50 protein-coding genes (2 of these 50 running past the window's edge) are annotated in these 56720 nt (G+C 73.5%); 20 read left to right on the top strand and 30 right to left on the bottom strand.

Features of this window, described 5'->3' with window-relative positions:
* Positions 1-110, bottom strand: partial view of a GNAT family N-acetyltransferase gene (locus ACZ7RU_RS29970; protein WP_470344097.1) — the beginning only. The gene continues 418 nt to the left of window position 1, outside the view; only the first 110 of its 528 coding nucleotides appear in the window; its start codon is at positions 108-110; its stop codon lies off the left edge, out of view.
* Between the two features lie 95 nt (positions 111-205).
* The gene (locus tag ACZ7RU_RS29975; RefSeq protein ID WP_470344098.1) at positions 206-1522 is read right to left on the bottom strand and encodes an MFS transporter; all 1317 of its coding nucleotides are present in this window, start codon (positions 1520-1522) and stop codon (positions 206-208) included.
* 132 nt (positions 1523-1654) lie between these two features.
* On the opposite strand from ACZ7RU_RS29975, the gene ACZ7RU_RS29980 reads away from it, so the two are divergent.
* Entirely contained in the window at positions 1655-2665 is a 1011-nt protein-coding gene (locus ACZ7RU_RS29980) for a GlxA family transcriptional regulator (protein ID WP_470344099.1), read from the top strand.
* 404 nt (positions 2666-3069) lie between these two features.
* On the opposite strand, the gene ACZ7RU_RS29985 is transcribed toward ACZ7RU_RS29980, so the two are convergent.
* Positions 3070-3543, bottom strand: coding sequence for an ATP-binding protein (locus ACZ7RU_RS29985; RefSeq protein WP_470344100.1), 474 nt, complete (start codon positions 3541-3543; stop codon positions 3070-3072).
* Between the two features lie 630 nt (positions 3544-4173).
* Here ACZ7RU_RS29985 and ACZ7RU_RS29990 point away from each other — a divergent pair.
* Both ACZ7RU_RS29990 and ACZ7RU_RS29995 read left to right on the top strand, forming a co-directional pair.
* Complete coding sequence (locus ACZ7RU_RS29990; protein ID WP_470344101.1) at positions 4174-4764, top strand: sigma-70 family RNA polymerase sigma factor; 591 nt, start codon at positions 4174-4176, stop codon at positions 4762-4764.
* A complete protein-coding gene (locus tag ACZ7RU_RS29995; RefSeq protein ID WP_470344102.1) occupies positions 4751-5971 on the top strand; it encodes a zf-HC2 domain-containing protein in 1221 nt (406 codons plus the stop codon). The genes ACZ7RU_RS29990 and ACZ7RU_RS29995 overlap by 14 nt, the downstream gene beginning before the upstream one ends.
* A gap of 17 nt (positions 5972-5988) precedes the next feature.
* Here the strand turns inward: ACZ7RU_RS29995 and purU are convergent, their stop codons facing one another.
* Together purU and ACZ7RU_RS30005 are read right to left on the bottom strand one after the other, a co-directional pair.
* Positions 5989-6855, bottom strand: a complete 867-nt coding sequence (purU, locus tag ACZ7RU_RS30000) for a formyltetrahydrofolate deformylase (RefSeq protein WP_470344103.1) — start codon at positions 6853-6855, stop codon at positions 5989-5991.
* A 126-nt stretch (positions 6856-6981) separates the two neighbouring features.
* Positions 6982-7416, bottom strand: a complete 435-nt coding sequence (locus tag ACZ7RU_RS30005; RefSeq protein WP_470344104.1) for an SCO4402 family protein — start codon at positions 7414-7416, stop codon at positions 6982-6984.
* 254 nt (positions 7417-7670) lie between these two features.
* Here ACZ7RU_RS30005 and ACZ7RU_RS30010 point away from each other — a divergent pair, with 254 nt between their 5' ends.
* Entirely contained in the window at positions 7671-8972 is a 1302-nt protein-coding gene (locus tag ACZ7RU_RS30010) for an ABC transporter substrate-binding protein (protein ID WP_470344105.1), read from the top strand.
* Positions 8973-9043: 71 nt separating this feature from the next.
* Here ACZ7RU_RS30010 and ACZ7RU_RS30015 read toward each other — a convergent pair whose 3' ends face one another.
* Both ACZ7RU_RS30015 and ACZ7RU_RS30020 read right to left on the bottom strand, forming a co-directional pair.
* Positions 9044-10261, bottom strand: a complete 1218-nt coding sequence (locus ACZ7RU_RS30015) for a hypothetical protein (protein ID WP_470344106.1) — start codon at positions 10259-10261, stop codon at positions 9044-9046.
* Between the two features lie 195 nt (positions 10262-10456).
* On the bottom strand, positions 10457-11833 hold the full coding sequence (locus tag ACZ7RU_RS30020) for a tetratricopeptide repeat protein (protein WP_355251029.1): 1377 nt from the start codon (positions 11831-11833) through the stop codon (positions 10457-10459).
* A gap of 306 nt (positions 11834-12139) precedes the next feature.
* On the opposite strand from ACZ7RU_RS30020, the gene ACZ7RU_RS30025 reads away from it, so the two are divergent.
* A complete protein-coding gene (locus ACZ7RU_RS30025) occupies positions 12140-12853 on the top strand; it encodes a bifunctional DNA primase/polymerase (RefSeq protein ID WP_470344107.1) in 714 nt (237 codons plus the stop codon).
* A 407-nt stretch (positions 12854-13260) separates the two neighbouring features.
* Here ACZ7RU_RS30025 and ACZ7RU_RS30030 read toward each other — a convergent pair whose 3' ends face one another.
* The gene (locus ACZ7RU_RS30030; RefSeq protein ID WP_470344108.1) at positions 13261-13953 is read right to left on the bottom strand and encodes a metal-dependent transcriptional regulator; all 693 of its coding nucleotides are present in this window, start codon (positions 13951-13953) and stop codon (positions 13261-13263) included.
* A gap of 221 nt (positions 13954-14174) precedes the next feature.
* Between ACZ7RU_RS30030 and ACZ7RU_RS30035 the strand changes: the two genes are divergently transcribed.
* The 3 genes from ACZ7RU_RS30035 (at position 14175) to ACZ7RU_RS30045 (ending at position 17079) form a co-directional block, all read left to right on the top strand.
* The gene (locus ACZ7RU_RS30035; protein ID WP_470344236.1) at positions 14175-14939 is read left to right on the top strand and encodes a sugar isomerase domain-containing protein; all 765 of its coding nucleotides are present in this window, start codon (positions 14175-14177) and stop codon (positions 14937-14939) included.
* A 272-nt stretch (positions 14940-15211) separates the two neighbouring features.
* Positions 15212-16159 carry a DUF4231 domain-containing protein gene (locus ACZ7RU_RS30040; protein ID WP_470344109.1) on the top strand — a complete coding sequence of 316 codons (948 nt, stop codon included), beginning with the start codon at positions 15212-15214 and terminating at the stop codon, positions 16157-16159.
* A 23-nt stretch (positions 16160-16182) separates the two neighbouring features.
* A complete protein-coding gene (locus ACZ7RU_RS30045) occupies positions 16183-17079 on the top strand; it encodes an alpha/beta fold hydrolase (RefSeq protein WP_470344237.1) in 897 nt (298 codons plus the stop codon).
* On the opposite strand, the gene ACZ7RU_RS30050 is transcribed toward ACZ7RU_RS30045, so the two are convergent.
* From ACZ7RU_RS30050 to ACZ7RU_RS30060, 3 genes are all read right to left on the bottom strand, one after another.
* Positions 17050-18012 (bottom strand): 2-hydroxyacid dehydrogenase, encoded by a 963-nt coding sequence (locus ACZ7RU_RS30050; RefSeq protein ID WP_470344110.1) that lies wholly within the window; start codon positions 18010-18012, stop codon positions 17050-17052. The two genes, ACZ7RU_RS30045 and ACZ7RU_RS30050, sit on opposite strands and share 30 nt — an antisense overlap.
* Before the next feature lie 119 nt (positions 18013-18131).
* Entirely contained in the window at positions 18132-22139 is a 4008-nt protein-coding gene (gene fxsT / locus ACZ7RU_RS30055) for an FxSxx-COOH system tetratricopeptide repeat protein (RefSeq protein ID WP_470344111.1), read from the bottom strand.
* Positions 22136-23671 (bottom strand): TIR-like protein FxsC, encoded by a 1536-nt coding sequence (locus tag ACZ7RU_RS30060; protein WP_470344112.1) that lies wholly within the window; start codon positions 23669-23671, stop codon positions 22136-22138. Before ACZ7RU_RS30060 ends, fxsT (ACZ7RU_RS30055) begins: the two co-directional genes overlap by 4 nt.
* Before the next feature lie 197 nt (positions 23672-23868).
* On the opposite strand from ACZ7RU_RS30060, the gene ACZ7RU_RS30065 reads away from it, so the two are divergent.
* On the top strand, positions 23869-24066 hold the full coding sequence (locus ACZ7RU_RS30065) for a DUF397 domain-containing protein (RefSeq protein ID WP_470344113.1): 198 nt from the start codon (positions 23869-23871) through the stop codon (positions 24064-24066).
* Between the two features lie 46 nt (positions 24067-24112).
* On the opposite strand, the gene ACZ7RU_RS30070 is transcribed toward ACZ7RU_RS30065, so the two are convergent.
* On the bottom strand, positions 24113-24271 hold the full coding sequence (locus tag ACZ7RU_RS30070; protein WP_470344246.1) for a hypothetical protein: 159 nt from the start codon (positions 24269-24271) through the stop codon (positions 24113-24115).
* On the opposite strand from ACZ7RU_RS30070, the gene ACZ7RU_RS30075 reads away from it, so the two are divergent.
* The gene (locus ACZ7RU_RS30075; protein WP_470344114.1) at positions 24230-25657 is read left to right on the top strand and encodes an MFS transporter; all 1428 of its coding nucleotides are present in this window, start codon (positions 24230-24232) and stop codon (positions 25655-25657) included. The two genes, ACZ7RU_RS30070 and ACZ7RU_RS30075, sit on opposite strands and share 42 nt — an antisense overlap.
* A 59-nt stretch (positions 25658-25716) precedes the next feature.
* On the opposite strand, the gene ACZ7RU_RS30080 is transcribed toward ACZ7RU_RS30075, so the two are convergent.
* Both ACZ7RU_RS30080 and ACZ7RU_RS30085 read right to left on the bottom strand, forming a co-directional pair.
* Complete coding sequence (locus ACZ7RU_RS30080) at positions 25717-25959, bottom strand: hypothetical protein (RefSeq protein ID WP_470344115.1); 243 nt, start codon at positions 25957-25959, stop codon at positions 25717-25719.
* Positions 25956-26324: an ATP-binding protein gene (locus ACZ7RU_RS30085; RefSeq protein ID WP_470344116.1), complete on the bottom strand. Its 369-nt coding sequence runs from the start codon at positions 26322-26324 to the stop codon at positions 25956-25958. The genes ACZ7RU_RS30080 and ACZ7RU_RS30085 overlap by 4 nt, the downstream gene beginning before the upstream one ends.
* Before the next feature lie 168 nt (positions 26325-26492).
* Between ACZ7RU_RS30085 and ACZ7RU_RS30090 the strand changes: the two genes are divergently transcribed.
* Both ACZ7RU_RS30090 and ACZ7RU_RS30095 read left to right on the top strand, forming a co-directional pair.
* Positions 26493-27362: a helix-turn-helix domain-containing protein gene (locus ACZ7RU_RS30090; RefSeq protein WP_470344117.1), complete on the top strand. Its 870-nt coding sequence runs from the start codon at positions 26493-26495 to the stop codon at positions 27360-27362.
* Between the two features lie 2 nt (positions 27363-27364).
* On the top strand, positions 27365-27562 hold the full coding sequence (locus ACZ7RU_RS30095) for a DUF397 domain-containing protein (RefSeq protein WP_470344118.1): 198 nt from the start codon (positions 27365-27367) through the stop codon (positions 27560-27562).
* Between the two features lie 45 nt (positions 27563-27607).
* Here ACZ7RU_RS30095 and ACZ7RU_RS30100 read toward each other — a convergent pair whose 3' ends face one another.
* The 10 genes from ACZ7RU_RS30100 to pdxH all read right to left on the bottom strand — a co-directional run bounded on the left by ACZ7RU_RS30100 (position 27608) and on the right by pdxH (position 41855).
* Positions 27608-28111: a GNAT family N-acetyltransferase gene (locus ACZ7RU_RS30100; protein ID WP_470344119.1), complete on the bottom strand. Its 504-nt coding sequence runs from the start codon at positions 28109-28111 to the stop codon at positions 27608-27610.
* Positions 28112-28727: 616 nt separating this feature from the next.
* Positions 28728-29441, bottom strand: coding sequence for an AAC(3) family N-acetyltransferase (locus ACZ7RU_RS30105; protein ID WP_470344120.1), 714 nt, complete (start codon positions 29439-29441; stop codon positions 28728-28730).
* Between the two features lie 171 nt (positions 29442-29612).
* Positions 29613-32018 (bottom strand): FxsB family cyclophane-forming radical SAM/SPASM peptide maturase, encoded by a 2406-nt coding sequence (locus ACZ7RU_RS30110; RefSeq protein WP_470344121.1) that lies wholly within the window; start codon positions 32016-32018, stop codon positions 29613-29615.
* Positions 32019-32073: 55 nt separating this feature from the next.
* Positions 32074-32259, bottom strand: a complete 186-nt coding sequence (locus ACZ7RU_RS30115; RefSeq protein WP_049660424.1) for a hypothetical protein — start codon at positions 32257-32259, stop codon at positions 32074-32076.
* A 313-nt stretch (positions 32260-32572) separates the two neighbouring features.
* The gene (locus ACZ7RU_RS30120; protein WP_470344122.1) at positions 32573-33688 is read right to left on the bottom strand and encodes an aKG-HExxH-type peptide beta-hydroxylase; all 1116 of its coding nucleotides are present in this window, start codon (positions 33686-33688) and stop codon (positions 32573-32575) included.
* 273 nt (positions 33689-33961) lie between these two features.
* On the bottom strand, positions 33962-35194 hold the full coding sequence (locus ACZ7RU_RS30125) for an FxsB family cyclophane-forming radical SAM/SPASM peptide maturase (RefSeq protein WP_470344123.1): 1233 nt from the start codon (positions 35192-35194) through the stop codon (positions 33962-33964).
* Between the two features lie 45 nt (positions 35195-35239).
* Positions 35240-39253 carry an FxSxx-COOH system tetratricopeptide repeat protein gene (gene fxsT, locus ACZ7RU_RS30130; protein ID WP_470344124.1) on the bottom strand — a complete coding sequence of 1338 codons (4014 nt, stop codon included), beginning with the start codon at positions 39251-39253 and terminating at the stop codon, positions 35240-35242.
* Positions 39243-40646, bottom strand: a complete 1404-nt coding sequence (locus ACZ7RU_RS30135; RefSeq protein WP_470344125.1) for a TIR-like protein FxsC — start codon at positions 40644-40646, stop codon at positions 39243-39245. The genes fxsT (ACZ7RU_RS30130) and ACZ7RU_RS30135 overlap by 11 nt, the downstream gene beginning before the upstream one ends.
* A 240-nt stretch (positions 40647-40886) precedes the next feature.
* Entirely contained in the window at positions 40887-41078 is a 192-nt protein-coding gene (fxsA, locus tag ACZ7RU_RS30140; protein ID WP_049656076.1) for an FxSxx-COOH cyclophane-containing RiPP peptide, read from the bottom strand.
* A 144-nt stretch (positions 41079-41222) separates the two neighbouring features.
* Complete coding sequence (pdxH, locus tag ACZ7RU_RS30145) at positions 41223-41855, bottom strand: pyridoxamine 5'-phosphate oxidase (protein WP_470344238.1); 633 nt, start codon at positions 41853-41855, stop codon at positions 41223-41225.
* A 424-nt stretch (positions 41856-42279) separates the two neighbouring features.
* Between pdxH and ACZ7RU_RS30150 the strand changes: the two genes are divergently transcribed.
* A complete protein-coding gene (locus ACZ7RU_RS30150) occupies positions 42280-43380 on the top strand; it encodes a citrate synthase 2 (RefSeq protein WP_470344126.1) in 1101 nt (366 codons plus the stop codon).
* 173 nt (positions 43381-43553) lie between these two features.
* Positions 43554-44672: a phosphoserine transaminase gene (gene serC, locus ACZ7RU_RS30155; protein ID WP_470344127.1), complete on the top strand. Its 1119-nt coding sequence runs from the start codon at positions 43554-43556 to the stop codon at positions 44670-44672.
* Between the two features lie 303 nt (positions 44673-44975).
* On the opposite strand, the gene thpR is transcribed toward serC, so the two are convergent.
* Complete coding sequence (gene thpR / locus ACZ7RU_RS30160) at positions 44976-45563, bottom strand: RNA 2',3'-cyclic phosphodiesterase (protein WP_470344128.1); 588 nt, start codon at positions 45561-45563, stop codon at positions 44976-44978.
* Positions 45564-45609: 46 nt separating this feature from the next.
* On the opposite strand from thpR, the gene ACZ7RU_RS30165 reads away from it, so the two are divergent.
* On the top strand, positions 45610-46128 hold the full coding sequence (locus tag ACZ7RU_RS30165) for a GNAT family N-acetyltransferase (RefSeq protein ID WP_470344129.1): 519 nt from the start codon (positions 45610-45612) through the stop codon (positions 46126-46128).
* A gap of 61 nt (positions 46129-46189) precedes the next feature.
* Here the strand turns inward: ACZ7RU_RS30165 and ACZ7RU_RS30170 are convergent, their stop codons facing one another.
* On the bottom strand, positions 46190-47704 hold the full coding sequence (locus ACZ7RU_RS30170) for an MFS transporter (protein ID WP_470344130.1): 1515 nt from the start codon (positions 47702-47704) through the stop codon (positions 46190-46192).
* A 122-nt stretch (positions 47705-47826) separates the two neighbouring features.
* On the bottom strand, positions 47827-48261 hold the full coding sequence (locus ACZ7RU_RS30175; protein WP_030235202.1) for a MarR family winged helix-turn-helix transcriptional regulator: 435 nt from the start codon (positions 48259-48261) through the stop codon (positions 47827-47829).
* 123 nt (positions 48262-48384) lie between these two features.
* On the opposite strand from ACZ7RU_RS30175, the gene ACZ7RU_RS30180 reads away from it, so the two are divergent.
* Positions 48385-48834 (top strand): VOC family protein, encoded by a 450-nt coding sequence (locus tag ACZ7RU_RS30180; RefSeq protein WP_464334967.1) that lies wholly within the window; start codon positions 48385-48387, stop codon positions 48832-48834.
* 285 nt (positions 48835-49119) lie between these two features.
* Positions 49120-49998: an MHYT domain-containing protein gene (locus ACZ7RU_RS30185; RefSeq protein WP_470344131.1), complete on the top strand. Its 879-nt coding sequence runs from the start codon at positions 49120-49122 to the stop codon at positions 49996-49998.
* Positions 49999-50116: 118 nt separating this feature from the next.
* Here ACZ7RU_RS30185 and ACZ7RU_RS30190 read toward each other — a convergent pair whose 3' ends face one another.
* Together ACZ7RU_RS30190 and ACZ7RU_RS30195 are read right to left on the bottom strand one after the other, a co-directional pair.
* The gene (locus ACZ7RU_RS30190) at positions 50117-51829 is read right to left on the bottom strand and encodes a hydrogenase maturation protein (RefSeq protein ID WP_470344132.1); all 1713 of its coding nucleotides are present in this window, start codon (positions 51827-51829) and stop codon (positions 50117-50119) included.
* Between the two features lie 214 nt (positions 51830-52043).
* Positions 52044-52967 (bottom strand): DUF4231 domain-containing protein, encoded by a 924-nt coding sequence (locus tag ACZ7RU_RS30195; RefSeq protein WP_470344133.1) that lies wholly within the window; start codon positions 52965-52967, stop codon positions 52044-52046.
* Between the two features lie 131 nt (positions 52968-53098).
* On the opposite strand from ACZ7RU_RS30195, the gene ACZ7RU_RS30200 reads away from it, so the two are divergent.
* Positions 53099-53548 (top strand): VOC family protein, encoded by a 450-nt coding sequence (locus ACZ7RU_RS30200; RefSeq protein ID WP_470344134.1) that lies wholly within the window; start codon positions 53099-53101, stop codon positions 53546-53548.
* Between the two features lie 64 nt (positions 53549-53612).
* On the opposite strand, the gene ACZ7RU_RS30205 is transcribed toward ACZ7RU_RS30200, so the two are convergent.
* The gene (locus ACZ7RU_RS30205) at positions 53613-55073 is read right to left on the bottom strand and encodes an NCS2 family permease (RefSeq protein WP_470344135.1); all 1461 of its coding nucleotides are present in this window, start codon (positions 55071-55073) and stop codon (positions 53613-53615) included.
* Positions 55074-55249: 176 nt separating this feature from the next.
* On the opposite strand from ACZ7RU_RS30205, the gene ACZ7RU_RS30210 reads away from it, so the two are divergent.
* Together ACZ7RU_RS30210 and ACZ7RU_RS30215 are read left to right on the top strand one after the other, a co-directional pair.
* Entirely contained in the window at positions 55250-55564 is a 315-nt protein-coding gene (locus ACZ7RU_RS30210) for a DUF2530 domain-containing protein (protein ID WP_470344136.1), read from the top strand.
* A 52-nt stretch (positions 55565-55616) separates the two neighbouring features.
* Positions 55617-56720 carry the start of an HAD-IC family P-type ATPase gene (locus ACZ7RU_RS30215; RefSeq protein WP_470344137.1) on the top strand. 1359 nt of this gene lie beyond the right edge of the window, so the window shows 1104 of its 2463 coding nt (coding positions 1-1104); the start codon lies at positions 55617-55619; its stop codon lies off the right edge, out of view.

Here is a 56720-nt window from a genome sequence, read left to right on the forward strand (position 1 = left end):
GCCAGGAAGCCGACCGCCCCGCCGGCGTTGGTGACGTCGGTCCACAGCCGGACGATGTCCGTCCGCAGGTCGGGGTCGAGCTTGGGGTCCAGGGTGAAGGTGAGCGCCATGGGGCGGAGCCTAGACGTCCGGTACGACGATCCGACCGGGAGGACTGGGAGGACTGGGAGGACCGGCACCGCCCCCACCTGCGAACGACCGGCCGTCACGGGAGGGCCGGCACCGCCCCGTCGGCCCGCCCGGTGCGCAGCGCCAGGCAGAGCCCGACCGCGACCACGCACAGCGCGCCGGCGCCGTACCAGGTGAGGTCGTAGTTGCCGAGCGCGTCCCGGGCCAGGCCGGCCAGGCCGGCGACGACGGCCGCGCCGATCTGGTGGGCGGCGAGCACCCAGCCGAAGACGATCGGGGCGTCCTCGCCGAAGTGCCGGCGGCAGAGCGCGACGGTCGGCGGCACGGTGGCCACCCAGTCCAGGCCGTAGAAGATCACGAAGGCGAGGATCGGCGGCTGGAGCGAGCCCGCCAGCAGTTGCGGCAGCAGGAGCAGGGACAGGCCGCGCAGCCCGTAGTAGACGGTCAGCAGCACCCGGGAGTCGACCCGGTCGGTGAGCCAGCCGCTGAAGACGGTGCCGAGCACGTCGAACACGCCGATCAGGGCGAGCAGGCTCGCGGCGGTAGTGACCGGCATGCCGTGGTCGTGCGCGGCCGGGATGAAGTGGGTGCCGACCAGGCCGGCGGTGGTGGCGCCGCAGATCGCGAAGGAGCCGGCCAGCAGCCAGAACGCCCGGCTGCGGGCGGCGTTCCGCAGCACCCGCAGCGAGCGGGCCAGGGCGCGGCCGTTGGCGGCGGGCGCGGGCGGGGCCTCGGTCGCGCCGTACGGGAGCAGGCCCAGGTCGGCGGGACGCTCGCGCATCAGCAGCAGGACCGGGACGGCGACGGCGGTGGCCGCGAGCGAGACCACGACCACCGCGGAGCGCCAGCCGTGCTGCTCGACCAGCCAGGCGCCGACCGGCAGGAAGACCAGGTTGCCCGCCGCCCCGGCGGCGGTCAGCACCCCGGTGACCAGCCCCTGGCGGGCCTGGAACCAGCGGCCGGTGATGGTGGTGGCGAAGGCGCCGGCCATCGAGCCGCTGCCGAGGCCGACCAGCACGCCCCAGCAGAGCACCAGTTGCCAGGGCTCGCGCATCAGCATGGTCAGCCCGGCACCGACCGAGATGGTCAGCAGCGCGCAGACCACCACCAGCCGGACGCCGAAACGGTCCATCAGGGCGGCGGCGAAGGGGGCGGTGAGGCCGTAGAGCGTCAGGTTGACGGAGGTGGCGCTGGAGATGGTCCCGAGCGACCAGCCGAACTCGTTGTGCAGGGCGTCCATCATCAGGCTCGGCGTGGAGCGGAAGCCGGCCGAGCCGAGCAGGACGAGCAGGGAGACGGCGGCCACCACCCAGGCGTAGTGCACCCGGGGGCGCTTGGCCGGGGCGGGCGGTCCGGAGCGGGACGTGGGGGCGAGGGCGCTGCGTTCGGTCACGGGAACGAGTGTTCCGGTCCGACCGGAGCGGGACGAGTGGCCTGAATGACAGCTTTCGCAAGAATCGGGCCAAGGCCAGCGGTACGCTGAGCCGACTCCACCCCCGAACGCACCCACACCCCGAGGGACGGCATGGCACACCTGGTCGCGGTACTCGCCCTGGAGGGCGTGATCGCCTTCGAACTCGGCATCCCCGCCCGCATCTTCGGCGGCGCCAAGGACCCGGCCGGGCAGCCGCTGTACGAGGTGGCCACCTGCACCCTGGACGGACGGCCGGTCACCACCAGCGCCGACTTCCGGATCATGGTCGACCACGGGCCCGAACTCCTGGAGCGGGCCGACACGGTGCTGATCCCGGCCTCCTCCGACTCCAGCCCGGCCGTCGCCGACGCCTGCTTCACCCCGGAGCTGGCCGCCGCGCTGGCCCGGATCCGGCCCGGCACCCGGCTGATGTCGATCTGCACCGGCTCCTTCATCCTGGCCGCCGCCGGGCTGCTGGACGGCCGTCCGGCCACCACCCACTGGCGCTACACCGAGCGCTTCGCCTGGCTGTTCCCCCAGGTGCGGCTCGATCCCGACGTGCTCTACACCGACGACGGCGACGTCCTCACCTCCGGCGGGGTGGCCGCCGGGGTGGACCTGTGCCTGCACGTGGTGCGCCGCGACCACGGCAGCGCGGTGGCCAACGCGGTGGCCCGCAACTGCCTGGTGCCGCCGTGGCGCGAGGGCGGCCAGAAGCAGTACGTGGAGGCCCCGAGCCCGGTGGACGCCGACGACAGCGGCACCGCCGCGGTGCGCGCCTGGGCACTGGAGCACCTGGACCGGCCGCTGGCACTGCGGCAGCTCGCCGACCGGGCGGGGATGAGCGTACGGACCTTCACCCGGCGCTTCCGCGAGGAGACCGGCGCCAGCCCCGGCCAGTGGATCACCACCCAGCGCACCGAGCGGGCCCGCCAGTTGCTGGAGCGGACCGACCTGACGATCGACCAGGTCGCCCGGGAGTCCGGTTTCGGCACCGCCGCCTCGCTGCGGCTCCAGCTGCGCGGCCGGCTCGATGTGGCGCCGAGCGCCTACCGCCGCACCTTCCGCGCGCTTCCCGAGAGCCGCAGCCTCCCCGAAGTCCCCGCCCGGCGCGCTTCCTGAGTGCGCCCCGGGCATCGACCGGCCGGTGGCCGGATCTCACCGCTCCCGGACGACGCATTGGATGGCGGCAGGCCGCGCGCACCCCGAGCACGGCACGGCAGGCCGCCATCCAATCGCGGCGCGCGAGCCCTGAAGCCGCGCCACACCCTCCGCACTCGCCAAGGAGCGGCCCGCGACCGGCCGTCCGCGATCCCCCCTGCTGGCACGAATCCCCTGGACAGCAGCACCGCGGCGGTGGACGGACGTCCCCTCGGCGTCCCCTCGCAACGGAGCGCCGCACCCAAGCGTGATCAGTCGGATACGTCACGTCAATGGGTAGTCCGAAATTCGGAATGGTTGCGTCACCTTTCGGCCGGTGATCGGCGCCGGTGATCGGCACGGTCCGACGGCCGCCGCGAAAGCCGCTATTGCGCCAAAGCCGCCCAGTCCACGTCCGCCAGCGGATCGGCCGGGCGGGCGGCGCTGCCGATCTCGCACCAGACCCGCTTGCCCGAGCCGTCCGGGTACCAGCCCCAGCGCTCGCAGAGCAGCTCGACCAGCTCCAGGCCGCGCCCGTTGGTCGCGTCCTCGTCCGCGCCCGCGTGCCGCGGGGCCGGGGCGACCCGGCTCGCGTCGGCCACCTCGACCCGCAGCGGGGCGGCCGGCCCGTCCTCCGCCGGGCCGTCGGCCACCGGCAGGCAGAGCCGCAGCACGGCCGGACAGCCGGTGTGCACCACGGCGTTGGTCACCAGCTCCGAGACCACCAGCACCACCGTCTCGGCCATCGGCGCGTCCGGGTCCACCCCGTGGTTCAGCAGCCGCGAGCGCACCCACCGGCGGGCCCGGCCGACCTCGGCGGGGTCGGCCTCCACCGCCAGCTGTACCTGAAGAACCTGCACCGCTCCACCACCCGCACTCGCAGTTCGGCCTAAGTCCCGATCGGGCCGGTCCGACCGGCGGGCCCGGCCCGTCGCCCGGCGTCACCCGAGCCGTACCCGGGCGCCCGCCCGATCCGTCCGCCCGCGCCCACTCGTCCGCGCCGACCCGTCGGTCGGTCACCGGCCGCGACACGAATACGCCTCAGGATGGGCGGGGGGACGGACAGCAGCAAGCGCTTCGGGCATATTCCGGCGATCGGGCGACAGGGCAGTGCATACTGTCCCGCTCACTCTCGCGAGCCTCGTACCGGTGATCGTCCGGCCCGGGCCGCTCCGCCGGTCCCGCAGTCGGGAACCTACCGCCGCGCGCCCCGCCCACCCCGCCCGCCACTCACGAACCACCCGTGCGACATATGTCCATCGGCGCTCGAACAGCGGCCCCGACGGCGGCGGACGGCGGACGCAGGAGGCGGACGGCGGCACGATCCGGGCCCGGTGGAGCGGGCCGTGAGGTGCGCGCCGGGAGGCACGTCCATGAAGAGGGCGATCCGCGAGGAACGGTTCCGTTCTTGCCGGAATCGCCCCCGGCGCCGCCCGGCCGCAAGATACCGTTGGGTACGCCAGCGAACCCGGTCAGGAGGGTGGTTCCCGATGGCCACCCCGGAGCGGACCCCGCGCTGGGACGAGCAGTTGCAACGCCGCCTCGCCCGCGGCGAGGAGACGGCGCTCGGCGAACTCTACGACCAGCTCGCGCCGATGGTGCACGGCCTGGCCGGGCGGATACTGGCCGACCAGGCCGCCGCCACCCAGCTCACCCGGGAGATCTTCGCCCATGTCTGGGAGCACCCCGAGGACTTCGACCCCGCCCGGGGCACCCTGCGCTCCTGGCTCGGCGCACTGACCCACCACCGCGCGGTCGAACGGCTGCGGGCGCGCCGGGCCGCCGAGCGCGCGCCCGGCGCGGAGGCCGAGATCCGCGCCGTGGCCACCGCCGCCCGGATGCAGTACGTGGTCGACTCCCTGCCCCAACCCCTGCGTGAGACCATCGCGGTGACCTACTACGACGGCCGCACCTACCGCGAGACGGCCCGGCTGCTCGGCATCGGCGAGCAGGCCGCCAAGCAGCGGATGCGGCTCGGTCTGGAGCTGCTGGCCACCGAACTGGCCGACGAACGCGCCCGCCAGGACGGAGCCGGCGGGAACGGGCCGGGGACGGGAACGGGGAGACGTGAGCAGCACTGAGGAGCGGCACGACGCCCTGCGCTCGCTGCTCGGCGCATGGGCCCTCGGCGCCTGCCCGGCCCGCGAGGCCGCCGAGTTGGAGCAGCACCTGCACGGCTGCCGGGAGTGCGCCGAGGAGGCGGCCCGGCTGCGCGAGGCGGCCGGCTGGCTCTCCCTGGACGAGCCGCTGGACCAGCCCGGCTCGCTGCGCCAGCAGGTGCTCGACTGGTGCCTGGCCCGCCGCCCCGCCGAACTGCCCGTCCCCGCCTGGGGCATGCCGTACACGGCGGAGACCGCCAAGCTCGACGCGCTGCTGCGCGACCTCGGCCCGGAGGAGTGGCAGGAGGTGGCCGAACTGCCGTGGCACGGCGGCACCGAGCGGCTGCGCCCGGCCGAGGTGCTGGGCCATCTGTCCGCGGTGGACGGCTTCCTGGCGCTGGCGCTCGGCCTGCCCGACCCGGTGCCGGCCGCCCCCGGCCCGCCCGCCGCACCGGCCGGGCGGCGGGTGCCGCCGCAGGAGCCGGCCGCCGGGCCGGCGGTGCCGCGGGTCCCTCCGCAGGGCGGTCCGTACGCCGCGATCACCGCGCGCACCGCCCGGCTGATCGCCGACCAGGACGGCCTGGCCCCGCAGTCGGTGCGCTCCCGCTGGCGGCGGCAGGCCCACGACCTGGTGCGCAGCGCCGCGCTCGCGCCGCAGGGCAACACCCCGGTCGACTACGGCTTCGCGGTGCTGCCGCTGCGCGACGCCTTCGTGGACCGCGCCTTCGAGTGCTTCGTGCACGGCGAGGACGTGGCCCGGGCGGTCGCCTACCCGTACGATCCGCCGGCGCCGCAGCACCTTCGGCAGATGGTGGAGCTGGTGGTCCGGCTGCTGCCCCGGGCGCTGGCCGGGCTGCGCGCCGCCCGGCCCGAGCACGCCGGGGCGCCGGGCGGGCCGGAGCGCGCGGCCCGGACGGCCCGGCGGGTGCGGCTGATGGTCGACGGCCCGGCGGGCGGCGAGTGGCTGGTCAGCCTGGACGGCGACGACCGCACCCGTGGCGCCGACGGGAACAGCGGGAAAGGCGAGGGCGGCGGCGAGCCGGTGGCCTCGATGGTGCTGGACGGCCTGGAGCTCTGCCAGCTGGCCGCCGCGCACCGCGACCCGGACCGGCTGCCGGTCGGCGAGCACGGCGACCGCGCCGCGGTCCGCGAGGTGCTGCACGCGCTCCCGCTGCTCTCCCGGCCGTAAGCCGGCGGCTACGGGATCTAGGCGAAGACGACCGTACGGGTCCCGTCCAGCAGCACCCGGTGCTCGCTGTGCCACTTCACCGCACGGGCCAGCGCCTGGCACTCGACGTCCCGGCCGAGCGCGACCAGCTGGTCGGGGCTGACGTCGTGGGTGACCCGGGCCACCTCCTGCTCGATGATCGGGCCCTCGTCCAGGTCGGCGGTGACGTAGTGCGCGGTGGCGCCGATCAGCTTCACGCCGCGCGCGTGCGCCTGGTGGTACGGCTTGGCGCCCTTGAAGCTCGGCAGGAAGGAGTGGTGGATGTTGATCACGCGGCCGGACAGCTCGGTGCAGAGCTGGTCGGAGAGCACCTGCATGTAGCGGGCCAGCACGACCAGTTCGACGTTCTCCTTGGCGACCAGGTCGAGCAGCTGCCGCTCGGCCTCGGCCTTGGTGTCCTTGGTGACCGGGATGTGGTGGAAGGGGATGCCGTAGCTCTCGGTCAGGTCCCGCAGGTCGGTGTGGTTGGAGACCACCGCGGCGATCTCCACCGGCAGGGCGCCGATCCTGGTGCGGTAGAGCAGGTCGTTCAGGCAGTGCCCGAACCGGCTGACCATGAGGACGATCCGCATCCGCTCCTCGGTCGGGTGGATCTGCCAGTCCATCCCGAAGGAGGCGCCGATCGCGGCGAAGCTGGCCCGCAGCTTGTCCGCGGTGACCGGCTCGGGGGCGGAGAAGTGCACCCGCATGAAGAAGAGCCCGCTGTCCGCGTCCCCGAACTGCTGGCTGTCGATGATGTTGCAGCCGGTCATGAAGAGGTAGCTGGAGACAGCGTGGACGATGCCCTGCTTGTCGGGGCAGGACAGCGTGAGGACGTACTGGGCGCTGGCCGGCTGCTGTTCCACTGGGGATGTTCCGTTCTGGGGTCGTGACGTGCGTGGATGGTCCAGCGTGTCACATCCCGGACATCCGCCGCCCCGCTGCCCGGACTGCGGGACGGCGGGACGGCGGGACGGCGGGTGTCCGGCCGGTCAGACCTGGGTGAGGATGCGCAGCACGTCCAGCGACTTCGGCGCCGCGTCCGGGTCGTCCCCGTCGCCCACGGCCAGCGCGACGTGCGCCTCCCGGGCGGCCCGGACGGTCTCCGGCCAGCCGGGGTGGCCGAGGTAGGCGGAGGCCGGCGCGTCCGCACCGACCTCGTGCAGCATCTGCACGGCCCGCAGCACCGCGACGTCCACCAGCGCGGCCTCGGCGGAGTCGCGGAGGACCGTCCCGACGTACTTCTCGGCCGACCAGCGGTCCAGCCAGGTGTCCTCGACCAGCCGGTAGACGGCGTCGGTCACGTCGCCGTAACCCTCTCTCCCGGTCAGCCAGGTCTCCTGCTGGAAACCGGGGTCGGACAGCATGTGCAGCGCCGAGCGCAGTCGGGCTCGCCAGCGCCACCAGGGCAGGTCGTTGAGCGGCATGCCGCCCATCGTGCTGGAGCGGTGGCCCGGACGAGAAGTGTTTCGGGCGTACCGGTGCGAAGAATCTGTGCTGGCGGACATGGTGAACGATCGTACGTTCCCCGTCTGTTCGTACTCCACTCGCGATCTACACGCGTACCTCTCCGGATTTCGTCGGCCGTTTGCCGTCCGTTCGCATTTCGGCCCTCTCGCCTTGTGGCGCCGGGGCTTGGCTGGTTCCGGTGCGCCCGAGTGCGCCCAGAGAGGGATTAGCGATGACCAGCCGAAGGGACTCGTTCCAGGCCCGTCCCCGGATCGTGCGACGCCGCCGCCGACGCCCGATCGCCGCCGCCGTGACCACCGCGGCCCTGCTCCCCACCCTCTTCTCGGCCTCCGCGTGCGGCGGACCGGCCGATGCCTCCACCAGCGGCAACGATCTGACCGTGATGACCTGGGCCCCGGCCGGAACGGGATCCGCCGACCGCCCGGGCATGACCGCGCTCGCCTCCGCCATCGGCCAGGACGCCAACACCAAGGGCGGACTGAACGGCCACCGGCTGCGGGTGGTCACCTGCAACGAGCACAACACCGCGGACGGTGCCCGCGCCTGCGCCCAGCAGGCGGTGGACGCCAAGGTGGTCGCCGTGATCGGCTCCTACAGCCAGTGGGGCGAGGCGTTCATGCCGGTGCTGGAGCGCGCCGGCATCCCGCTGATCGGCGGCTACGGACTCTCCCAGCCGGAGTTCACCAGCCCGCTGTCCTACCCGGTGGACGGCGGCATGCCGGCCCTGATCGCGGGCAACGGCCGCCAGCTGGTGGACGCCGGCTGCAAGTCCGTCGCCCTGGTCCGCCCGGACACCCCGGCCGGCGACAACCTGCTCGGCTACCTGGGCACCGCACTGCGGCCGGCCGGGGTCAGGCTGACGGACGTCAAGGCGCCCGAGCAGTCCTCCGACTACACCCCGGTGGTCCGCAAGGCGATCGGCAAGGACGAGCCGGGCAACTGCGTCACCAGCGCCCTGGCCGCCGAGCCGACCGGCAACCTGCTGGACTCCTACCGGCGGCTGAACCCGAAGAACACGCGGATCGCCTCGGTGATCGGCAGCGTCCAGCAGTCGGTGGTGGACTCCACCGGCGGCGACGGCGGCCCGCTCGGCGGCGCCTACGTCACCAGCTGGTACCCGCCGGAGTCGGCGAAGGTCTGGGACGGGCTGCGCGCGGTGGTGCGCACCGACACCACCGGCGGGCACCCCATCGACGTCTCCGACCCGGGCGTGCAGACCACCTGGGTCGCGTACGAGGTGTTCCGGACGGCGGTGCAGAAGCTCGCGGAGGCCGGCAAGCCGGTCACCCCGAAGGCGGTCTCCTCGCTGCTGGACAGCGGTGAGGGCATCGACGTCGGGATCACCCCGCCGCTGAACTGGGGCACCACCAACATGCTGCCCAGCAGCGGGTCGCCGCGGCTGGTGAACACCTGGGTCACCTACCAGGTGGTCAAGAACGGCCGGATGACCCTCCAGCAGCCGGGCTTCGTCGACGTCCGCTGGGCGCTCACCGGGGGCCGCCCGCCGGCCTGACCCGGAGCCCGTCAGCGGTGCGGGGGCGGTCCTTCCGGGCCGCCCCTCCACCGTTCACGGCCCGCCGTCGCTCACAGGTCGCCGTCGCTCCGGTTGGGCAGTCCGGTCTGGCCGGCGATCGCGTTCCAGAGGGTGGCGGCCTGCTTCTTCGCGGTGGTCGCGGTGCCGCTCGCCTGGACGGCGTTCTTGTAGTGCTGGTTGTCCTGCTTCTTGGCGTCGCAGGCGCCCTGGGCGTCCTGTGCCCAGGCGGCGTACTCGTCGTCGGCCAGGGCCGAGGCCGTCCAGGCCGCGTTGAGCTGTTCGACCAGTTGCTGGCCGCCGGGCAGCTTGTCGGTCTTCAGCTGGCCGAGCTTGCTCTGCAGCTCGCGCCGCTTGCCGGCCGCGGCGGTCAGCGCCTGCTGGGACTCGGGCAGCTTGTCGCACTTCTGCACCGAGGCGACCGCGGAGACCACCGAGCTGCGGCTGTCGCTCGCGGTGCCCAGCAGGTCCGACAGCGGCTGCGCCTGGGCCTTGACCTCCGGGTCGACGGCCGCGCCGGAACCGCTCGCGCTCGGCGTCCCGGGGGTGGCGGCGGTGGTGGCGGAGGTGGCGGCCACCGGGGCCTTCTTGTCGTCCTTGGGCGCGTCGCCGCCGCCCATCAGGACCGCGACCAGGATGCCGGCCGCCGCGCAGCCCGCCACCACGCCGCCGATGATCAGCTTGTTGGACGGACGTCCACCGCGCCCCGAGCCGTCTCCCTGGGTCGCGTCGTATCCCTGGTCGTAGCCCTGACCGTAGCCCTGGCCCTGTTCCGGGGCGTAGCCCTGGTGGTAGTCCTGCGCCGGGTAGGCCGGCTGCGGCTGCGCGGCCGGCGGGTAGCCCTGGTAGCCCGGCGCGGGCTGCGGCTGGGGCTGCGGGTAGCCGGGCTGGGCCTGCGCCGCCGGGTAGCCGACCGCCTGCGGGTCGCCGACCGGGTAGGGCGGCAGGTGCTGGGTCTCCGGCGCCGGATCGGCCTGCGGGGCGCCGTACCCGGGCTGGGGGGCACCCCACGGGGCCTGGCCGGGCATCGAATGGCCCGGCATCGGCTGGCCCGGCATCGGCTGCGCGGGCATGGCCTGGGTCGGCAGCACGTGCGCGCCCTCGCCGAGGTACTCCGGCTGTCCGGACGGCTGCCCCACCGGCGGCACGGCCGAGTGGCCCTGCGGCTGGCCCGGCTGCCTCGGCTGGCCCTGCGGCTGGCCGGGCTCGGGGCGGAACAGGTCGTCCAGGTTGAAGTCACCGGAGTTCGGGTACGAGCGGCGCTGACTCAACGCGATTCCTCACCTGTGCAGGACCGCGCACTGACGGCGGACCACATCTCGTCGGTTCTTGGGAGCATCACAGTTCCTTGGACGTCGCGTCCACGCTACCGGTTCACCTCACCGGGTGACCACGTGGGCGGGACATCCGTCACGCTCCCTGCACAGACGATCCGAGGCCCGCCTCGGTCTCAGGCCGCCTCGGTCTCAGGCCGCCTCCGCATCCGCCCGGGCGTGGAACTCGCGGACCACCCGCTGCTCCCGGTACGGCTCCAGCCTGCGCCGGAACTCGTCCAGGTACTCCACGCCCCGGTTGGAGCGCAGCCCGCTCAGCAGCCGGACCGCCTGGGCACCCGTCTCGCAGGCGCGTTCCAGGTCCCGCTGCTGGAGCTGGGCGGTGGCCAGCAGGACGAGGTCCACCGCGCGGCGCCGGACCCTGGTCGGCGGGTGCAGGTCGAGCGCCCGGCGGGCGTAGTGCTCGGCCTGGCCGGCCTGTTCCAGGTCCCGGTGGCAGTGGGCCAGCTCGTCCGCGAGGTAGGCGTCGTCGAAGTGGGCGATCCAGTCCGGGTCGTCCTCCGGGCGGCGCTTCTCCATCATCTCCAGCGCCCTGGCCGACACCGTCTCGCAGGAGCGGGCGTCACCGAGCAGGGCGTGGCCGCGGGCCTCGGCGGCGTAGAACATCGCCATCGCCGTCGGGGTGGCCACCGAGCGGGCGCCCTCCTGGGCGGCGCGGGCGAGTTGGGCGATCTCCCGCGGGTTGCCGAGGGTGGCCGCCAGGTGGCTCATCGAGGCGGCCAGCACGTAGCCGCCGTAGCCGCGGTCGTCGGCGGCCTGGGCCAGCCGCAGCGCCTGGATGTAGTAGCGCTGGGCGAGCCCGGGCTGCCCGGTGTCCACCGCCATGTAGCCGGCCAGTTCGGTCAACCGGGCCACCGCGGCGAAGAGTTGGCGCCCGGTCTCCTCCCGGTAGGCGCCGCCGAGCAGGCCGGAGACCACCGAGTTGAGGTAGTGCACCACCACCGGGCGCACATGGCCGCTGCCGAAGCGGTGGTCCAGGTCGACCAGCATCGCGGTGGTCGCCCTGATCGCGGCCACGTCGGTCGGACCGACCCGGGGGCCGCCGGCCCGCGCCACCACCGGGTCCGGCGGGGTGATCAGCCAGTCCCGGCTGGGCTCCACCAGCGCGGAGGCGGCCACCGTCGCCCCGGTCAGGAAGTCCCGCCGGCCGACGTCACTGCGCCACAGCTCGCAGACCTGCTCCAGGGCGGCGCCGATGGTCGGCGCGAACTGGAGCCCGATGCCGGAGCTCAGGTTCTTGCCGTCCGCCATGCCGATCTCCTCGACCGACACGCTGCGGCCGAGCTTGCGGCCGAGGGCCTCGGCGATCACGGCCGGCGCCTGCCCGCGCGGCTGCTGCCCGCGCAGCCAGCGGGCGACGGAGGTCTTGTCGTACCGAAGGTCCAGCCCGTGCTCGGCGCCGCAGAGGTTGACCCTCCGGGCCAGGCCGGCGTTGGAGCAGCTGGCCTCCTGGATCAGTTGCTGTAGACGCTCGTTGGGCTGTCGTGCGACGAGTGGTCTCGCGGCCATTGGGCTTCGCCTCCCCACACCCTCCGGTCCCGGCCGGCGGGCGACGATTCTGCTGATCTGTTGCCGACTGTCCGACCGTCCAAGGAATCTGACACCAGGTTAGCGATCAGCAACGTCAGCGGGATACCCACGGTGACGAACCGCACCCCCCTTGCGCCCTGGGAAATGCTCCCGTGCGCCCCCGCTGCGCCTGCCCTCGACCCCATCAAATCGGTCGACTAACCGGAACGGGTGACATTGCCGTGATGCACCCAACCGGGCGCCATCGGGCCGTAACCAGCCTCACACACGGTAGTTGAGCAGCCCGTGGAAGACTTCCCCGACGCCTCGGGCCGGAACGAGACGGCCGCTGCGCCCCCCTTGCTCGCCGAAGCCGTCGGCTACGCCGAGACCTGCCACTGGGAGGTGGCCCCGGGCGCCTGGCTGATCGACGACGGCGACGGCGGCGTCCGCTGCTCCTGCGCCGACCGGCGCTGCACGCTGCCCGGCGCCCACCCGCTGGACACGGACTGGGGGCGGCGGGCGAGCGCCGGTCCCCGCGCGGTCCGGGCCTGGTGGACCGAGCAGCCGCAGGCGTCGGTCCTGCTGCCCACCGGGCGATCGTTCGACGTGCTGGACGTCCCGGAGACGGCCGGCTGCCTGGCACTCGCCCGGATGGAGCGGATGGACCTCCAGCTCGGCCCGGTCGTCGTCCAGCCCGCCGCACCCGGGCGGATCGGGCGGCGGCTGCACTTCCTGGTGCTGCCCGGGGTCGCGGCCAGGCTCCCGGAGCTGCTTCGCCGGCTCGGCTGGCCGCCCGGCCGGCTGGACCTGGTCGCCCGCGGCGAGGGCGACTGGACGGTCGCCCCGCCGTCCCGGATCGGCTCGCTGGGGTACGCCCAGTGGGCCCGCTCCCCCTCCGCCCTCAACCGCTGGCTGCCGGACGCCGCCGAACTGATCAGCCCGCTCGCGTACGCCTGCGGCCGCGAGGCGACCTCGGTCCGCGCCGCCCGGGCCGCCCGGCCGGCGCCGGTGGGCTGACCGCGGCCGGTTCCGTCCGGCCCCCAGACGGCCGCCCTCTGCCGATCGGGTGAGGGCGCGCACCGCGCGACACAACGCGCACGAGTGACGGGCCTTGTCCCCCACCGGGGACGGGGCCCGTCATACGCATGTCCGGATAAGGCTTCCGTGTACCCGCTGGTCAACCGTAGAAGCCCCTCGGACGAGTGACAGCACTCAAGGATTGCCATGATCGGCCGAGGGGAGGAATTGCGGTGTGTGGGGACGCCGGCAGGGGCGCTCGGACGGGGAAGCCGGGCGGCGGCGGTGGAGGGGAACGGGAGGGACGGAGGGGAACGGGAGGGACGGGGAGGACGAAGGGGCCCGCTGCACGGGGAGCAGCGGGCCCCTTCGCCGTACCGGCTCCGCCCGGCCGGCGGGACGCGGGCTCAGGCCTGGGCGACGAAGACGTGCTGGGCGATGTCCTTGCCCAGCTCCGCCGCGTTGTCGCCGGTGCCGACCAGCACGCCGCCGACGCCGGCGTTCACCTTGACCGTGGAGCCCGGCCGGACACCGGCCCGGCGCAGGGTGCTCATCAGCGCGCTGTCGGTCTGGATCGGCTCGCCGATCCGGCGGACCACCACGTCGGCCCCGGCGTCACCCGGCTTGACGGTGTCCAGCGGGACGAGCCCGGCGTCGAAGCCCTCCCCCTCGGCCTTGGTGTCGCCCAGCTCGTCCAGGCCCGGGATCGGGTTGCCGTACGGGGACTGGGTGGGGTGGCCGAGCATGGCGAGCACCTTGCGCTCGACCGTCTCGCTCATCACGTGCTCCCAGCGGCAGGCCTCCTCGTGCACCTGCTCCCACTCCAGGCCGATCACGTCGACGAGCAGGCACTCGGCGATGCGGTGCTTGCGCATGACGCGCACCGCGAGCCGGCGGCCCTCCTCGGTCAGTTCGAGGTGGCGGTCCCCGGCGACCTGGAGCAGCCCGTCGCGCTCCATCCGGCCGACCGTCTGGCTGACCGTGGGGCCGCTCTGTTCCAGCCGCTCCGCGATCCGGGCACGCATCGGGACGATGCCCTCCTCCTCCAGCTCCAGGATGGTGCGAAGGTACATCTCAGTGGTGTCGATCAGCCCAGACATCGCCGCTGGCTCCGTTCTTCGGTGTCCTCACCGCCAATTCTGACGTACCGGACCGACAACCGGGCCCGCCCCGGGGCTCCGGAGAGCCGTTTTGTTCCTGTTGACAACGATGCCGCCGGAGCGCGACCGTGCTCGCCGAAGCTTTCTCCACCGGCGGTCTGGACCACCCGGACCACCCCACCCGGCCGGAATCCCCCACCGGCAGAGAGCGAAGGCAGCAGATGAACGACCTGGTCGGCCGGTACTTCGACGCCGCGATCGCCCACCTCCAGCGGGTCCGCGAGGAGGAGGCCGACACCATCGAGGCCGCCGCCGCGCTGCTGGCGGAGGCGATGACGGAGGGCCGACGGGTCTTCACCTTCGGTGCCGGGCACTCCGCGCTGGCGGCCCAGGACGTGGTCTACCGGGCCGGCGGGCTGGTCCCGATGAACCTGCTGAACGTCCCCGGGACGGTCGGGGTGACGGTGATGCCCGCGCCGCTGTCCAGCGCGCTGGAGCGGGTCTCCGGGCTGGCCACCGCCACCCTGGACCTGACCCCGGCGACCACCGGGGACCTGCTGTTCGTGATCTCGCTCTCCGGCCGCCAGGTGATGCCGGTCGAGCTGGCCCGGTACGCCCGGGACCGCGGCCTCAAGGTGGTCGGCGTGACCTCGCTGGCGTACCCGGCCGAGGTGCCCTCGGCGCACCCGACCGGCACCTACCTGAAGGACCACTGCGACGTGGTGCTGGACAGCAAGATCGCGGTCGGCGACGGCGAGCTGACCCACCCCGGCGCCGAGACCACCTTCGGCCCGGTCTCCACCGTCGTGACCAGCGCGCTGATGCAGGCCGTGGTCGCCTCGGCGGTCGGCCGGCTGGCCGACCGGGCCGCCGCCGGGGAGTGCCCCGCGCCGCCGCTGTTCCGCTCCGGCAACGTCCCGGGCGGCACCGAGTGGAACGCGAAGCAGATGGCCGAGAACACCGACCGGGTCTTCTACACCTACTGACCGCACCTACAGACCGCACCCACAGACCCCACCCGCCGACCGCACCGGCCGGCGGCATCCACCGGCCCGGCCGGTCGCCCGCGCACACCCGCCGCCCCGCGCGCGCCCCCCGACACCTCCCCGCACGCTGGGTGCCGGTACGAACACGGGGAGTACCGGACAACCACCGGGCCTTCCCGGCCACATCCGGCCACCCCGGGCGTCACCAGGCGTACCGGCGAGCCGCCCGGGGCAGGAAAGGGTGCGACCGGAGCGACTGGTGGGGGCCGAACATGGCGTCTGTTGCGGGACGGACCGGGTGGGTAGGGGAGCGGGACCTGCTGCCGGAGTTCTTCTGGGCCGCCGACGCGGCCTCGCTGCGCGGGCAGCGGCGCTCGGTGCTGCTCTGTGCCTGGGAGCTGGTCCTGCTGGTGGTCGCCGCGGCGACCGGCTCGGCCGACGGCGAGCCCTGGGCCTGGTCGGCGGCGGTCGCCTACCTCGGCGCGGTCGCGCTGGCGGTGGTGGCCGGCCGGCAGAACCCGCAGGGCCTCTGGTACGAGGGCCGGGCCGCCGCCGAGTCGGTGAAGACGCTGGCCTGGAAGTACGCGGTCCGGGCCGACGCCTACCAGCCCCCGCCGCGCCCCCTGCCGAACGCCGAGGGCCTGTACCGCTTCCAGCTCGCCCGGGTGCTCGGCGCGTTCCGGGACAGCCCGGTGGCCGTCCCGGAGGACGGGGTGGGGATCACCCCGGCCATGCGCGACCTGCGCGGGCAGCCGCTGGCGGTGCGCCGGGAGGTGTACCTGGGCGAGCGGATCCAGTTGCAGCACGACTGGTACCGCGCCAAGGCCCGCTACTGCGCCCGGGCCGGGTACTGGGCCGGGGTGCTGGGCGTGCTGCTGCCCGCGATCGGCCTGGTGCTCGCCCTGCTGCGGGCGCTCGGCGCGTTCGGCTACGACGCGCTGGGCACGGTCTCGGCGGTGGCCGCCTCGGTCGCCGCCTGGGCGCAGCTGCGCCAGTACCGGCCGCTGGCCGCCGCGTACGCCCTGGCCGCCGAGGAGCTGGCGCAGATCCAGCGCCAACTCGCCCGGCTGGACCTGGAGTCGGTGGAGGCCGAGGAGGTCTGGGCCCGCCTGGCCCGGGACGCCGAGGACGCCATCTCCCGCGAGCACACCACCTGGCAGGCCCGCCGGGAGGTGCGCACCACCACCGACCGGGAGCCCGCAACCGACCCGGAGCACTGAGGAGGCCGCAGGTGTCGTTACGGATGGTCAAGACGGCGGACCACCGCGCGCTCGCCGTCGAGTCGCTCGGCGACCCGCGCGGCCGTCCGGTGTTCCTGCTGCACGGCATGCCCGGCAGCCGGGTCGGTCCGCACCCGCGCAGCACCGTGCTGTACCGGCTGGGCGTCCGGCTGATCTCGTACGACCGGCCCGGCTACGGCGACTCCACCCGGCTGTTCGGCCGCCGGGTCAGCGCGGCGGCCGCGGACGTGCGGACGATCGCGGACGAGTTCGGGCTGGACAGCTTCGCGGTGCTCGGCCGCTCCGGCGGCGGCCCGCACGCGCTGGCCTGCGCGGCGCTGCTGCCGGAGCGGGTCAGCCGGGTGGCGGTGCTGGTCGGCCTCGCGCCGCGCGACGCGGCCGGCCTGGACTGGTACGCGGGGATGACCCCGTCCAATGTCCGCGCCTACAAGGAGGCCGAACGCGGGCACGGCCGGATCACCGACTCGATGGAGTTCCGCTCCCGGCAGATCAAGGACGACCCGGCCCGGCTGCTGAACGGGCTGCGCACCGAACTCTCCGCCGCCGACCGGGAGGTGGTGGCCGACAGCGGGCTGCGGCGGATGCTCCAGAGCAACTACCGGGAGGCGTTCCGGCACGGCGCGGACGGCTGGATCGACGACATGATGGCCTTCACCGCCGACTGGGGGTTCGACGTCGGGTCGATCCGGGTGCCGACCTGGCTCTGGCACGGCGCGGACGACCAGTTCTCGCCGGTCGACCACTCCCGCTGGCTGGCCGACCACATCCCGGACGCCGAGCTGTTCCTGGAGCCCGGCGCCGCGCACTTCGGCGCGTTCCGGGTGATGACCACCGCGCTGGCCTGGACGGCGGGGTGGGGCGGCCCGGGGTCACGCCCGTACCGGCGTCAGGGGCGCTGAGCCGCCGAGCACCGCCAGCACGTTGTCCACCGCCAGGCCGCCCATCGCCTGCCGGGTACGGACGGTGGCGCTGCCCAGGTGCGGGGCGAGCACCGCGCGCTCCTGGGCGAGCAGCGCGGACGGCACGGCCGGCTCGTGCTCGAAGTTGTCCACGGCGGCGGCGAACAGCGCGCCGGACTCCAGCGCGGCGGCCAGCGCCTCCTCGTCCACCACGCCGGCGGTCATGCTGACCACCACCGCACCGCGCGGCAGCAGGGCGAGCCGGCGGGCGTCCAGCAGGTGCCGGGTCTCGGCGGTGAACGGGCAGGTGACGACCAGCACGGTGGAGCCGGCGAGCAGTTCCTCCAGCGGCTTCCAGTCGGCGCCCTCGGCCTGCTCGGGCGGCAGTTCGGTGCGGTTGTGGTAGCTGACCGGCATGTCGAAGGCGCGGGCCCGGCGGGCCACCGCCTGCCCGATCCGGCCCATGCCGAGCACGCCCAGCGGGGTGCCGGCCAGTTCCAGGCCGAGCAGGAAGTTCGGCGCCCAGGTCCAGGGCGCGCCGGAGCGCAGCAGCCGCTCGCCCTCGCCGAGCCGGCGGGTGGCGGCCAGCAGCAGCGCCCAGGCCATGTCGGCGGTGGCGGTGGTGAGCACGCCGGGGGTGTTGGTGACCAGCACGCCGCGGTCGGCGCAGGCGGCCACGTCCACGTTGTGGTAGCCGACGGCGTGGTTGGCGACGATCCGCAGCCCGGGGCCGGCCGCGTCGAGGAACTCGGCGTCCACCCGGTCGTCCAGGGTGGTGATCACGGCCCGCCGGCCGCGGACGGCGGCGAGCAGCTCCGCCCGCTCCATCGCCAGGTCGCAGTCGTGGCAGGTGGCGGCGTGGTGCGCGGTGAGCCGTTCGACGACGCCGGGGGCGAGGCGCCGGGTGACCAGGACCGGGGGCGGGGTGCTCATGCGCCCGCCCCGCTCCGCTCGGCGAGGGCATTCGCCCACGCGCACCTCTTGATGATTCGCTCGCTACGCTCGCTCATGGCTCGGCAGCGTACCCCGCCCCCTTCCGTCAGCCGTCCCGGTCAGACCGGCTGCGGCTCCAGGTCGCGGTTGATCCGCTTCCAGCCGCGCGCGGAGACCGTGTTGGGGTGCTCCTCGCCGAACTGCCGGATCAGCTCGGAGATCGCCCGCGCCCGCAGCTCGGCGGCCTGGGTGTGCCGGCCCCCGGCCCGCAGGGTGATCGCCAGGTTGGCCTCGCAGGCCACCGCGTCCGGGTGCTGGGCGCTGTAGCGGTCGCACAGCCCCTGGTACGCGGCCCGGCCGAGCCGCTCGGCGCGGTCGGTCTGCCCGTCGTCGCCGTAGGCGTTGGCCAGGTTGATCATCGCGTTGAGGGTGTACGGGTGCTCCGGCCCGACCGAGCGGGTCAGCCCCTCGACGGTGAGCCGGCCGCGCTCGATGGCGCCCTGGACGTCGCCGCTGCCCCGCAGGTAGATGCCGAGGTTGTTGGCGCAGGCCAGGGTGAACGGGTGCTCGTCGCCGAACAGCCGCCGGTGGCCCTCGAAGACGGTGGAGCAGAGGTCCCGGGCGGCCTCCTTGTCGCCGGAGGCGCTGTGGTCGGCGGCCAGGTTGAGCGCGCAGGCGAGCGCGTCGGGGGCGTCGGCACCGTAGCGCTCCAGGTAGCGCTCGTAGGTCTCCTTGGTGATCCGGCGGGCCTCGGCGAGCTGGCCGATCCGGCGCAGTGAGACGGCCAGCGACTTGGCGTTGCGCAGGTTCTCCGGCAGGTCCGGGTCGAGCACGTCGCCGAGGTCGGAGGTGACCTCCTGGAGCAGGTCCACCGAGCCCCGGTAGTCGCCGAGCTCGCGCAGGTCGCGGGCCAGGTTGGACTTGGTGGACAGGGTGTAGGGGTGCTTGGGGCCGAGTACGGCGGTGCGCCGGTCGAGGGTCTCCTGGTCGAGTTCGCGGGCCGCCTCGCTGTCGCCGACCAGCCGGTAGTCGATCGCCAGGTTGTTCGCCATGGAGAGCGTGCGCGGGTTGTCGTCGCCGAACAACTCCCTGAACTGGTCGAGGATTTCGCGGTCGAGGTCGAGGGCGGCCTGGAACCGGCCGAGCGCCCGGCGGTCCGCGCCGAGCGAGCCGGCCGTCATCAGGGTGTACGGGTGGTGCTCGCCGAGCAGCGCCCGCTGGCGCTCCAGGGTGTCCTCGTCCAGGGCCAGCGCCTCGCTGTAATTGCCCTGGGAGCGCAGCACGTTGGCGAGCTGGAAGCGCAGCAGCAGGGTCTGCCGGTCGTTCTCGCCGAGCTTGCCGGTCCACTCCACGTCCAGGGCGTGGCCGAGGTCGCGGGCCCGGTCGAGTTCGCCGCGCTTCCACAGGTAGCGGACCCGGTCGATGAGCAGCTGGCGGGTGTCCGCCTCGTCGCAGTTGTGCGCCTTGGACGGCGACAGGTGCGGCCAGATCTCGTCGAAGGCGGGCCAGTTGGCCGGATCGTCGGTGTCGCCGAGGACGGGCCGGGCGCCGGTGAGGATGCGGTGCACCTCGTGGACGGCGATCTCCTGCTCATCGTCGGTCATCCCGGCCCGGATCACCGCCTGGACCAGCCGGTGCACCTGGAAGCTGTTGCTGCCGGCGTCGACCTTGGCCAGCGCGTACCGGCCGATCGCCTGGATCACCTTGCCCAGCATGAACTTGTCGCTGAGGTCGGCGTCGAACCTCACCAGCGCCCGGATCATCTGGTCGCTGTAGAAGAGGTTCATCGAGATCGGCTCGGGCGCGAAGAACGCGCACAGCTGGAGCAGCCGGACGGCCGCCGGGGACTGCTGGCGCAGCCGTCCGATCGACACGTTCCAGGTCGCGGCGACCGGGGTCGGGTAGTCGGCCGGGCGGCCGACGGCCAGCGCGCGGGCGGCCTCGGCGTGCAGCTGGGATACGTAGGTCTCCACCGGGGTGCCGGTGGTGTCCAGCCAGGCGGCGGCCACCTCGACGGCCAGCGGCAGGTCGCCGACGGCTTCGGCGACCCGGTCGGCGTCCGGGCGGGAGAGGCTGCGGGCGCGTCGGCACAGGTGCTCGACGCTCTCGCCGCGGGTGAAGACGTCGACCTCCAGCGCCTCGGCGTGCCCGGTCCAGGCCTGGTTGCGGGAGGTGACCAGGATGTGGCCGGAGCCGCCGGGGAAGAACCGGCGGATCTCCGCGGGCTCGTCGGCGTTGTCGAAGATCAGCAGCCAGCGCGAGGTGGGCACGCCGCGCCGCAGCGCCTCCCGGGCCGCCTCGGCGGCCTCGGTCACCGAGTCGCCGACCCGCAGGCCCAGCCGGCGGGCGAGTTCGGCGAGCGCCGGGGCGACCAGCTCGGTCTGCTCGGCGTCGATCCACCAGACCAGGTCGTAGTCGGACATGAACCGGTGGGCGTACTCCAGCGCCACCTGGGTCTTGCCGACGCCGCCGAGCCCGTACAGGGTCTGCGGGGTGGGCAGCACGGCCGCCATGCCGCCGCGCAGCTGGTTGCGCAGCTGTTCCAGGACGGCGGCGCGGCCGGTGAAGGAGGGGTTGCGCGGCGGGACGTCCCACACCGAGGGCTTGCTGCCGGGGAACCGCGGGCCGCCGCTGGGCGCGTCGTCGAGCGGCACGTCGCCGCGGCCGAGCGCGCGCAGCAGGCTCTGGATCGACTGGGTCTCGTCGCGGCCGACCAGGTCGACCGGGTTGCGGTTGCTGAACGGCGCGGTGAGCCGCACGTCGCCGACCCGGACCGGCAGCAGCTGGCGCCTGGTCCCGGAGGGGTCGGAGCTGACCACGGACTCCCACAGCGCCCGCGCCTGCGGGGAGCGCTGGTAGGCGGGCGAGAGCACGGCGACCGTCCGGTACGCGGAGTCGATGCCGCGCTCGGTCTCCTCGCGCGGGTCGGTGCCGGCGCTGAGGTCGCGCGGCAGCACCCGGAAGCCGGCCCTGGTCAGGACGGACTCGATCCAGTCCGCCCACATCCGGTCCTCGGGGACGTAGGAGAGGTAGAGGTCGGCGGGCACGGACGGGCGGCGGCGGGTGAAGGCGTCCACGTAGCGCAGCCGCACCTCCTCGTCCATCGCCGGCAGGCCGGCCGCCCGGCCCTCGGTGATCACGGAGGTGAGCCGTTCGCAGGCGGCGAGCATCGAGGTGGGCGTGCCGGTCTGGTCGCCGAAGGTGGCGAGGATCTCCTCGTAGGCGTAGAACGGCCGGTACGGGATCTCCACCGAGCCCCAGTACTGGGCGAGTTCCTCGCCGTTCAGGCCGGACGGCAGCCCGTCGAAGCGGACCCGGGCGAGGGCGCGGCCGGCGTCCGCCTTCTCCTTCTCGCCCTCGTCGATGCGCATCGGGACGGGCAGGATGCGGATGCCGCGCTCGCGGTAGCGGTCGTGGATGTGCTGGGCGATCCGGGAGGCGCCGTCGATGGACTGGTCGCTGAGGGTGAAGCAGACCACCAGGTCGTCGGGCATCTGGACGGTGCAGATCTCGGCGATGTCGGACAGGCCGGTGCGGGAGTCGATCAGCACGTAGTCGTAGCGCTTGGCCATGTCGGCCTTGAGGGCGTCGAAGAACTGCCCGCCGTCGAAGCGGTCGTAGAAGATGTCCCAGTCGAGGTGGGTGACGGCCTCGGAGTAGTCGCGGTTGAACTGGCCCGCGGAGAGGAAGTCCAGGCTGCCGCCGGCCGGGAAGTACGGCCAGGTGAGCGAGAGCGCGTGCGGGTGCACCCGGGCGAAGTCCAGGTGCCAGCCCTCGGCGTGCTCGACCGGGCGCAGCGCCTCCTCGCGGTACTCGGCGATCAGGTCCATCATGCCGGTGGTGCCGGCCAGCGACGCCGGGTCGAGGAACGGGTGGAAGAACTTGGCGAGGCCGGGCGCCTCCAGGTCCCAGTCCACGGTGAGCACCCGGAAGCCGTTGGCGGCGAGGATCCAGGCGGTGTTGGCCAGCGCCATGGTGCGGCCGGTGCCGCCCTTGTACGAGTAGAAGGTGATGATCCGGCCGTTGCGGTGCCGTTCCGCCGCCTGCCGCTCGGCCTCCCGCTGGGCGGCGAGGTCGGCGGAGGTGATCCCGCCGAGGCGGAGGTTCCTGGTGCGGTTGTCAGTCATCGCGGTCCTCGTCCTCCCAAGGGCGCCATCCCGTCATCGGGTTCATCGCCGTCGTCGCGGTGCGGGTCGTGCTCGCGGTACGGGTCGTGCTCTCGGTGCGGGCTCTGCTCCCTTGGCGGGTCCTGCGCTCGGGGCGGGCTCTGCGCGCGGGGCAGGTCCTGCTCGCGGGGCCGGTCCTGCGCCCGGGGCGGGTCCTGCTCCCGGTAGGGGCCGCTGCCGTCGTTCCGCTCCTCGTCCTCCTCGAAGGGGTCCATCGGGGATCCGTCCGGTCCGTACCCGCCTCCGCCGCGCCGGAACGCCTCCCGCAGGCTCGGCCGGGGCGACGGCGGTTCCTCCGGTTCGGCCCTGGTGCGGCCCTCGAACGCGTACTTGGCCTTCATCGCCGCCCTGGGCAGGGCGTCGTCGAAGTCCTCCAGGGTGGGCAGCCCGGTCGGGCCGGTGGCGCCGAGGAAGCTCGGCCTGCTCGCCCGCCGGCTGATGCGCAGCACCTCGTCGCTCAGGTCGCTCAGCTCGTCCGCGCACTCGGCGCACTCCGGGTCGTCGCCGTTGAACGGCTCCAGGATGCTCACCCAGGTGGCGTCCGAGCGGTCGAAGCGCCGGACCAGCTCGCGCCGGCGCGGGTCGCGCAGCGCCCAGCGGTCCAGCAGCAGCAGGCCGGGCGCCTCGGCGTTGCCGCCGATGATCGACTCGACCACGTCGTCGAACTCGTGCACGGTCGGCTGGAACCCCAACTGCCGGGCCAGCCGGGCCGCGTGCTGCGCGATCGGCGAGCCGACCGGCCGGTACGGGTGCCAGTCGGTGGGCCGCTCGCCGTAGTAGTCGGGGCTGCGGTCGGCGGGCAACTCGTTCTGGTGGTAGGCGAGTACGGAGATCCGCAGCTGTTTGGTCGGGGCGGTGACGTTGAACGCGCTCGGGAGCGTGTTGAACTCCAGGCGCCGCCCGACCGGGATCACCGTCTCCTCGGCGACCTGCACGATCCGGGCCGCCAGCCGGTGCACGGCCAACTCGTAGGAGGAGCGGAAGTAGCTGAGCTTCATCAGCGCGTACAGGCCCTCGGTGGCGTACTCGGGCCCGAAGCTCGCGTGGTTGAACTGGAGTTCACTGGCCACGGTCGGCAGCCGGTAGCGGCTCATCGGCGCCCACAGCACCGGGACGATGCCGCTGGTGCGCTCGGAGTCGAGGTTCGCCGGGTAGACCGGCCGACGGGTGAAGGCGTGCCATTCCTGGCCGCACGGAACGCTGTTGAAGTACCTCGGGGAGTAGAGCGGTACGAAGACCCGGCACGTCGCCAGCTCCTCGGACAACCGGTCGGCCCACAGCTCGCCCTGGTGCATGGACTCGTCCATGAAGCCGACCGCGACCCCGTCCGGGACGGTGGTGAGCTGGAGCACCGCCTCGCAGAGGTCCCGGTACAACTGCCTGACCCAGTGGTTCGGATCGCCCGCGCCCCGCGCGCCGGCCTTGGGGGTGTGCGCGTAGGAGAGGAAGAAGTACGGCCGGGCGTCGTCCTCGTCCCAGCCCCGGTCAGTCACACGCGCCTCCCCCGGGCCCGTCGGCAACCTGCCTCCCGCAGCCCCCGTGCGGCGGGGCTTCAGTGTAGGAACGACTGACACCCCAATGGAATAGCACAACGTCTCGCACGAATTGACATGACCGAAACGATGCCGCTGTCCTCTTCGCCGGAGCAGTACCCTCGTTCGGGCCACCGCACACGATCAGGAGGGCGCCCGTGGACCACCTCGACTGGCAGAGGTCCAGCACCAGCGACGACAGGGACGAGTGGATCGAGATCGCCTCCGAGGGCGACCACGTCTACATCCGGCAGTCCAACGACCCCTCCCTCGTCGTCACCACCACCCGCGTCAAGTTCAACGCCTGGGTGCTCGGCGCCAAGGCGGGCGAGTTCGACCACTTCGTCGAAGCCTGACCCGGCCGGGGCGGCCGGGGCGCGGTCTCGCCCCGGCCGGCTGCGCTCAGGCCAGCCACACCCGCGCGTCGGCACTCTCGTCGGCGATCCGCCTCAGCCGCCCGTCGACGACGGCGGCCGCCCGCCGGAAGACCTCCCGGCCCGCGTCGGTGAGCTGGATCTGGTGGCCCCGGCCGTCACCGGGCGACCGAGGCCGACGGACCACGAACCGGAACCCGACAGGACCTCCTGGCTGCCGCTGGCCGCCGTCGGCGCGGCCCAGCTGATGGTCATGCTGGACTCGACGGTCGTGAACGTGGCGCTGCCCTCGATCGGCTCCGCGCTCCCCGCCGACCGGACCGCCCTCCAGTGGACGATCAGCGCCTACGTCCTCGTGTACGGCAGTCTGCTGCTCCTCGGCGGCCGGGTCGCCGACGTCATCGGACGGCGCCGGTCCTTCCTGGCCGGGCTGACCACCTTCGCCGCCGCCTCCGTCCTGTGCGGCCTCGCCGGCGACCAGGACCAGCTGATCGCCGGCCGCGCGCTCCAGGGCCTGGGAGCCGCGCTGCTCTCCGCCGCCGCCCTGTCGATCGTGGTGACGGGCTACCGGAACGAGGAACAGCGGAAGGCCGCCCTCGCCACCTGGAGCGGTCTCGGCGTGATCGGCGCCATCCTCGGCGCCGTCCTCGGTGGGCTGATCGTCTCGGCCGTCAGCTGGCGCTGGGCCTTCCTGATCAACATCCCGATCAGCCTCGCCTCCGGAATCACCGGTCTGCGTGGCCTTCCGGCCCTGCGCTCCGCGGGCCGCCGCCCGCTGCGCCTGCCCACCGCCGTCCTCGCCACGGCCGGCCTGGCCTGCCTGGCCTTCGGCCTGATCCGGCTGCAGGACGGCATGTCCTCCGCCCCCGCGTGGGCCGGCCTCGGCCTGTCCGCGGCCCTGCTCACCGGCGTCGCCCGGGCCGAACTGGGCACGCCCGACCCGCTGCTCCCGCTACACCTCCTACGCATCCCGACGTACCGGCTCAGCAGCCTCGGGCTGCTGCTCGCCGCGATCGTGATGATGGGCAGCTCCTACCTGGCCAGCAACTACTTCCAGGGCGCCCACGGCATGAGCGCCTTCGCCACCGGCCTCGCCCTGCTGCCGATGGGCCTGGCCGCGCTGGCCTTCGCCTCCGTCGTACCCCGACTCATCGGCGCCGTCGGCCCGGCCCTGACCTACCTGGTCGGCGCGCTCACCCAGATCGCCGGGGCCGCCGTCCTGGCCACCGGACCGTCCGAGACCGTCGTCGCCGTCGTCGCGCCGGCCGTCATCGGGGCCGGCCTGCCCACCTGCTTCGTCCCCCTGTACGGGATCGGCACCGCCCACGTCCGCCCCGAGGAGTCGGGCGTCGGCTCCGGGCTGCTGAACACCTTCAACGAGAGCGGCGCCGCCCTCGGCATCGCGGTGATCGGCACCGTGCTGGCCACCTCCCTGGACGGCGCCGCCACCCCCGACGCGCTGACCACCGGCGTCGGCCACGGCTTCCTCGCCGTGGCGGTCTGCGCCGCCCTCGCCGTCGGCATCGCCCTGGGCCTGCACCGGCACACCCGCACCGCCGGGCGGGAATCCTGAGCCCTGTCCGTCGGGCCCTGCGCGGGAAGTCGACCGGGCCGACTTCCCGCGTGCGCCGGTCAGCGGTGACGCTTGAACTCCCGCAGGAGTGCGAGGAGGTTGATCACCGTGCTGGCCGGAACATTGCCGAGGGAAACCAGGACCCGGCCGTTCATGACGGTCTCGCCCGGCTTGGCGGACGGCCAGAGCAGACCGAACTCGCGGCTCTCGGTGCGGAGTTCCACGAGGAGGTCGGTGAGTTCGCGGCTGGTGAGGTGGTGGATGGCCGGGTCGGCGGGATGGATGGGATGGAGGGCGTTCACGCGACGGAGTCCAGCTCGAACCAGACCCGCTTCCCGAGCTTCTGCGGCTCGGCGCCCCACCGGTGCGTGAGCCCCTCCACCAGCTGAAGCCCACGGCCGGATTCGGCCTGGAGGTCGAACTTCTGAAACTTCGGCAGTTCGGAGCTACGGTCCGCGACCGTGACGCGGAGGGTGTTGCCGGAGTAGACGACCGTGACGACGGGCGAGAGCGTCGCCCCGTGCCGCCACGCGTTCACGACGAGCTCCATCATGGCGAGTTCGGCGTCCCCGATGGAGGAGTCGGGGTACCCGGCGCGCAACATCGCATCGCGCAACACCTCGCGGGACACGGTAAGGGAGGGGGAGTTGAGGTGGGGGTCACACATGGGGAATCTCCCAGCGGTGCAGAGGAATGCCGTACGGACAGGCACTACTGACGACCCATCCGGTCGGCTGCGTTATTGAACTGTAGGGGAATATCCCTCAACTCTTCAACACGCTTCGCGCATGCCTCTACACTTTGCGTAGGCATCGATCGCGCAAAGGGGCACCTCATGGGGTTCAGGACTGGGATCAGCGAACGACAGCGCCGCCTTGGCGAGGAACTTCGTCGTGTTCGAGACGCCGCAGGCCTCTCAGCTCTGGAGATCGGCCAAGCTCTTGGCGTCAAAGGCCCGAACATCAGCCACACCGAGGCTGGCAGGCTCGGGCTCAACCTTGAGCGGCTGAGTGCCTGGCTCGACGTCTGCAACGTCACCGATCCCGCGTACCGCGCCGGCCTCATCGCCATGAGCGAGAGTTCGGGCAAGGGCTGGTGGACCGAGTTCAAGCACGACGTGATCCCTCCAGCCCTCGATCTGGCCGAGGTGGAGGCCAACGCCACGGCCCTCGACACCTACGAGACACTCCTGATCCCCGGCCTCTTGCAGACCAAGGCCTACAGCGAGGTCATCCATGGATACAACGACAGGAAGGTCGAGTTCCGTCGTCAGCGCCAAGGGCTCCTGACAGGTAAGAACGCGCCTCCGCTCCGGGCAGTGATCCACGAAGCCGCCCTGCACATGATGTACGGAGGTCCTATCGTCATGCGCGACCAGCTGACCCATCTGATCGAGATGAGTCAGCTGCCCAACGTGACGATCCAGATCCTCCCGTTCGACTGCACTACCTACACGTCGACCGATACCCCGTTCATGCTTGCCCGGGGATCACACGCGCGGTTGCACACGGTTCTACTCGAACATCCCCATGGCTCCACCTTCGTAGGCGACCCTGAGTCGGTGGCAGCGTTTGACCAGAAGTTCGACCGGGTCAGGGGACTGGCTCTTCCTCCCCTGTCAGTTTCCGCTCCGGCACCGTCCGCCACCTATCGTGACTCGATGGGCTTGATCCAGCACATCCGTTACAAGGTCCAAGGAAGGTGACCATGAGCCAGCTCATCTGGCAGAAGTCGAGCTTCAGCGGCGACCAGGCCAACTGCGTAGAGATTGCCGCCGACGGCAACCGCATCTATATCCGCGAATCGGACGACCCTGCCCGCATCGTCACCACCACCCGTACCAAGCTCCACGCCTGGATCCACGGCGCCAAGGCCGGCGAGTTCGACCACTTCGTCGAAGCCTGACCACCGCCCCGTCCCCCGTGCCAAGGCCCGGGGGACGGAGGCGGCTCACGCGTCGGGGTGCTTGGGCAGGGCGAGCCAGTCCGCCCAGAAGATCTCGCGGCCGAGGAAGCGCGGCTGCTCGAACGGCCAGTCGGCGGCGATCCACTGCGGCACCAGCGCGTCGAAAGCCTCCTCGACCTCGCTGCCCACCAACTCGTCCACCACCCACCAGGAGATCTCACCGTCCGCGCCGGCTCTCTCGGGCGGGTCGATGTAGACGCAGCCGAGCACGGCCGTCTCCGCCGCGTCGAACAGCGCGTAGTTGAACGACTGGTGTGCGGCGATCTCCTTCTCGTGCCGCAACAGGTCGGCCTGGTTGGCCTCGTAGGTCATGGTGGCCGCGGGCCACCCCCAGGCCGGACCGAAGATGGTGAACAGCCGCTCGCGCGAGCCCATCACGGCCGGGTAGTCCAGCGGAGCATCCGCTTCCCGGACCGGCCGCAGGTGATGGGCCCCGCCCGGCAGCGGCACCAGGACGGGATGGACGAAGTCATCGGGAAGCCAGCTCATGGCGCCCGACCGTAACACCACCCGCCCGCCCACTCCCCTGAATTTCCCGCCCCGCCCGAGCCCGCACGACTGCGGCAACGGCCCTGTCCGGCCGATCCCGACTATGGGGACGATGCCGCCCATGACTTGCATCCGAAGGGGCCGCGCCTCGTAGACCACCGGCTTCACTTCGACTGCGGGAACGTGGCTGGGGAAGACCCTGGGTGCGGTATCGAGATGTCCCGGGTCTGTCGGGAGCGGCGAATGCTGCCGTCCGTGTGCTCGAACGGGAACGATTGTCTCCGGGCATCGTGTCGGTGGCGCTGAGCGTGGGCCGTGCGCGTCAACGGCACCAGGCGCCAGCGGATCCTGCTGCTCCGCCCGGGCATACCCGGCCCGACCGGCCGAGGCCGGCGAAGCCGTCCTCGCGTCCGTGCGGCACTCCGTCTCCGCCCGCGACACCGAATGGATCACTCGCACATCCGCAGCGTAGGAAGTCGGCTGGGCCGACTTCTCACGCACGAAGGCCGCCGCCGCTTCGGCGGAGCCGAAGCGGCGGGCAGGGAGGGGCGGGCAGGGAGGGGCGGCCGGTGGAAACCGTGGGGTCGGAGAGCAGAGGTGGGAGCGAAGGCGGGTCTCAGGCGCGGCTGCGGAGCAGGACGGCCTCGGCGAGGTCGACGGCCTCCCGGACCGGCACGAGGCGGCACTCCGCAGCGCCGATGCGGCCGGTGGTGATGCCGCGGGCGGTGCGCAGGACCTCGGCGCCGAGGCGGTCGAAGTGGAGGTCGTCCAGGTCGGGGGCCCGGAACACCGTCCAGCCGTCCGGCCCGACGCAGCGGTACTCGCGCACGGGCACGTCGGGCATCCGCAGGTCGGCCAGGTGGAAGGCGGTGAAGCGGCCCATCGGGACGCCGAGCATCAACACCCGGGCGTCCAGTTCGTAGAGCCGCCCGAGCGGCGACTCCGGGCCGAGGTGGGAGGTCAGCGGGTGGTGGGCGGTGACCTCCCGGGCGAGCCGTCCGACGGCCGCCCAGGAGGTCTGCGGGTGGCGGCTGCGCAGTGCGCCCGGCCACGAGCGGACGGCCTCCGAGAGCGCGCCCATGGAGGGCGAGGCCGGGGTGGTGGCCGGGTCGAAGCGGGGCATCCGGGCCTGGTAGTCGGCCAGTTCCGCCGGGGAGAGTCCGACGGTGGCGGACTGGTGGAGGCGTGAGGTGGCGGAGTTCTCGGGGGTGGCGGTGTAGGCGACCAGGGTGCCGTCGGGGCCCAGGACGTCGAGCAGGGCCTCGACCACACCGGCCGCCCCGCCGGGCACGGGTCCGAGGGCGCGCAGGGACGCCTGGACGTGCAGCACCGTGCCCGGGCGGACCCCGAGGTCGACGAGGTCGCGGACGAGCGGGTGGACGGGGGCGACGACAGGGGAGACGACGGCGGCGCCGCCGGCACGGGATTCGGTGAGGATGGCGTTTCCCCGGGGTTGAGGGCCCCGGGCGAGGGAGGTCCCGGGGCGGCGGCGGTTGGGAGGTCAGACCCCGGCCCGTCCCCGCCGTACCCGGTCGGCCGCCTGCTCGGCGGCGGCGGGCAGCGGCAGGGCGAGCCAGGGTGCCACGGTGGTGCGCATGCCGTCGGCGAAGCGCAGGCCGGTCCCGGTCAGGGACCCGGACGACGCCAGCCGCTCCACGGCCTCGGCGGTGTACCGCCGCCAGAGCGCGAACTGTTCCCGCGCCCGGTCGGCGGCCGTGCCCGGCAGTCCGTCGTACGCGAGGGTGCGGGTGCCCCAGTACTCGGTGACGGCCAGGTGGGCGTACGTGCCCTGGAGCAGCCCTTCGAGCGGCCGGGGGTCGGGCCGCCAGGGGGCGAAGTAGAGCGTGGGGTCGGCGCGGTCGTACAGGTCGGTGAGGTCCAGCACCGCGCCGAGCTTGACGTGCTGGAACTCGTGCGCGAGCAGCAGGGCGAGGGTCGGCGCGGTGGCCGGCCGGGCGATGCCGACCGCGCCGTACGCCTGCCGGGCCGCCGAGCTGACGTCCCGGCCGGCCGGGCCGGGCCGCAGCGGGGTGACGGTCGTCAGGCCGGCCCGGATGCCCTCGGCGTACCCGGGCAGGTCGCGCCCGAGCAGCTCCCAGGCCTCGCGCAACGCGCCCGTCCAGTCGAGCAGTTCGCCCGCGGAGAGGCGCTCCGCCACCGGGTGGTCGTGGCAGTCGCGCAGCGGGTCGGTGTCCTCCAGGGTGACGGTCCAGCCGCCGGCCAGCCGGACCCGCCGCACCGGTTCGTCCGGCACCGTGTGCACCGAGCCGTCGGACGCCCGCACCTCGAAGCCGTCCGCCCGCCCGGTGACCACGGCCTCGCCGTCGGGTACGGCGATCCGGCCGAGCGTCGGCAGGTGCAGCCATCCGCCCCGGACGGGCACGGCCACCGCGTCCCCCCGCCCGGCCCGGACCGCGGCCGCCGCGGTGAGCGCGGCCAGCGGGCCGAGCCCGACGGCGAGGTCCCCGGCGAGCCGGCGGGCCGCCCAGGCGCGGGCGTACGGGTGGGCGAGGACGGTGTCCACGGCGGCGGGGGCCGCCGCGTCGAGTTCCGCCAGCAGGGCCCACGCCTCGGCCCGCCCCTGTCCGGAGGCGTCCCAGGCGGCGGCCAGCAGCGCCCGGGTGAGGGCGAGTTGGGAGCGGCCGAGCGCGGCGATGGTCTCCGCGCCCCCGTATCCGCGCGCGAGTTCGTCGAGTTGCGACGGGGTGAGCGCGGCGGGCAGCAGCGGCTCGGCACCGGGCGGCGCGGCCTCGGCCGCCTGCGCCGGAACGCCGACCGAACTCCCGTTCCCCGCAATGCCGTTGATGAACGTCATGAGATCACCGCAGTAGACGGAGGGATGGTCGAAGCTGCCTCCCCCATCGTCGCTCCGATAGCGGTGGGCGTACAGCCCGCCACCGCAGGAGCGGACCACGGAGCAGGCGCGGCAGGCCTCGCCGAGCCCGGCCAGGCCGGACTGACGGGCGGCGATGCCGGGGTGGCGGGCGAGGTCGTCGAGGCTGTGGTCGAAGACGTTCATCCCGGTGACGGGTGCGCCGTCGTACGCGGTCTTCAGGCTGTCGGCCTGCTCGAAGGTCCCGTCCGTCTCCAGGACGGCGAGGTCGGAGGGCTCCAGGCCGAGCGACTCGGTGAGGCTGGAGAACCCCCGCAGGGTCCGGTGCACGGACTCGAAGGTCCGCACCGAGAACGGCCGCCCGTCCGCCTCCCACAGCCGGTGGACGGTGAGCAGCCAGTCGGCGTACGGGGTCGCGCCCAGCGCGGCGGGTCGCTTGGGCGGCTCGTCCCAGGTGGCGTGCGGGAGCAGGAAGTCCACGGCGGGCGGGCGGAGTTCGGCGAGCGCCCGGTACACGGCCGCCGGGTCGTTCTCGACGTCCATGGTGCACAGCAGCCCGGCGAACAGGTGCCGGTACTCGGGCTCGTTCAGCAGTGCGACCGCCCGCAGCACCTGCGGGTGGCTGCTGCGTCCGTCGGCGAACCGCCGGTGGCGGTCGTTGGCGGCCCGGTCGCCGTCCAGCGAGATGCCGACTTTGATGTCCTGCTCCGCGAACAGCGCGCAGAAGTCCCGGCTCAGCAGCACGCCGTTGGTGTGGATGCGCAGGTCGAGCGCGCAGCCGGGCGGGAGCGCCGCCCGGAGCGCCCCGGCGGCACGGCGCAACCGGTCCGGGCCGGCGAGCAGGGGTTCTCCCCCGTGCAGGACGACCCGGACGGCGGGCAGCCGGTGGGCGGCCGCGTGCTCACCGATGCGCTCGGCGGCCTTGGCCATGATCCCGTCCGCGATGACCTTCGGCCGGGATCGCCAGCTGCTGTCCGCGTGCTCGTAGACGTAGCAGTGGTCGCAGGCCAGATCGCACCTGCTGTGCATCTTGACCACGAACTGCGTCAACGGCAGCGGAATCGACGTCGTCATGGAGCTGGACTGTTCGGTTCGGCTCGGTCTGGTTCCGCTCGGCGTTCCGGGTCGGTCAGATCGAGGAGTTGAAGGCAGCGACCGGCACGAGGCCGGAGTCCGCGCCGGGGAGCGCGCGCTGGAGCCGGGAGGCGAGCTCTTCCGCGCCGAGCGCGGCGAGATCGGCGAGCGAGGGGCGTTCCGGCGTCTCCTGAGGGTCAGTGAGCTTGCCGGCCGGCCTGGTGCTGGTTACCGGAGTCATGTTCGTTTCCTTAGGCGCGGTTAGGACCTGCCGAGGGTGGGTAAGCCCACCCGATTGCGACCAATGTAGTGCCCGCGAAGACTCCGCGCGGCACCTTGCGGACCCAAGTTGGGCTGCCCAGGCGGCCGACGTCGCACGACGGCGCGATGAACCCCCAGAATTCACCCGTTCAGCGGTCGCGCACTTCGCCGTGGCGCACGCCGAAGCGTGCCGCCAGGGCGAAAATGTGGACCGGTGGCTGGGCACACCCCGGAAGTGCCCTGCGGATCCCCCGGACAACCGCCCCATCCGGCCGAGCATCCGCCGCCCGACTTCATTCCCCCGACCCGCCGGACTCCCCCGGCCCGCCGAGCGTCCCCGACTCCCCCAGCCCCCGGACGGTCCGCACCAGCTCCTCGGTGAACTCCACCCCGCTCACCGTCAGTTCACCGCAGCCCAGGAGCGTCTCCCCGGCACTCAGGGTGTGCGCCCGCCAGCGGACGAACTCCCCGTACGCGCGGTCGGCTCCCCCCTCCTCGCCAGCCTCCCCGGCCGCCGCCTCCGCCCGCCAGAAGTCCGCCACCCCCAGGTGCGCGTACGCCCCCTGGAGCAGCGCCCCGGCCGGGCGCAGGTCCGGCCGCCAGGGGGCGTGGTGGACGGCCGGCCCGTTGGGGCGGTGCAGCGGCACCAGGTCCAGCAGAGCACCGAGTTGGACGTGCAGGAACTCGTGCACCAGGGCCAGCGCCAGCAGCACCGGATCGCCCGGCAGCGAGGCCGCCACCGCGCCGTACGCCCGCCGCGCGGCAGCGCTGACCGCCTCGCCGCCGGGGGCGGGCCGCAGCGGCACGACGGTGGTCACGCAGGCCGCGACCGCCTGGGCGTAGCGGCGGTGCCGGCGCACCAGGATGTCCCACGCCTCGGACAATCCCCGTTCCCAGAGCGCGAGTTCCGCGCCGCCGAGCGGACCGGCCGGCGGCCGCCCGTAGTCCACCCGGCGCGGCCCGCGGTGGTCGACCGACGGCGCCCAGCGCAGCCCGTCACACTCCAGCGCGAGGACCGGCCCGGGGCCCGGACGGAGGAACTCGCCCAGCTCGCCCAGCGGAACGTCCTCCCCCGCCGCCGCACCGCGCAGGCAGTCGGCCGCCCAGGCGTCCAACTCCGGCCGCAGCAACACCTCTTCCCACCGCGCCCGGTCGTCCCGCTGCAAGGCCCGCACCCGGCCGTACGCCTCCCGGTAGCCCTCGTGCTCCGGCACCGCCCGCCGCAACGCCAGCAACAGCAGCGCCCGCTTGCTCAACTGCCCCGCCCGCAGCAGCCGGACCGCCTCCGCCCCGCCACGCGCCCCGGCGATCGCCCGGAACGTCGCCCGGTCCACACCGTGCCGCGGCAGCCCGTCCACCCCCCGCGCACCCGGCACCCAGGCCGCCACCACCTCACCCGTACCCGCCACCGCTCCTCCTCCGCACCGGCCCATCCGCCCCGCAGTCTCCCCCCGCCACCCCGAACAATCCGCCCGACGACGCCCCATAACCCGAACGGCCGACCCCTCCAGCGGGCCCGCGCGCCCGCAGCACCCCCACCCACCCACCCCTCCCACCCAGCGAGAGGGACGCGCTGCGGAAGGAGGCGGCGCAGGGGGTGGGTGCGGAGAGGGGCGTGACGGGTGATTTTCAGACTGCCAACGCACCCAACGACCCCACCCACGCCACCGGCAGTCTGAAAATCATCCAGCCCCCGCAGCACCCACCCCCGGAGCCGCCCCCGACCCCCCACCCTCCCGAAAGCCCGAACCCCGACCCCCGACCCCCAGGAGCCCCGCCCGCAACCGCCCCGCAATGTGCCGGATCAACCGGTCCAAGTCCCCGCAGTACACCGACGGATGCCCGAACCCGTCCCCCGCGTACCGGTGCGCGTACAGCCCCCCGCCGCACACCCTCGCCAACGGGCAGCCCCCGCAGACCGGCCCGAGCCCCGCAAGCCCGCGCTGACGGGCCCGGAAGGCCGGGTGCGCGGCCGCCCGCGCGAAGCCGTGCCGCCACACGTCCAGCCCCGTCCCCGGGGCTCCCTCGTACGCCACCTTGAGGCTGTCCGCCTGCTCGATCGCCCCGTCCGCCTCGACCACCACCAGGTCGACGGGCGCCAGCCCGACCGCCTCGCTGGCCGCCCGCCCGCCGAGCAGCAGCACCGCCAGCTCCTCGAACAGCCGCACCCCGGTCTCCCGGCGCGGCGCGTCGTACCAGCGGTCGAAGGCGGCGATCAGCCACTCCCCGTACGGCGCCGGCTCCGGCTCCGCGCCCGACGGCGGCGCGTCCGGCACCGGCCGCGGCGGCACGCCCGGCGGCGGCTCGCGCCAGGTCGCGTGCGGCAGCAGCAGGTCGAGCCGGGGCGGCGCGAACTCCAGCAGCGCCTCGTAGGTGGCCACCGGGTCCGACGCCAGGTCGACCACGCACAGCAGCCCGGCGAACAGCTCCCGGTGCCGGTCCGAGCCGAGCAGCCGCACCGCCTCGGCGGTCCGCGCCCAGCTGCCCGCGCCGGACGGCAGCCGGCGGTGCCGGTCGTGGTCGGCCCGGGCGCCGTCCAGCGAGACCCCGACCGCGACCCGGTGGCGGTGCAGCACGTCGAGCAGCGCCGGTTCGTCCAGCAGCCGCAGCCCGTTGGTCTGCGCGGTGAACCGCACCCGGGGCCGGACGGCCGCCAACTCGCCCAGCAGCGCGTCCAGGTGGGCCGCGCCGACGAGCAGCGGCTCACCGCCGTGCAGCACCACGGAGACCTCGTCCAGCCCGTGTTCGGCCGCGTGCTCGTCGATCCGCCGGGCGGTGCGGCGGGCGGTCGCGAGTTCCATCCGCCGCGGCCGCCCGCGCCAGCTCTGGTCCGCGCCCTCGTACACGTAGCAGTAGTCGCAGGCCAGGTTGCACCGACTGTGGATCTTCAGCAGGAACTGCCGGAACGGCACCATGCCGGTGAGCCTAAGGCCTGGAGAACCGGGCCGCCTGACCTCCCGTCACACGTGCGGCGGCTCCACGTCCGAGTCCAGCCGCGTCCCGGCCCGCACCGCGATCGTCGTCGGGTGCTCCTCCCCCAGGGTGAGCCGGGCCCGCCGGATGCAGTCCGCCCGCAGCTCCGCGGCCCGCTCGGCGTACCCGAGGGCGGCCAACGAGAGCGAGAGGTTGGAGTTGATGCCGATGGAGTCGTAGTGGTCCTGCCCGAGGGCCTCGCACATCAGCGGCGCGGCCTCCAGCTCCAGGTCGAGCGCCGCCTGGAGCTCCCCGCCCAGCGACAGGTCGTTGGCGTGGTTCATCATCGCGATCGGGATGTAGAGGTGGTGCGCGCCGAGGACGGTGCGGAACTGCGCCAGGGTACGGCCGGACAGCTCGCGCGCCTCCGCCGTGCGCCCCGCCAGCCGCAGGTACACCGAGAGGTTGTTGGCGCCGGCCAGCGTCACCGGGTGGGTCTCGCCCAGGTAGTCGCGGTAGCGCGCGAGGGCCCGTTCGGCCAGCGGGATCGCCCGCCCGGTGTCGCCGAGCGCGTTGAGGTCGCTGGCCAGGTTGGTGGCGGCGGCCAGGGTGTCGGGGTGCTCGGCGCCGTTGATGTCCAGGTAGCGCTGGTAGATGTCCTCGTCGATCTCCAGCGCCTCGTGGTAGCGGCCGGCCCGGCGCAGCGCCACCGCGAGGTTCTTGCGGGCGCGCAGGGTGTCGGTGTGGCTGTCGCCGATGGTCTGCTGGTAGATCCGGACGGTCTCCTCCAGCAGGTCCAGTGCCTCCCGCAGCCGCCCGGTCTCGCGCAGGTCGCGGGCGTAGTTGGAGGCCGAGGAGAGCGCGTAGAGGCTGTGCGCGCCGAGCGCGTCGCGCTGCTGGAGGTAGTTGCTGCGGTGCCGTTCCAGGGCGGCCCGGCGGTCGCCGGCCAGGTAGTCGGAGACGGCGAGGTTGTTGGTGATCATCAGGGTGCGCGGGTGGTCCGGGCCGAGGGTACGGCGGGCGGCGTCCAGGGTGCGGCGGTCGAGCGCCCGGGCCTCGTCGTAGCGGCCGAGGAAGCGCAGGTCGGCGCCGAGGCTGTTGGCGACGGCGAGGGTGTGCGAGTGCTCCGGGCCCAGGGTCGCGGTGAAGCGCTCCAGGATGTCCCGGTCCATCTCGTACGCCTCCTGGAGGGCGCCCTGGGAGCGGCGGATGTTGCTCAGCTGGGTGCGCAGCATGAGCGTCTGGGCGTCGTTGTCGACGTCGAACCCGGGCCCGCCGTAGCCGTCCTGGCGCCAGTGCTCCAGGGTCCGTTCGGCCAGTTCCCGGCCGGACTCGTGCAGGCTGCGCTTCCACTGGTAGCGGACCGAGTCGATGATCCACTGCCGGACGTCCTCGTCGGCGCTGTCGAGCGCCCCGGACGGCCAGAGGTGGGGCAGGAGTTCGGCGTACTCGGCCCAGTTCACCGGGACGTCCGGGTCGCCGGGGTTGGCGGTGGCGAGCGCGGCGTGGACGACGCCGCGCAGTTCGGCCCGCCGCTCCTCCTCGACCTGGTCCCGCAGCACCGCCTGGACGAGCCGGTGCACGGTGATGGTCTCGCTGCCCTGGTCGGTGCGGGCGAGCCCGAACCGGTTGATGGCGCGCAGGAACTCGCCGATCGCGAGCTTGTCGCGGGGCGCGCGCGGGGGCAGCCGCAGGGCGCGGGTGACGGCCCGGCTGTAGAGCAGCCGCATCGGGATGGCGTCCGGGCCGAAGAAGGCGCAGATCTCCAGGATCTGGGCGGCCGGGGCGTTCATCCGGCGCAGCTCCTCGACCGAGATGCGCCAGGTCGCGGCGGCCGAGTGCGGGTAGTCGGCGGCGCGCAGCCGGGTGCGCTCCAGCATCTCGGTGAGCTCTTCGTCGAGCAGTTCGAGGTAGGTGGCGATCGGCATCGACGTCTCCTGGAGCCAGACGGCGGCCTGGCCGACGGCGAGCGGCAGGTCGCCGAGGCGGTGCGCGACCTGGTCGGCGTCCTCCGACGAGAGGCCGCCGTTGAAGCGGCGCAGCAGCCGGACGCTCTCCTCGCGGAGGAAGACGTCGACCTCCACCAGGCCGGCGTGCCGGGCCCAGCCCTGGTTGCGGGAGGTGATCAGCACGTGCCCGCCGGAGGAGCCGGCCGGCTGCCAGGGGGCGAGCTCCTCGGGGGTGCCGGCGTTGTCGAAGACGAGCAGCCAGCGGCGGTACGGCTGGCCGCGGCGCAGCGCGTCGAGCACGGCGGCGGCGGTGTGCGCGACGTCGTCGCTGGTGGGCACGCCGAGCCGGGGCGCGAGTTCGGCGAGCTTCTGCGGGATGTTGGCGGGCTCCTCGGCGGGCACCCACCAGACCACGTCGTACGCGGCCTTGAAGCGGTGCGCGTACTCGGCGGCGATCTGGGACTTGCCGGCGCCGCCGAAGCCGTAGAGCACCTGGCTGAGCACGGCGGTGGGCCCGCCGGTGAAGCGGTTGCGGAGCAGTTCCAGCAGCCTGCCGCGACCGATGAAGGCGGCGTTGCGCGAAGGCGCGTCCTGGACCTGCGGGGCGGTGCCGGGGAACCGCGCGGGGGCGACGAACTCGCCGCTGTCGGTGTCGGGTTGGCGGTTGCTGCCGGGCGGCGGGCCGAACTCGGCGTAGAGCTGGGACTCGGCGCCGACCGCGGAGGAGCGGACCAGGTCGGGCACGGCCTGCCCGGCGAACGGGCGGGGCACCGGTTCGTCGGAGTCCTGGAGCCGGAAGGAGACCAGGGCCGGTGAGCCGGAGGCCAGTTCGCGCCCCTGCAGACCCTGCCAGACCTCGGCGGCGCGGGGCAGCGCGGTGTACTCGGGCGAGAGGAGCGCGAGCAGCCGGCCCTGGCCGTCGACCGGTCCGGCGACCTCCGGCGGCCTGGGGCCGGCGTAGGTCTCGGCGGCGCTGTGCAGGGAGGTCTGGTAGCCGAAGCGGGTGAGCGTCCCGGCGGCCCACTCGGCCCACATCCGGTCCTCGGGGGCGTAGCTGACGAACACCTGGCGGGGCACCGCGCGGGCGGAGCGCAGGTAGGCGCCGTAGAGCCGGCGGCGGGTCTCGGGGGTGAGCGGGCGCAGGGTGCGGACCCGCCCTTCGGTGATCCAGCCGGCCAGCCGTTCGAAGGCGTTGAGCAGGCTGCGGGCCTCCTGCGGCCGGTCGGCGACGGTGGCGGGCACCTCCTCGTAGGCGTAGAAGGGCTTGTACGGCACCTCGACGTCGGCCCAGTAGCCGGCCCGGCGGTCGCCGGCCAGCCAGCGGCCGAGGTAGGGGGCGAAGGCCTCGCGGGCGTAGTCGCGGCCGGCCTCCAAGCGCTCCTGCTCGGCGTCCTCGACCCGCATCGGCACCGGCAGCACCCGGATCGCGCGCTCCTCGGCCTCGGCGATGGCGCGGGCGGCGTCGACGCCGCCGCGGATGTTCTGGGCGCTGAAGGTGAAGCAGTCCACCACGGTGTCCGGCATCAGGACGGTGCAGATGCCGGAGGTGTCGCTGACGCCGGTGCGGCTGTCGATGAGCACGTAGTCGTAGCCGCGGGCCCAGCGGTCGCGCAGTTCGCGCAGGAACTCGCCGCCGCGGATGTCCCGGCCGTGGTAGAAGCTGCGCCAGTTGAAGCTGGTGACGGCGGCGGCGTAGGCGGCGTTCTGCCGGCCGGCGGGCAGGAAGTCGAGCCGGCCGCCGGGCGGCAGGTCGAGGGCGAGGCCGCAGACGTAGCCGTCCAGCCGCCCGGGCTCGTCCAGCCATGCGGCCGGGGACTGCCCGACCGGCCCGGCGGCGGAGGGCAGTGCCTGCCGGACGTAGGAGCGCAGCAGGTCGATCAGGCCGTCGGTGGAGTGCAGTTCCGGGTCGACCAGCAGCGGGTGGTAGTAGCGGTGGAGGCCGGGCGCCTCCAGGTCCCAGTCGACGACCAGGACGCGCAGGCCGCGGCTGGCGAGGATCCAGCCGACGTTGGCGAGCGCCATGGTGCGGCCGGTGCCGCCCTTGAAGGAGTAGAACGTGACGACCGATCCCGGTCCGCCGCGCTCCGGCTGTGCGCCGGGCTCAGTGGTCATCGTGCTTCTCCCCCCTCAGCGGGGCGGTGTCCTTGCCCCGTCTCTGGTGCGGCAGGTCCGTGGAACCCGGGCGGCCCCGGTCGACGCGTGCGGGCTCCTGGCGGGGTCCCGGCGGGCCGGCCGGGATGGCCAGCCCGGGCATCGCCGGGCCGGTGTCCGGGCCGCCGCCGGGGCCGAAGCCGAAGGCGTCGCCGCCATCGTCCCCCCAATCCAGGTTGTCGTCCATGAGCTTGTTCTGAGCCACCGTCACCATGATGGTGAGGTCGTTGTCGAAGCTCTCCCGGCTCACTTTGACCCGGAACAAGTGCTCCAGGTCGCTCCGGCGCAGCCAGTTGCGCCGGAACACGTCGCGCACGCCCGCCCAGAGCGCGTCGCGCCCCGGCCCGTCGGCCGGGTCGTCGCTGCCGGTGGGCACCATCACGCCGGTGACCGGGTGGTTCTGCTCGTCGTACGCGCGCAGCGCGGTGCGGTAGCGCTCGCCGCCGGCCACCCAGGGGTCCACCAGCAGGATGCTGACCTGGCTGTCCTCGCGGGCCTGGTCGAGCTTGTCGGCGAGGGCGGCGTCGATCTCCTCCAGCGTGGTGGTGTGCCCGGCGCCGGTGATCACCTGCTGGGCGCGGGCCGCCAGCGACGGCTGGGTGGGCGGGTGGTACGGCGCCCAGTGCCACGGTTTGGCGCCGTACCAGCCGCCCGCGCGGGAGCCGCCCGCGGCGGCGCGCTCCGAGGCCCGCCCGGCCGCGATGAACAGCCGCACCATCCCGGGGGCGGACGCCGCGGGGGGCGCCGCCGGGGGCGGGAAGTAGCCGCGCACGGCGCCGAGGTCGAACTCGGGCAGTTCGCCGAGCCGGCGCGCGGCCGCGTCCCGGACCCGCTCCGCGACCACCCGGACGACCTGCTCGTACGCCCCGCCCTGCGCGGTGCGCAGCAGGGCCCGCAGACCGTGCCGGGCGTAGGCCTCGCCCATGTCCGGCTGGGCCCACTGGATCTTGTTCACCTCGTCGGCCAGCTCGCCCGGCTCGACGGGCTCCCAGAGCACCGGGACGAGCGCCGAGATGAGCTCCCCGGTGTCCTCGTGGTGGCGGCGGACCCGGCCGCGGAAGGCGGTCCACTCCTTGCCGCAGTAGAGGCTGGCGAAGTAGGCCGGGGAGTAGAGCGCGACCATGGTCCGGCTGCGGCCGAGCATCGTCGCCAGCTTCTCGGCCCAGTCGTCGCCCAGGCGCAGCTGTTCGGTGTCCCGGTAGGCCAGTTCCTCGACGCGCACGGCGGCGCCGACCATCCGGCCGAGTTCGTCCCGCAGGTCGTTGAAGAACTGGTTGACGAAGGCGTCCTCGGCCTCGAAGTCCCGGCGCGCGTAGCTGAAGAAGAAGTACGGCCGGTGCTGTTCGTGCTCCATCACCTGTTCCCCCCGTGCCCGACGGTCCGCGACGGCGCTGGTTTCATACCCCAGCATGTCGCGAACTCCACCGTCCACGCGGGCGAGTTGGCGGATTCGGCGGCCCCGGGGGTTTAGCCGGTGGTCAGGCGCACTCCCCCGGCCGGGAGTGCTCCGGCGCTCGGGGGCGCACCCACGGGGGCGCTCGGCGCCCGGGGGATCGCCGCGCCGGACGAGGGGGCGCGGGCGCCCGGTGGCGCGCTACCGGTCGAGGGCCGACTGGAAGGCGGCGAGCGGCTCCGCGCCGGGGGTCAGGGCGTCCGCGACCACCCGGCGCAGCAGGTCGCCGAGGACGGTGTCCGGCAGGGCGTCGAGTTCGTCGAGCGGCAGGGCGGCGACGTCGACCAGGTCAGAGCCGAGTCCAGCGGCGGTTTCCGCACCGGTGACGCCCATCAGTCCCTCACTCGATCGTGTCGGCACAGCGGGCTGCCGGCCGGAAACGCATCGACCCAGGTCCGCGACGGGCATCCTACACCCGGGGGGTGACGGCCCATCAGCTCCGCGCGGGCGCCGCGCGGCGGCCGTGGGCCGAACGGATCACGGGCAGAGCCGCTCCACCCGCCACCCCGTCGGGCTGGACGGGTCGGCGACGTAGCGGAGCCGGTCGTGCAGGCGGTTCTCCCGGCCCTGCCAGAACTCGACACTCCGCGGCACCACCCGGTACCCGCCCCAGAACGGCGGGACGGGCACCCCCTCGCCCTCCGGGTAGCGCCGCTCCAGCTCGGCGTAGCGCTGTTCGAGGACCTCCCGGCCGCCGACCGGGCTGGACTGCTCGCTGGCCCAGGCACCCAGCTGGGAGCCGTGCGGGCGGGTGCGGAAGTAGGCGGCGGTCTCGTCCCGGCCGACCTTCTCCACCCGGCCCTGGACGATCACCTGGCGGGCCAGCGCGATCCACGGGAACAGCAGCCCGGCGTGCGGGTTGGCGGCCAGTTCGGCCCCCTTGCGGGAGCCGTAGTTGGTGAAGAAGACGAAGCCGCGCAGGTCGTAGCCCTTGAGCAGGACGGTGCGGGAGCTGGGCCGCCCCTCGGCGTCGGCGGTGGAGAGCACCATCGCGTTGGGTTCCACCACCCCGGCGTCGTCCGCCTCGTGGAACCAGCGGGTGAACTGGCCGATCGGCTCGGGCGCGAGCTGCTCCTCGACCAGGCCCTCGTGGCTGTAGTGCTTGCGCATCACGGTGAGGTCCGGGCCGGGGCGGGCCTCGTCGGCCAGGATCCGGTAGGCGGGGCTCGGGGGCGTCGACTGGGCGTGATCCGGGGTCTGCACGCCAACATCATCCCGTACGACAAGCAACGGGGACCGCTTCCTCCGGACAAACCTCGGTGGGAGATAGGGTGACCCGCCACCGCTTGGCCGCCCGTCCTGCGGGGAATCGTCCGGAACCAGGCGTTTGGTTCCGGGGCTCCCGGGGCACGCCCGACCCCCCGACGGGAAAAGTCGAGCGGACTCGCGGGAAACATCACCATGGTGGTGTATGGCGCAATGCACCCCGTGCCTGTCACCCTGGCACCGAGTGCCAAACACCATTCGGTCACTGGCGCGCCGCCCCACCACGGCGGGTGCGCCGATCGCGGAACTGAACTGAAGGAGCCGTCGCATGTCCGATTTCGTACCCGGGCTTGAGGGAGTCGTCGCGTTCGAGAGCGAGATCGCCGAACCCGACCGTGAAGGCGGCGCCCTGCGGTACCGCGGTGTCGACATCGACGACCTGGTGGGCAACGTCTCCTTCGGCCACGTCTGGGGCCTGCTGGTGGACGGCAAGTTCAACCCCGGCCTGCCGGCCGCCGAGCCGTTCCCGATCCCGGTGCACTCCGGCGACATCCGGGTCGACGTGCAGTCGGCGCTCGCCATGCTCGCCCCGGTCTGGGGCCTCAAGCCGCTGCTGGACATCGACGCCGAGCAGGCCCGCGACGACCTCGCCCGGGCCGCCGTGATGGCGCTGTCCTACGTCGCCCAGTCGGCCCGCGGCCAGGGCCTGCCGATGGTCCCGCAGAGCGAGATCGACAAGGCCGAGACGGTCGTCGAGCGGTTCATGATCCGCTGGCGGGGCGAGCCGGACCCGAAGCACGTCAAGGCCGTCGACGCCTACTGGACCTCGGCCGCCGAGCACGGCATGAACGCCTCCACCTTCACCGCCCGGGTCATCGCCTCCACCGGCGCCGACGTCGCGGCCGCCCTCTCCGGCGCGGTCGGCGCGATGTCCGGCCCGCTGCACGGCGGCGCGCCGTCCCGCGTGCTCGGCATGATCGAGGAGATCGAGCGCACCGGCGACGCGACCGCCTGGGTCAAGAACGCCCTGGACAAGGGCGAGCGCCTGATGGGCTTCGGCCACCGCGTCTACCGCGCCGAGGACCCGCGCGCCCGCGTGCTGCGCCGCACCGCCAAGGAACTCGGCGCGCCGCGCTTCGAGGTCGCCGAGGCCCTGGAGAAGGCCGCGCTGGAGGAGCTGCACAACCGCCGCCCCGACCGCGTGCTGGCCACCAACGTCGAGTTCTGGGCCGCCATCATGCTGGACTTCGCCGAGGTCCCGGCGCACATGTTCACCTCGATGTTCACCTGCGCGCGCACCGCCGGCTGGTCGGCGCACATCCTGGAGCAGAAGCGCACGGGCCGACTCGTGCGCCCGTCCGCGCGCTACATCGGCCCCGGCCCGCGCCGCCCCGAGGAGATCGAGGGCTGGGACGCCATCGGCCGCTGACCGCCGCCGCGGGATACCGGACGAGCGTCCGGTCAGCACCTCTGAGCAGCGGGTCCGGCTCCGGCCGGGCCCGCTGTCGCACCTCCGCGACCGGTCCGCGAGCAGCCAAGATCACAGTCTCAGCGGGCGGACGACCGTACCCCGGAGGACCCCCCGGCCGGTAGGCTGCGCGCGTGGCTCAGATCCAGATCCCCGCTGACATCAAGCCCGCAGACGGCCGTTTCGGCTGCGGACCGTCCAAGGTGCGCCCCGAGGCCCTGAGTGCCCTCGCCGCCACCCAGACCTCCCTGCTCGGCACCTCGCACCGCCAGGCCCCGGTCAAGAACGTGGTCAAGCGCGTGCGCGAGGGCGTGAGCAGCCTGTTCTCGCTGCCGGACGGCTACCAGGTCGTCCTCGGCAACGGCGGCTCCACCGCCTTCTGGGACATCGCCGCCTTCGGCCTGGTGCGGGAGAAGTCCCAGCACCTGGACTTCGGCGAGTTCTCCTCGAAGTTCGCCTCCTCGGTCAAGGCCGCGCCGTGGCTCGGCGAGCCGACCGTGATCAAGACCGCCCCGGGCACCCACCCGCTGCCGGTCGCCGAGGCCGGCGTGGACGTCTACGGGCTCACCCACAACGAGACCTCGACCGGCGTCGCGATGCCGATCCGGCGCCCGGCCGGCGCGGACGAGGGGTCGCTGGTCCTGGTGGACGCCACCTCGGGCGCCGGCGGCCTCCCGGTGGACATCACCGAGACGGACGTCTACTACTTCGCCCCGCAGAAGTCCTTCGCCTCCGAGGGCGGCCTGTGGCTGGCCACCTTCTCCCCGGCCGCCCTGGAGCGCGCCGCCGAGATCGCCGGCTCCGGCCGCTACATCCCGCCGTTCTTCTCGCTGCCGACGGCCATCGACAACTCGTCGAAGGACCAGACGTACAACACCCCGTCGATCGCCACCCTCTTCCTGCTGGCCGACCAGCTGGAGTGGCTGAACGGCAACGGCGGCCTGGACTGGGCGGTCGCCCGCACCGCCGACTCCTCGTCCCGGCTGTACTCCTGGGCCGAGAAGTCCTCCTTCGCCGCCCCCTTCGTGGCGAACCCGGCCGAGCGCTCCCAGGTGGTCGGCACCATCGACTTCGACGAGTCGGTGGACGCCGCCGCGGTCGCCAAGGCACTGCGTGCCAACGGCATCGTGGACACCGAGCCGTACCGCAAGCTGGGCCGCAACCAGCTGCGCATCGCGATGTTCCCGGCGATCGACCCGGCGGACGTCGAGGCGCTCACCCACTGCATCGACTACGTGGTCGAGCAGCTCTGACCCGGTCCCCCGAGGACACGGCCGAGGGCCACCGCCGACGGGCGGTGGCCCTCTCGCCGTTCCGGGGCCGGGGCCCTTCGGCCGTTTCAGCCGCTACGGCCGCTACGGACTTCTCGGTCGTCGCGGCCGCCGCGGCTAGCGGCCGACCAGCGAGCTGATCAGCACGACGACCAGCATCAGCACCAGGGTGCCGGAGACGATGCGCATACGAGTCTTGGGATCCACGGTCAACGAGCGTACCTCCGGCTCCCCCGGGACTCCTCCCGGGCCCTGCCCCGAGGCCTCCCGGGGAGCCCCGGAAACTCAGCCCCAGTCCGCCAGCGGCCAGCTGCGCAGCGTCTCGTAGTGCGCGCCCCCGCCGCCCGGGTCGCTGCGGACCAGGTGCAGCTCGGCGGCCGTCCACTCCGGCCCCCGGTAGTCGGCCAGCGCCGCCACCATGCCGTCCAGCTCGGCCGCCGCGACCCGCTGCACGGCCCGCCGGTGGCCGCGCGAGGAGCCGGCCCGGGCGAGGGTGAGGTGCGGGTGGAAGGCGAAGTCGTCGGTCGCCCCGGTGACCTCGGCGGTGGCCTCGGACACGGCGTCGGCCAGCCGGCGCAGCGCCCAGGTCCGGCCCTCGACACCGGCCCAGAGCACCCGGTCGCCGAACCGGCCCGCGCCCGCGATCCGCAGCCGGTGCGCCGGGTTGACCTCGGTGACGGCGGCCAGGCCCGCCTCCAGCTCCGGAAGCCGCTCGGCCGGCACCTCGCCCAGGAAGGCCAGGGTCAGGTGCCAGCCGTCGACGCCGGTCCAGCGCAGCCGCTCCGCCCCGGGCAGCTCCCGCAGCGGCGCGACCGCGTCGAAGAGCCCCTGCAACGCCTCGGCCGACGGCAGCACCGCCACGAACAGCCTCATGGACCAATCTTCCCGCGCCCGGCGGTCTGGGGTAGAACGTTCTTCCATGAAGATCCGCAACGGGGGACCCGCAGACGTCCCCGACATCCTGTCCCTGCTCGACGGCGCCGTCTCCTGGCTGGCCGCCCAGGGCCGCACCGGCCAGTGGGGCGACCAGCCGTTCAGCACCAACCAGGCCCGGGTCGACCAGGTCTCCTCGTACGCGGAGGAGCCGTTCCTGATCCGCCTCGCCGAGGACGAGGACGGCCGGACGGTCGGCTGCTGCGTGCTCTCCGAGGACCGCGGCCGGTGGATCCCGGCCGTGGACGAGCGCGAGCTGTACGTCCGCAACCTGGTCACCGACCGCGACCGCAAGGGTTCCGGCATCGGCGCCGCGCTGATCGCCGACGCGATCGAGGAGGCCCGCCGGCGCGGCATCGGCCTGCTGCGGGTGGACTGCTACGGCGGCGCCGACCGCAAGCTGGTCGGCCGCTACCGGGCGCTCGGCTTCACCGAGACCGTGGCGTTCGAAGTCGACCAGCCGCACGGCGTCTGGCCCGGCCAGGTGCTGGAGATCCGCCTCTGACCGAAGGCCCACCCGGCTTCCCCGAAGGCCGACGAGGACTTCGGGGAAACCTGACGGGACGTCAGCAGGCCGGGGCCAGCTCCGACCTGCTCGCCGCACCGGTCCGCGGCACGAAGGCCACCACCCGGCCGCCGCGGCCCGGGTGCAGGTCGAACCGCACCCGCAGGTCCGCGCTGCGGGCCAGCACCAGGCCGACCGCGCCGGCCGCCGCCGCGGACACCAGCCCGCAGGCCAGCAGGCCGAGCCGGGGCCCGTACGAGGCGGTGACCCAGCCGACGATCGGGGCGCCGATCGGCGTGCCGCCGGTGAAGACCAGCACCAGCAGGCCCATCACCCGGCCGCGCACCTCGGGGTCGGTGGCCAGTTGCAGCGCGGCGTTGACCGAGGTGTTGAAGGTCAGCCCGAAGACCCCGATCAGCATCAGCAGCAGGGCGAAGGTCCAGTAGTCGGGCGCGAACGCGGCGACCACCTCCAGCGCGCCGAAGGCCAGCGCGGCGCCGACCAGCCGGCGCAGCCGCGGCGCGCCCCGGCGGGCGGCGAGCAGCGCACCGGTCAGCGAGCCGATCGCCATCGCGGTGTTCAGCAGGCCGTACTGGCCGGCGCCCACCTTGAAGGTGTCGTACGCGAACCCGGAGAGCAGTGTCGGGAAGTTGAAGCCGAAGGTGCCGATGAACCCGGCCAGCACCATCGGCCAGAGCAGTTCGGGCCGCTCCCTGACGTACCGCAGGCCCTCGCGCAACTGCCCCTTCTGGCGGGCGATCGGCTCGGTCGGGCGCAGTTCGCTCTCCCGCATCGCGAGCAGCCCGCCGATCACGGCGGCGAAGGACAGCGCGTTGACGGCGAACGCCCAGCCGCTGCCGACCGCGGCGATCAGCAGGCCCGCGACGGCGGGGCCGACCAACCGGGCGGTCTGGAAGTTGGCGGCGTTCAGGCTGACGGCGTTGGCGAGGTCCTTGGGCCCGACCATCTCGGAGACGAAGGCCTGCCGGGTCGGGTTGTCCACGACCGTGACCAGGCCGAGCAGCAGCGCGAAGGCGTACACGTAGTACGGCGTCACCAGGCCGCCGACGGTCAGCACCGCGAGGCCGGCGGCCAGCAGGCCCATCGCGCCCTGGGTGTAGATCAGCAGCCGGCGCTTGGGCATCCGGTCCGCGAGCACGCCGCCGAACAGGCCGAGCAGCAGCATCGGCAGGAACTGCATGGCGGTGGTGATGCCGACCGCGAGCGGGCTGCCGGTGAGGCTCAGCACCAGCCAGTCCTGGGCGATCCGCTGCATCCAGGTGCCGGTGTTGGACACCACCTGGCCGGCGAAGTAGTAGCGGTAGTTGCGAACGCGCAGTGAGGAGAACATCCCCCGGGGCCGGGTGAATTCGGCGCCCGTGGGAGACGTGGCCGAGTGGGTTCGGCCGGGAGCGGCGGGGTCCGCCGCGGTGCGTTCGTCGGGGTCGTCGTCGCCGTTGCCGGGCAGTCCCGCGGGGGCGGGCGCCTGGGCGTCGGCGGTCGCGGTGGCCGCGGCGGGGTGGGTGGTCGGGTCGTCGGTACGGATGGCGGCGCTGGCTGCGGCCGGCGGTGTCACGGTGGTCTCCCCTCGTGGCGCGACGGCCATGGCGGTGGCCGTCGCGCTCCTGGTGTCGGTGGTCGGTCCTGCGGTGATGCGGTGCTCCTCGTTCTTCCGGCGGCTTGCCGGATTCGGTGTGCCTAGAGGTGTGCGAGCTTGTAGAGCACGGGCGCGGCCTCCCTGAGGACGGCCCACTCCTCCTCGTCGAGCCCCTGGGCGAGCTCGGCGAGCCAGACGTTCCGGCGTCGACGACTCTCCGCGAGGATCGTCTCGGCCTGCTCGGTGCTGCTGACGACCACCTGGCGGCGGTCCTCGGGGTGCGGTTCGCGCCGCACCAGCCCCTTCTCCTCCAGCATCGCGACGATCCTGGTCATCGAAGGGGGCTGCACGTGCTCCTTCCGGGCGAGCTCACCCGGCGTCGCCTTCCCGCACCGGGCGAGGGTGCCCAGCACTCCCATCTCGGTGGGACTCAGCGACTCCTCCACCCGTTGGTGTTTGAGTCGTCGGGAGAGGCGCATCGTGGACGATCGCAGCTGACTGATCGCTGCGAGGTCCTGCTCGGACATCTCGGGCATCTCTTTAGCCTACGTCATTACTCTCGCTAAGGAAAATGAGATCCGCCGCCGTGCCGGAGGGTCACCCCGGTGCCATATTGGTCATGGGCCCCAGCTCTCGACTCCCAGAAGGGCCGACCTGCCATGTCCGACCTCGCCACCGAGCAGTCCGAGCGGTCCGAACGGCCGCGGCCGTCCGAACGGTCCGAGCGGACCGGGCCCGGCGACACCGGCTTCGCCCGGCTCGCCATGGTCACCATCGACTGCGCCGACCCGGTCGCGCTGGCCTCCTTCTACGGCGAGCTGCTGGGGTGGGAGACCAGGCACGCGGACGAGCACTTCGCGATCCTGGACAACCCCGAGGGCGGCAGCCCGCTGGGCTTCGGCCGGGTGACCGGGTACCGGCCGGAGCCGTGGACGGAACCGGACGGCAGCAAGCACTTCCACCTCGACTTCTACGTCGACGACCTGGACGAGGCCACCGCGAAGGCCCTCGCGCTCGGCGCCACCGAGCCCGCCTACCAGCACGGCCGCACGCTGCGGGTGCTGATCGACCCGGCCGGCCACCCGTTCGGGCTAGCCCCGCTGGAGTGAGCACCGAACGGGCCCTGGGGGGCGGTGCGCAGGCGGTGTCAGGGGTTGGTGCCGGGATCATGCAGGCCTCGTAAAGGTCCTTTCTGACCTGGCACTTCACGAAAAACACGAACATTGTGCGACTACCGGGCAGTGGCTACTCTGCCCGATTGTCAGGGGCACCACATGACAGGCTCCTTCCCGCGGGACCACGCTCCCGTTCCGGTGCCCGTTGCCGCGCGCCTTCCCCGGCCAGCCGCGTCCGCCCACGCCCTGGTGCCCTCAACCCTCGTCCAGGGAGCTCTATTGGGTGCGATCCACCATGCCGACCACGGCTGGGTGACCCCGGCGGTCTCGTACTTCGTCGCCTGCGTCGGCGCCTTCGTCGCGCTGCGCAGCGCCCGCTGGGCACTCGTCTCCCAGGGCCGTACCCGGGCCGTCTGGCTGCTGTTCGCCTCGACCTCGCTCGGGGCCGGGATCTGGTCCATGCACTTCATCGCGATGCTCGGCTTCTCGGTGACCGGCGTCGAGATCAGCTACCGGCCCGGCCTGACCGTGCTCAGCCTGCTGGTCGCCGTCGCCGTGGTCGGTGTCGGGCTCTTCACCGTCGGGTACTGGCGACGGCACCCTGCCCTGGCGCTGCTGGTAGGCGGGCTGACCACCGGTCTCGGGGTCGCCGCGATGCACTACCTGGGCATGGCCGCGATGGTGCTGCCCGGCCGGCTCGGCTACGACCGGCTCACCGTGGCGGCCTCGGTGGTGATCGCCGTGGTCGCGGCCACGGCCGCGCTCTGGGCCGCGCTGAACATCCGGGGCACCATCGCCGTGCTGGCGGCGGCGCCGGTGATGGGCGTGGCGGTCTGCGCGATGCACTACACCGGCATGGCGGCGCTCTCCGTCCACCTGGACTTCTCGCGCTCCACCGAGGACGGGGTGATGGCGCTCCAGTTCATCTTCCCGCTCGGGGTCGGGCTCGGCTGCTACGTGTTCTTCGGCTCGCTGGCGTTCGCCGTCTCGCCGAGCCGGTCCGACGCCCAGCCCCTGCTGGCCGGTCCGGCCGCCCCGCTGCCCCCGCGTGCCCCCGGGGCCGCGCGGGCGGCGCGCACCCCGGGCGGCCCGGACGGCCCACTGGTCCCGCCGCAGCAGCGGCGGCGGCGGCCGGTGGGCGGGGCGACCCGGCGCTGACGCGCCGGGTCGGGAGCGGGGGCCCGATCGGGCGCCCGGCCGGGCCCCCCACCCCGGCCGGGCGTCGCCCGCTGCCCCTGACGACGGCCCGGACGGTACGACCGCCTGGGCCGTACGGCTACTCGGGCCGCCCGAGCAGCCCCGCCACGTGCTCCGGGGTGGCCACCGGGCAGACCTTGTGCACGAAGTCCCGCCGCAGCGCGTGGTACGGCTCGCCCGCCCGGTAGAAGTTGGCGTGCATCCGGCGCAGTTCCTCCGCCCGGTACTCGGCCAGCGGCTTCTGCTCCTCGTCGGCCGCACGGCGGCGCTTCTTGTCCACCAGCCGCCCGGTGAGCTCCGGCGAGGCGGCGATCCGGGCCGCCTCGCGGGCCACCCAGCGGCGGAACCCGGCCGCGTCCCCGCCGACCGTACGGTCCACCAGGCCGATCCGGCGGGCGTGGTCGGCGCCGACCGGCAGCGCCTCGGTGGTGAGCCGCTCGGCCTGCTCGGCGCCGACCCGGCCGGGCAGGGTGTACGTCCAGTACTCGGAGCCGTGGAGGCCCATCAGCCGGTAGTGCGGGTTGAGCACCGCCGACTCCCGGCACCACACCTCGTCGGCGGCGAGCGCCATCATCAGCCCGCCGGCCGCCGCGTTCCCGGCCAGCGCCGCCACCGTCACCTTGTCCGTCGTGGTCAGCACCGCCTCGACGAAGTCGTCCATCGCGTTGATGTTCTCCCAGGACTCCAGCGCCGGGAAGGCCGCGCCCTCGATGACGTTGAGCTGGATGCCGTTGGAGTAGAAGTCCCGGGGCGCGCCGAGCACCAGCACCGAGGTCGGCCGCTCGGCCGCCGTCCGGTAGGCGGCGAGCAGCCGGCGGCACTGCTCGGTGCTCATCGCCCCGCCCGCGTAGGCGAATTCGAGGAAGCCGACCTCGCCCTCCTCGCGGTAGCGCAGCTCCGCCCAGGTGTCCCGGCGGCCGGCCGCCTCCGGGCTCACCGGCACCTCGCGGACCCGGTACAGCTCGTCGGCGAGCACGGTGGCGGCCGGCAGCTTGAAGGTGGCCGGCCCGCCGGGGGTGCGGCGCGGGCGCAGCTGGGGTATCCACACCGCGCCGTCCACGGTGGCCCGGCAGATCGCGCCGTCCCGGGTGGCCAGCACGGCGCCGGGCACCGGGCCGCGCAGCTGGTCCTCGGGGTGGCCGCCGTGCAGGAAGAACTCCCGTCCGTACAGCTCGTCCAGGACGCCGGGCTGGGAGTCGGCGGCGCGCAGCCTGCGCAGCACGGTGGCGGTGTCGTCCCGCTCCCAGTCGATCCGGCGCTCCTCCTGGCGCAGGAAGGGCCGCGGTTCGCCGTGCACGTCCGGCCGGGAGTAGTCCAGCGGCTCGGGGGTGTACAGCCCGCTCTCGTAGCGCTGGACGGCCAGCAGGACGGCCTCCACGGCGGCGTCGGCGAGCTCCCCCCGGTACAGCTCGCTCTTGCCGCAGGCGGGGACGGGGAACTCGACGGAGGCCCAGATGTCGCCGGCGTCCATCTCCTCGACGGCCTGCAGCACGGTGACCCCCCAGCGCTCCACCCCCTCGGTGATCGCCCGGTCGAGCGAGGAGGGGCCGCGGTCGCCCTTGGGCCCCGGGTGGACGATCAGGACGGTCCGGGTGGACCAGATGTCCTGCGGGACGGCCTTGGTGAGCATCGGGCAGACGATCAGCTCGGGGTCGGTACGGGCCACCCCGGCCCTCATCTGCTCGTCGCTGAGGGCGAGTTGGACGGCGACCTGGTGGCCGCGCTCGCGCAGGGCGGTGTGGACGCGCTGGGTCAGGCTGTTGAACGCGCTGGCGATCAGGAGAATGCGCAAGGAGGGCCTCCGGCGGGAACTGGGGTCGCGCGCAGGCGATGAAACCAGGGCATGGACACGTAATGATTACGGTCCGTGCCTCGGCGCTCTACTCTCACGCACCCCGCACACCTGTGCGCCGCGTTTCGCCGGATCTCCGCAAGTCCCCGTTGCCGTGAAGTACCCTCCCCCGCTCCCGCCTCCACCCCCCGGACAGCGGCTCCGGAACGCCGGCTCAGCGCGGGAACGCCCGGCGGGCCCGCCAGGTGGTGTGCTCCCGGGAGACGGCGTCCTCCGCGTCGGCGGCCAGCCGGGCCCAGCTCGCCTCGGCGTCCGGCGCCCGGAGGTCGAGGTCGGACAGCTGGTTGCCGACGTTCTCCAGCTCGCGCGCGGCCAGCTGGTAGGCGGCGGCCAGCGGGCCGAGCTGCTTGAGCTGCGTCCAGGCGATGATCGCCGCGGCCGCGGCCGAGGTGGCGCCGAAGAGGTGCACCGACAGCGCGCCGGTGGCCTGGGCGACGGCCGCCGCCGCGCCGACGATGATCAGCACCGCGATGCCGAGCCCCCAGGAGACCGCCTGCGAGTCGCAGGCCTCGGCCCGGGAGCGGTACCAGGTGCGCTGGCCCTCGACCCGGGTGCGCAGGTAGAGGGTGCGCCGCGCGGTCAGGTTCTCGGCGCGCTGCCGGCGCATCTCCGGGGTGATCTCGGCGACGCTGCCGGGCGGCACGATCTCCGGGTCCTCGAAGGCCCGCAGCACGTCCTCGACCTGGAGCAGGTATCCGCGGTCGACGTCCGCGGACTCGGCCGGGCCGTCGAACGGCCGGGCCCGGACGGTGTACTTCCAGGCCAGCGTCTTGACCGACTCGGCCGCCGCCCGGGCCTGGTACCAGCGGCTCTGCGGGTTGCCGCGGCGCAGCCGGGACCAGAAGTAGCCGGCCACCAGGAACGCGGCCACCGAGAACAGCGGCCAGACGTCGAAGTCGCCCTTGTCGTCCGGGCCGGGGAACGACCCGATCACGGCGGCGACCACCAGCATCGCGATCAGTCCGCGGTACCAGCGCAGCGTCTCGCGCTGGCCGTCCAGCGAGGCCTTGTCCGCCGTCCAGAACAGCTCCGGCAGCAGCTGTGCCTCGACGCCCCCCGGCGGATCCTGTTGCACCATCGGTCGAGTCCCCTCCCCCTTCTCCGTCCAGGCAGTATTCCCACCACCAACTCGCCTACACGGATGCCTTTTTGACAACTTCTGACGGCCGGTCGTTGCCCGCCCGATCTGTAACCGATATAAACAGTTACATGCCGCTGCACTGGAAGCTCGTCATCGACTGCACCGACCCGCACCGCCAGGCCGCCTTCTGGGCCGCCGCCCTGGAGTACACGTTGGAGGACCACGGTGCGCTGATCACCCGGCTGCTCGCCGCCGGCGCGGTCGGCCCGGAGGCCCTCACCGAGCTGGACGGCCGTCCGGCCTGGCGCTCGCTGGCCGCCGTCCGCCACCCCGAGGACCCGTTCGATCCGGCCTCGGGCACCGGCCTCGGCCGCCGTGTCCTGTTCCAGGCCGTCCCCGAGCCCAAGCAGGGCAAGAACCGCCTGCACCTCGACCTCCACCCCGGCCCGGCCGAGCGCGCGGCCACCGTCGCCCGCCTCGAAGGCCTCGGCGCCACGGTCCTCCGGGAGGTCGAGGAGCCCGGCGGCCGCTGGACCACCATGGCCGACCCCGAGGGCAACGAGTTCGACGTCCAGTGACAGGCGAAACGCCGTGGCCCCGCCCTCCCCGGCGGGAGGACGGGGCCACGGCGGCCGTACGGCGTCAGAGCAGGCCGAGGGCCGGCATCAGGTAGTAGAAGGCGAACACCGCCGCCACCGCGTACATCGGGACGGGGACCTCGCGACCGCGGCCGGCGGCCACGCGCAGCACGCAGAAGGCGATGAAGCCCAGGCCGATGCCGTTGGTGATGCTGTAGGTGAACGGCATCATCACGATGGTCAGGAAGGCCGGGATCGCGATCGTGTAGTCGGCCCAGTCGATCTCCTTGATCGAGTTGGCCAGGATCAGGAAGCCGACGGTGATCAGGGCCGGGGTGGCGGCCTGGGCCGGGACCATGGTGGCGAGCGGGGTGAGGAAGAGCGCCACCACGAAGAGCAGGCCGGTGACGATCGACGCGAAGCCGGTCCGGGCGCCCTCGCCGACGCCGGCGGTGGACTCGACGAAGCAGGTGTTGGCCGAGGCCGAGGTGGCGCCGCCGGCCGCGGTGGCGATGCCGTCGACCATCAGGACCTTGTTGATGCCGGGCAGGTCGCCGTTGCGGTCCAGCAGGTGGGCCTCGTCGGCCACGCCGAGGATGGTGCCCATCGCGTCGAAGAAGCACGACATCAGCACGGTGAAGACGAACAGCAGGCCGGTCAGCACGCCGACCTTCTCGAAGCCGCCGAACAGGCTGACCTTGCCGACCAGCCCGAAGTCCGGCGCGGAGACCGGGTTGCCGGGCCAGGTCGGGACGGTGAGGCCCCACTTGAGCGCCGGGATGTCGGCCACCTTGTCGATGACCGCGGCGAGCGCGGTGGAGGCCGCGATGCTGATCAGGATGGCGCCGGGCACCTTGCGGATCAGCAGGATCAGGGTGAGCACCAGGCCGATCACGAAGATCAGCACCGGGAAGCCGAGCAGGTGTCCGTTGCCGCCGAGCTGGAGCGGGACGGTGGTGTGGGCGGCGTCCGGGATGCGGCTGACGAAGCCGGAGTCGACCAGGCCGACCAGGCTGATGAACAGACCGATACCGATCGCGATGGCCTTGCGCAGGCCGAGCGGGACGGCGTTCATGACCCGCTCGCGCAGCCCGGTGGCGACCAGCAGCATGATCGCGAAACCGGCCAGCACGACCATGCCCATGGCGTCCGGCCAGGTCATCTTCGGGGCGAGCTGGAGCGCCACGATCGTGTTGACGCCGAGTCCGGCGGCCAGGCCGATCGGGACGTTGCCGATGACTCCCATCAGCAGGGTGGTGAGACCCGCGGTGAGGGCGGTGGCGGTGACCAGCTGGCCGCTGTCCAGGTGGGCCCCGGTGACGTCCGTGCCGCTGGCCAGGATGATCGGGTTCAGCACCAGGATGTACGCCATGGTGAAGAAGGTGGCGACACCGCCGCGGATCTCGCGCGGCAGGGTGGAGCCTCGCTCGCTGATCCGGAAGAAGCGGTCGACGGCGCTCGTGGGGGGCTTCGGCGCGGCGTCGGCGGGTTCGGGCGACTCGGTGGTCGGCTGGACCACAGGCATGCGTGCGTCCTCTGTGGGGGAGCTGAGGAGAGGGAGGGGGACGCCCGGGGCGACGGTGGCCGGGCGCAGACCTTTAAGTATGGTTTCCCGATCGCACACGCGCTATCTTCGCGCGTAGAGCCCGTACGGGGTCACGGCACCCGCGAGGCCGCCCCACCGCACCGTACGCTAGGCCCATGCCCAAGACGCCACTGCACCCCTCGCCCCCTCCGCTGGAGGCCAACGACGTCGCCATCGTCGGCGGCGGCACGGTGCTGTGGTTCGTCGCCTTCCTCGCCCTGCTGCCCTTCCAGGGCACCCTCTCCGAGCACGGCCACGGCACCTGGCCCTGGATCTGCCTCTCCGGCGGCCTGCTCGGCCTGATCGGCCTCTGGTACTGCCGTGCCCGGCGGGACGCGATCGCCCGCAGCCGCGCCGCCGAGGCGGCCGGACGGACCGCCGGACGGGCCGCCGAGGACGACGGCCAGAACCCGGCCACCCGGTCGGACTGAATAGTCCTTTAGTAGCACGCACCGGACATAAGGCACCCGTAGAGTCGGTGCCATGACGCAGCCTGCCCAGCCAGCGGAAGAGCGGCCGACCGACGGGGAACGGCCGGACGGAGCGCACCCCCTCGGCCTGCTGCCCGGCCGGCGCGGCGGCCTGACCGCCGCCGAGGTGGCCGAGCGGGTCGCGAAGGGCCAGGTCAACGACGTTCCGGTGCGGTCCAGCCGGTCCACCGGGGAGATCGTCCGGGCCAACGTCCTCACCCGCTTCAACGCGATCATCGGCGTGATGTTCGGGATCATCCTGATCGTCGGTCCGATCCAGGACGGCCTGTTCGGCCTCGTCATCGTGGCCAACACGGCGATCGGGATCATCCAGGAGCTGCGCGCCAAGAAGACCCTGGACAGCCTCGCCCTGATCGGCGAGGCCCGCCCCCAGGTCCGCCGGGACGGCTCCGCCCGGCAGGTCGGCGTCTCCGAGATCGTCCTCGACGACACCGTGCTGCTCGGCACCGGCGACAAGGTGATCGTGGACGGGGAGGTCACCGAGGCGGACGGGCTGGAGATCGACGAGTCGCTGCTCACCGGCGAACCCGACCCGGTCCTCAAGCAGCCCGGCGACCAGGTGATGTCCGGCAGCTTCGTGGTGGCCGGCGCCGGCGCCTTCACCGCCACCAAGGTCGGCCGCGAGGCCTACGCGGCCCGGCTCGCCGAGGAGGCCAGCAAGTTCACCCTGGTGAAGTCGGAGCTGCGCTCCGGCATCGACAGCATCCTGCGGATCATCACCTACCTGCTGATCCCCACCGCCCTCGGTCTGATCATCAGCCAGCTGGCCGTCGAGGGCCGGGACTGGAAGGAGGCCGTCCGGCGCATGGTGGCCGGCATCGTGCCGATGGTCCCCGAGGGCCTGGTGCTGCTGACCTCGGTCGCCTTCGCGATCGGCGTGGTCCGGCTCGGCCGCAAGCAGTGCCTGGTCCAGGAGCTCCCCGCGATCGAGGGCCTGGCCCGGGTGGACACCGTCTGCCTGGACAAGACCGGCACCCTCACCGAGGGCGGCATGGACGTGGTCGACCTGCGGGTCCTCGCCGACGGGGAACCCGCCGCCGTCACCCCGGAGACCGTCGAGCACGCGCTGGCCGTGATGGCCGGCGCCGACGCCCGC

Source organism: Kitasatospora sp. NPDC114501 (genome assembly GCF_055633695.1).

Bases quoted from the DNA above. Each gene is read 5' to 3' on its own strand.
- ACZ7RU_RS30035 (WP_470344236.1), top strand. From the start codon at position 14,175: ATGAACGACCTGGTCGGCCGGTACTTCGACGCCGCGATCGCCCACCTC.
- ACZ7RU_RS30030 (WP_470344108.1), bottom strand. From the start codon at position 13,953: ATGTCTGGGCTGATCGACACCACTGAGATGTACCTTCGCACCATCCTG.
- ACZ7RU_RS30005 (WP_470344104.1), bottom strand. From the start codon at position 7,416: ATGCCGCTCAACGACCTGCCCTGGTGGCGCTGGCGAGCCCGACTGCGC.
- fxsA (WP_049656076.1), bottom strand. From the start codon at position 41,078: ATGGGCGTCACCGGTGCGGAAACCGCCGCTGGACTCGGCTCTGACCTG.
- ACZ7RU_RS30210 (WP_470344136.1), top strand. From the start codon at position 55,250: ATGCCCAAGACGCCACTGCACCCCTCGCCCCCTCCGCTGGAGGCCAAC.
- ACZ7RU_RS30010 (WP_470344105.1), top strand. From the start codon at position 7,671: ATGACCAGCCGAAGGGACTCGTTCCAGGCCCGTCCCCGGATCGTGCGA.
- ACZ7RU_RS30115 (WP_049660424.1), bottom strand. From the start codon at position 32,259: ATGACTCCGGTAACCAGCACCAGGCCGGCCGGCAAGCTCACTGACCCT.
- ACZ7RU_RS30125 (WP_470344123.1), bottom strand. From the start codon at position 35,194: ATGGTGCCGTTCCGGCAGTTCCTGCTGAAGATCCACAGTCGGTGCAAC.
- ACZ7RU_RS30110 (WP_470344121.1), bottom strand. From the start codon at position 32,018: ATGACGACGTCGATTCCGCTGCCGTTGACGCAGTTCGTGGTCAAGATG.
- ACZ7RU_RS30100 (WP_470344119.1), bottom strand. From the start codon at position 28,111: ATGAGCTGGCTTCCCGATGACTTCGTCCATCCCGTCCTGGTGCCGCTG.
- ACZ7RU_RS30205 (WP_470344135.1), bottom strand. From the start codon at position 55,073: ATGCCTGTGGTCCAGCCGACCACCGAGTCGCCCGAACCCGCCGACGCC.
- ACZ7RU_RS30135 (WP_470344125.1), bottom strand. From the start codon at position 40,646: ATGGAGCACGAACAGCACCGGCCGTACTTCTTCTTCAGCTACGCGCGC.
- ACZ7RU_RS30175 (WP_030235202.1), bottom strand. From the start codon at position 48,261: ATGCCCGAGATGTCCGAGCAGGACCTCGCAGCGATCAGTCAGCTGCGA.
- fxsT (WP_470344124.1), bottom strand. From the start codon at position 39,253: ATGACCACTGAGCCCGGCGCACAGCCGGAGCGCGGCGGACCGGGATCG.
- ACZ7RU_RS30150 (WP_470344126.1), top strand. From the start codon at position 42,280: ATGTCCGATTTCGTACCCGGGCTTGAGGGAGTCGTCGCGTTCGAGAGC.
- ACZ7RU_RS30180 (WP_464334967.1), top strand. From the start codon at position 48,385: ATGTCCGACCTCGCCACCGAGCAGTCCGAGCGGTCCGAACGGCCGCGG.
- ACZ7RU_RS30050 (WP_470344110.1), bottom strand. From the start codon at position 18,012: ATGAGCACCCCGCCCCCGGTCCTGGTCACCCGGCGCCTCGCCCCCGGC.
- ACZ7RU_RS29990 (WP_470344101.1), top strand. From the start codon at position 4,174: ATGGCCACCCCGGAGCGGACCCCGCGCTGGGACGAGCAGTTGCAACGC.
- ACZ7RU_RS30085 (WP_470344116.1), bottom strand. From the start codon at position 26,324: ATGTGTGACCCCCACCTCAACTCCCCCTCCCTTACCGTGTCCCGCGAG.
- ACZ7RU_RS29980 (WP_470344099.1), top strand. From the start codon at position 1,655: ATGGCACACCTGGTCGCGGTACTCGCCCTGGAGGGCGTGATCGCCTTC.
- ACZ7RU_RS30040 (WP_470344109.1), top strand. From the start codon at position 15,212: ATGGCGTCTGTTGCGGGACGGACCGGGTGGGTAGGGGAGCGGGACCTG.
- fxsT (WP_470344111.1), bottom strand. From the start codon at position 22,139: ATGACTGACAACCGCACCAGGAACCTCCGCCTCGGCGGGATCACCTCC.
- ACZ7RU_RS30045 (WP_470344237.1), top strand. From the start codon at position 16,183: ATGGTCAAGACGGCGGACCACCGCGCGCTCGCCGTCGAGTCGCTCGGC.
- thpR (WP_470344128.1), bottom strand. From the start codon at position 45,563: ATGAGGCTGTTCGTGGCGGTGCTGCCGTCGGCCGAGGCGTTGCAGGGG.
- ACZ7RU_RS30090 (WP_470344117.1), top strand. From the start codon at position 26,493: ATGGGGTTCAGGACTGGGATCAGCGAACGACAGCGCCGCCTTGGCGAG.
- ACZ7RU_RS30020 (WP_355251029.1), bottom strand. From the start codon at position 11,833: ATGGCCGCGAGACCACTCGTCGCACGACAGCCCAACGAGCGTCTACAG.
- ACZ7RU_RS30165 (WP_470344129.1), top strand. From the start codon at position 45,610: ATGAAGATCCGCAACGGGGGACCCGCAGACGTCCCCGACATCCTGTCC.
- pdxH (WP_470344238.1), bottom strand. From the start codon at position 41,855: ATGCGCAAGCACTACAGCCACGAGGGCCTGGTCGAGGAGCAGCTCGCG.
- ACZ7RU_RS30200 (WP_470344134.1), top strand. From the start codon at position 53,099: ATGCCGCTGCACTGGAAGCTCGTCATCGACTGCACCGACCCGCACCGC.
- ACZ7RU_RS30095 (WP_470344118.1), top strand. From the start codon at position 27,365: ATGAGCCAGCTCATCTGGCAGAAGTCGAGCTTCAGCGGCGACCAGGCC.
- ACZ7RU_RS30195 (WP_470344133.1), bottom strand. From the start codon at position 52,967: ATGGTGCAACAGGATCCGCCGGGGGGCGTCGAGGCACAGCTGCTGCCG.